Annotated in this window: 52 protein-coding genes (2 of these 52 running past the window's edge); 19 read left to right on the top strand and 33 right to left on the bottom strand. The window is 67.1% G+C overall.

The features are described from left to right. Positions 1 to 1304 carry the 5' portion of an acetolactate synthase large subunit gene (locus tag ACWGIC_RS10875; RefSeq protein WP_452075695.1) on the bottom strand. Its footprint begins 583 nt before the window's first position, so only the first 1304 of its 1887 coding nucleotides appear in the window; its start codon is at positions 1302 to 1304; its stop codon lies off the left edge, out of view. Between the two features lie 324 nt (positions 1305 to 1628). On the opposite strand from ACWGIC_RS10875, the gene ACWGIC_RS10870 reads away from it, so the two are divergent. Further along, entirely contained in the window at positions 1629 to 2195 is a 567-nt protein-coding gene (locus tag ACWGIC_RS10870) for a PH domain-containing protein (RefSeq protein WP_452075694.1), read from the top strand. Positions 2196 to 2267: 72 nt separating this feature from the next. After that, on the top strand, positions 2268 to 4112 hold the full coding sequence (gene ilvD / locus ACWGIC_RS10865; protein WP_452075693.1) for a dihydroxy-acid dehydratase: 1845 nt from the start codon (positions 2268 to 2270) through the stop codon (positions 4110 to 4112). Between the two features lie 686 nt (positions 4113 to 4798). On the opposite strand, the gene ACWGIC_RS10860 is transcribed toward ilvD, so the two are convergent. Together ACWGIC_RS10860 and ACWGIC_RS10855 are read right to left on the bottom strand one after the other, a co-directional pair. Continuing rightward, positions 4799 to 5374 carry a DoxX family protein gene (locus ACWGIC_RS10860; protein ID WP_452075692.1) on the bottom strand — a complete coding sequence of 192 codons (576 nt, stop codon included), beginning with the start codon at positions 5372 to 5374 and terminating at the stop codon, positions 4799 to 4801. 106 nt (positions 5375 to 5480) lie between these two features. Beyond that, entirely contained in the window at positions 5481 to 6389 is a 909-nt protein-coding gene (locus tag ACWGIC_RS10855) for a 2-hydroxyacid dehydrogenase (RefSeq protein WP_452075691.1), read from the bottom strand. A gap of 58 nt (positions 6390 to 6447) precedes the next feature. On the opposite strand from ACWGIC_RS10855, the gene ACWGIC_RS10850 reads away from it, so the two are divergent. Beyond that, the gene (locus tag ACWGIC_RS10850; protein ID WP_452075724.1) at positions 6448 to 7656 is read left to right on the top strand and encodes a PQQ-dependent sugar dehydrogenase; all 1209 of its coding nucleotides are present in this window, start codon (positions 6448 to 6450) and stop codon (positions 7654 to 7656) included. Positions 7657 to 8303: 647 nt separating this feature from the next. On the opposite strand, the gene ACWGIC_RS10845 is transcribed toward ACWGIC_RS10850, so the two are convergent. From ACWGIC_RS10845 to gatC, 4 genes are read right to left on the bottom strand one after another with little or no spacing between them, the layout of a single operon-like run. Then, a complete protein-coding gene (locus ACWGIC_RS10845) occupies positions 8304 to 8819 on the bottom strand; it encodes a hypothetical protein (RefSeq protein WP_452075690.1) in 516 nt (171 codons plus the stop codon). Next, a complete protein-coding gene (gene gatB, locus ACWGIC_RS10840) occupies positions 8820 to 10325 on the bottom strand; it encodes an Asp-tRNA(Asn)/Glu-tRNA(Gln) amidotransferase subunit GatB (protein WP_452075689.1) in 1506 nt (501 codons plus the stop codon). Further along, the gene (gatA, locus tag ACWGIC_RS10835; RefSeq protein ID WP_452075688.1) at positions 10322 to 11839 is read right to left on the bottom strand and encodes an Asp-tRNA(Asn)/Glu-tRNA(Gln) amidotransferase subunit GatA; all 1518 of its coding nucleotides are present in this window, start codon (positions 11837 to 11839) and stop codon (positions 10322 to 10324) included. The genes gatB and gatA overlap by 4 nt, the downstream gene beginning before the upstream one ends. After that, complete coding sequence (gene gatC, locus ACWGIC_RS10830) at positions 11836 to 12135, bottom strand: Asp-tRNA(Asn)/Glu-tRNA(Gln) amidotransferase subunit GatC (protein ID WP_378310203.1); 300 nt, start codon at positions 12133 to 12135, stop codon at positions 11836 to 11838. Before gatC ends, gatA begins: the two co-directional genes overlap by 4 nt. A gap of 221 nt (positions 12136 to 12356) precedes the next feature. Here gatC and ACWGIC_RS10825 point away from each other — a divergent pair, with 221 nt between their 5' ends. Then, positions 12357 to 13010 (top strand): ACT domain-containing protein, encoded by a 654-nt coding sequence (locus tag ACWGIC_RS10825; RefSeq protein WP_037367388.1) that lies wholly within the window; start codon positions 12357 to 12359, stop codon positions 13008 to 13010. A 250-nt stretch (positions 13011 to 13260) separates the two neighbouring features. On the opposite strand, the gene ACWGIC_RS10820 is transcribed toward ACWGIC_RS10825, so the two are convergent. The 6 genes from ACWGIC_RS10820 to ACWGIC_RS10795 all read right to left on the bottom strand — a co-directional run bounded on the left by ACWGIC_RS10820 (position 13261) and on the right by ACWGIC_RS10795 (position 18594). Beyond that, positions 13261 to 13653, bottom strand: coding sequence for a PASTA domain-containing protein (locus ACWGIC_RS10820; RefSeq protein ID WP_452075687.1), 393 nt, complete (start codon positions 13651 to 13653; stop codon positions 13261 to 13263). A gap of 316 nt (positions 13654 to 13969) precedes the next feature. After that, positions 13970 to 14464, bottom strand: coding sequence for a GNAT family N-acetyltransferase (locus ACWGIC_RS10815; protein WP_452075686.1), 495 nt, complete (start codon positions 14462 to 14464; stop codon positions 13970 to 13972). Beyond that, positions 14457 to 16616, bottom strand: a complete 2160-nt coding sequence (gene ligA, locus ACWGIC_RS10810; RefSeq protein ID WP_452075685.1) for an NAD-dependent DNA ligase LigA — start codon at positions 16614 to 16616, stop codon at positions 14457 to 14459. Before ligA ends, ACWGIC_RS10815 begins: the two co-directional genes overlap by 8 nt. An 11-nt stretch (positions 16617 to 16627) precedes the next feature. Further along, the gene (locus ACWGIC_RS10805; protein ID WP_452075684.1) at positions 16628 to 17338 is read right to left on the bottom strand and encodes a hypothetical protein; all 711 of its coding nucleotides are present in this window, start codon (positions 17336 to 17338) and stop codon (positions 16628 to 16630) included. Between the two features lie 73 nt (positions 17339 to 17411). Continuing rightward, positions 17412 to 18446: a methionine synthase gene (locus tag ACWGIC_RS10800; RefSeq protein ID WP_452075683.1), complete on the bottom strand. Its 1035-nt coding sequence runs from the start codon at positions 18444 to 18446 to the stop codon at positions 17412 to 17414. Next, positions 18439 to 18594: a hypothetical protein gene (locus ACWGIC_RS10795; protein WP_452075682.1), complete on the bottom strand. Its 156-nt coding sequence runs from the start codon at positions 18592 to 18594 to the stop codon at positions 18439 to 18441. Before ACWGIC_RS10795 ends, ACWGIC_RS10800 begins: the two co-directional genes overlap by 8 nt. A gap of 193 nt (positions 18595 to 18787) precedes the next feature. On the opposite strand from ACWGIC_RS10795, the gene ACWGIC_RS10790 reads away from it, so the two are divergent. From ACWGIC_RS10790 to ACWGIC_RS10775, 4 genes are all read left to right on the top strand, one after another. Continuing rightward, the gene (locus ACWGIC_RS10790; RefSeq protein ID WP_452075681.1) at positions 18788 to 19291 is read left to right on the top strand and encodes a hypothetical protein; all 504 of its coding nucleotides are present in this window, start codon (positions 18788 to 18790) and stop codon (positions 19289 to 19291) included. 104 nt (positions 19292 to 19395) lie between these two features. Then, on the top strand, positions 19396 to 20439 hold the full coding sequence (locus ACWGIC_RS10785) for an MBL fold metallo-hydrolase (RefSeq protein ID WP_452075680.1): 1044 nt from the start codon (positions 19396 to 19398) through the stop codon (positions 20437 to 20439). A gap of 52 nt (positions 20440 to 20491) precedes the next feature. Next, positions 20492 to 20935, top strand: coding sequence for an N-acetyltransferase family protein (locus ACWGIC_RS10780; protein WP_452075723.1), 444 nt, complete (start codon positions 20492 to 20494; stop codon positions 20933 to 20935). A 152-nt stretch (positions 20936 to 21087) separates the two neighbouring features. Beyond that, on the top strand, positions 21088 to 22362 hold the full coding sequence (locus ACWGIC_RS10775; RefSeq protein WP_452075679.1) for a DUF222 domain-containing protein: 1275 nt from the start codon (positions 21088 to 21090) through the stop codon (positions 22360 to 22362). Between the two features lie 5 nt (positions 22363 to 22367). Here ACWGIC_RS10775 and mnmA read toward each other — a convergent pair whose 3' ends face one another. The 3 genes from mnmA to ACWGIC_RS10760 form a co-directional block, all read right to left on the bottom strand. Beyond that, positions 22368 to 23462, bottom strand: a complete 1095-nt coding sequence (gene mnmA / locus ACWGIC_RS10770; RefSeq protein ID WP_452075678.1) for a tRNA 2-thiouridine(34) synthase MnmA — start codon at positions 23460 to 23462, stop codon at positions 22368 to 22370. Between the two features lie 4 nt (positions 23463 to 23466). Beyond that, the gene (locus ACWGIC_RS10765; protein WP_452075677.1) at positions 23467 to 24663 is read right to left on the bottom strand and encodes a cysteine desulfurase family protein; all 1197 of its coding nucleotides are present in this window, start codon (positions 24661 to 24663) and stop codon (positions 23467 to 23469) included. 64 nt (positions 24664 to 24727) lie between these two features. Beyond that, positions 24728 to 26092 carry an MFS transporter gene (locus tag ACWGIC_RS10760; RefSeq protein WP_452075676.1) on the bottom strand — a complete coding sequence of 455 codons (1365 nt, stop codon included), beginning with the start codon at positions 26090 to 26092 and terminating at the stop codon, positions 24728 to 24730. A 435-nt stretch (positions 26093 to 26527) separates the two neighbouring features. Between ACWGIC_RS10760 and ACWGIC_RS10755 the strand changes: the two genes are divergently transcribed. Next, positions 26528 to 27433: an NADP-dependent oxidoreductase gene (locus tag ACWGIC_RS10755; protein WP_452075675.1), complete on the top strand. Its 906-nt coding sequence runs from the start codon at positions 26528 to 26530 to the stop codon at positions 27431 to 27433. 430 nt (positions 27434 to 27863) lie between these two features. On the opposite strand, the gene ACWGIC_RS10750 is transcribed toward ACWGIC_RS10755, so the two are convergent. The 4 genes from ACWGIC_RS10750 to ACWGIC_RS10735 form a co-directional block, all read right to left on the bottom strand. Continuing rightward, positions 27864 to 28748, bottom strand: coding sequence for a lysophospholipid acyltransferase family protein (locus tag ACWGIC_RS10750; RefSeq protein ID WP_452075674.1), 885 nt, complete (start codon positions 28746 to 28748; stop codon positions 27864 to 27866). After that, entirely contained in the window at positions 28745 to 29527 is a 783-nt protein-coding gene (locus ACWGIC_RS10745; RefSeq protein ID WP_452075673.1) for a GNAT family N-acetyltransferase, read from the bottom strand. Before ACWGIC_RS10745 ends, ACWGIC_RS10750 begins: the two co-directional genes overlap by 4 nt. Before the next feature lie 175 nt (positions 29528 to 29702). After that, the gene (locus ACWGIC_RS10740) at positions 29703 to 30662 is read right to left on the bottom strand and encodes an electron transfer flavoprotein subunit alpha/FixB family protein (RefSeq protein ID WP_452075672.1); all 960 of its coding nucleotides are present in this window, start codon (positions 30660 to 30662) and stop codon (positions 29703 to 29705) included. Positions 30663 to 30690: 28 nt separating this feature from the next. Further along, complete coding sequence (locus ACWGIC_RS10735; protein WP_452075671.1) at positions 30691 to 31476, bottom strand: electron transfer flavoprotein subunit beta/FixA family protein; 786 nt, start codon at positions 31474 to 31476, stop codon at positions 30691 to 30693. A gap of 243 nt (positions 31477 to 31719) precedes the next feature. On the opposite strand from ACWGIC_RS10735, the gene ACWGIC_RS10730 reads away from it, so the two are divergent. Next, positions 31720 to 32559 carry a DegV family protein gene (locus ACWGIC_RS10730; RefSeq protein ID WP_452075670.1) on the top strand — a complete coding sequence of 280 codons (840 nt, stop codon included), beginning with the start codon at positions 31720 to 31722 and terminating at the stop codon, positions 32557 to 32559. On the opposite strand, the gene ACWGIC_RS10725 is transcribed toward ACWGIC_RS10730, so the two are convergent. Further along, entirely contained in the window at positions 32537 to 32968 is a 432-nt protein-coding gene (locus tag ACWGIC_RS10725; RefSeq protein WP_452075669.1) for a hypothetical protein, read from the bottom strand. The genes ACWGIC_RS10730 and ACWGIC_RS10725 overlap by 23 nt on opposite strands. Before the next feature lie 53 nt (positions 32969 to 33021). On the opposite strand from ACWGIC_RS10725, the gene ACWGIC_RS10720 reads away from it, so the two are divergent. Genes ACWGIC_RS10720 through ACWGIC_RS10710 form a run of 3 tightly spaced genes read left to right on the top strand, consistent with a single transcriptional unit; the run spans position 33022 to position 35830 of the window. Beyond that, positions 33022 to 33795 carry a methyltransferase domain-containing protein gene (locus tag ACWGIC_RS10720; protein WP_452075668.1) on the top strand — a complete coding sequence of 258 codons (774 nt, stop codon included), beginning with the start codon at positions 33022 to 33024 and terminating at the stop codon, positions 33793 to 33795. Beyond that, on the top strand, positions 33792 to 35321 hold the full coding sequence (locus ACWGIC_RS10715; RefSeq protein WP_452075667.1) for a 1,4-alpha-glucan branching protein domain-containing protein: 1530 nt from the start codon (positions 33792 to 33794) through the stop codon (positions 35319 to 35321). Before ACWGIC_RS10720 ends, ACWGIC_RS10715 begins: the two co-directional genes overlap by 4 nt. Before the next feature lie 17 nt (positions 35322 to 35338). Next, positions 35339 to 35830, top strand: a complete 492-nt coding sequence (locus ACWGIC_RS10710; RefSeq protein WP_452075666.1) for a glutathione peroxidase — start codon at positions 35339 to 35341, stop codon at positions 35828 to 35830. Positions 35831 to 36157: 327 nt separating this feature from the next. Here ACWGIC_RS10710 and ACWGIC_RS10705 read toward each other — a convergent pair whose 3' ends face one another. Beyond that, entirely contained in the window at positions 36158 to 37972 is a 1815-nt protein-coding gene (locus ACWGIC_RS10705) for a glycoside hydrolase family 2 protein (RefSeq protein WP_452075665.1), read from the bottom strand. A gap of 518 nt (positions 37973 to 38490) precedes the next feature. Between ACWGIC_RS10705 and ACWGIC_RS10700 the strand changes: the two genes are divergently transcribed. Then, positions 38491 to 39744 (top strand): glycosyltransferase family 4 protein, encoded by a 1254-nt coding sequence (locus tag ACWGIC_RS10700; RefSeq protein ID WP_452075664.1) that lies wholly within the window; start codon positions 38491 to 38493, stop codon positions 39742 to 39744. Positions 39745 to 39812: 68 nt separating this feature from the next. Here ACWGIC_RS10700 and ACWGIC_RS10695 read toward each other — a convergent pair whose 3' ends face one another. The 6 genes from ACWGIC_RS10695 to aceA all read right to left on the bottom strand — a co-directional run bounded on the left by ACWGIC_RS10695 (position 39813) and on the right by aceA (position 45995). Continuing rightward, entirely contained in the window at positions 39813 to 40211 is a 399-nt protein-coding gene (locus ACWGIC_RS10695) for a MarR family winged helix-turn-helix transcriptional regulator (RefSeq protein WP_452075663.1), read from the bottom strand. A gap of 285 nt (positions 40212 to 40496) precedes the next feature. Further along, on the bottom strand, positions 40497 to 41282 hold the full coding sequence (locus ACWGIC_RS10690) for an alpha/beta fold hydrolase (RefSeq protein WP_452075662.1): 786 nt from the start codon (positions 41280 to 41282) through the stop codon (positions 40497 to 40499). A 145-nt stretch (positions 41283 to 41427) separates the two neighbouring features. Further along, entirely contained in the window at positions 41428 to 41832 is a 405-nt protein-coding gene (locus ACWGIC_RS10685; protein ID WP_452075661.1) for a DMT family transporter, read from the bottom strand. A gap of 34 nt (positions 41833 to 41866) precedes the next feature. Beyond that, positions 41867 to 42184, bottom strand: coding sequence for a DMT family transporter (locus ACWGIC_RS10680; RefSeq protein ID WP_452075660.1), 318 nt, complete (start codon positions 42182 to 42184; stop codon positions 41867 to 41869). An 846-nt stretch (positions 42185 to 43030) separates the two neighbouring features. After that, a complete protein-coding gene (gene aceB / locus ACWGIC_RS10675) occupies positions 43031 to 44635 on the bottom strand; it encodes a malate synthase A (protein WP_452075659.1) in 1605 nt (534 codons plus the stop codon). A gap of 70 nt (positions 44636 to 44705) precedes the next feature. Further along, positions 44706 to 45995: an isocitrate lyase gene (gene aceA, locus ACWGIC_RS10670; RefSeq protein ID WP_037811829.1), complete on the bottom strand. Its 1290-nt coding sequence runs from the start codon at positions 45993 to 45995 to the stop codon at positions 44706 to 44708. A 229-nt stretch (positions 45996 to 46224) separates the two neighbouring features. Between aceA and ACWGIC_RS10665 the strand changes: the two genes are divergently transcribed. Together ACWGIC_RS10665 and ilvA are read left to right on the top strand one after the other, a co-directional pair. After that, the gene (locus tag ACWGIC_RS10665) at positions 46225 to 47649 is read left to right on the top strand and encodes a short-chain fatty acyl-CoA regulator family protein (RefSeq protein WP_452075658.1); all 1425 of its coding nucleotides are present in this window, start codon (positions 46225 to 46227) and stop codon (positions 47647 to 47649) included. Positions 47650 to 47710: 61 nt separating this feature from the next. Next, entirely contained in the window at positions 47711 to 48967 is a 1257-nt protein-coding gene (gene ilvA, locus ACWGIC_RS10660; protein WP_452075657.1) for a threonine ammonia-lyase IlvA, read from the top strand. A 208-nt stretch (positions 48968 to 49175) separates the two neighbouring features. Here ilvA and ACWGIC_RS10655 read toward each other — a convergent pair whose 3' ends face one another. Together ACWGIC_RS10655 and ACWGIC_RS10650 are read right to left on the bottom strand one after the other, a co-directional pair. After that, a complete protein-coding gene (locus ACWGIC_RS10655) occupies positions 49176 to 49520 on the bottom strand; it encodes a nuclear transport factor 2 family protein (RefSeq protein WP_452075656.1) in 345 nt (114 codons plus the stop codon). A 66-nt stretch (positions 49521 to 49586) separates the two neighbouring features. Next, positions 49587 to 50342, bottom strand: a complete 756-nt coding sequence (locus ACWGIC_RS10650) for an acyltransferase (RefSeq protein WP_452075655.1) — start codon at positions 50340 to 50342, stop codon at positions 49587 to 49589. A 52-nt stretch (positions 50343 to 50394) separates the two neighbouring features. Here ACWGIC_RS10650 and ACWGIC_RS10645 point away from each other — a divergent pair, with 52 nt between their 5' ends. Both ACWGIC_RS10645 and ACWGIC_RS10640 read left to right on the top strand, forming a co-directional pair. Next, on the top strand, positions 50395 to 51342 hold the full coding sequence (locus ACWGIC_RS10645) for a nucleoside hydrolase (RefSeq protein ID WP_452075654.1): 948 nt from the start codon (positions 50395 to 50397) through the stop codon (positions 51340 to 51342). A 764-nt stretch (positions 51343 to 52106) separates the two neighbouring features. Beyond that, positions 52107 to 53201, top strand: a complete 1095-nt coding sequence (locus ACWGIC_RS10640) for a C40 family peptidase (protein ID WP_452075722.1) — start codon at positions 52107 to 52109, stop codon at positions 53199 to 53201. Between the two features lie 95 nt (positions 53202 to 53296). Here the strand turns inward: ACWGIC_RS10640 and ACWGIC_RS10635 are convergent, their stop codons facing one another. Together ACWGIC_RS10635 and ACWGIC_RS10630 are read right to left on the bottom strand one after the other, a co-directional pair. After that, positions 53297 to 55483 (bottom strand): tetratricopeptide repeat protein, encoded by a 2187-nt coding sequence (locus ACWGIC_RS10635; protein WP_452075653.1) that lies wholly within the window; start codon positions 55481 to 55483, stop codon positions 53297 to 53299. Positions 55484 to 55578: 95 nt separating this feature from the next. Continuing rightward, complete coding sequence (locus ACWGIC_RS10630) at positions 55579 to 56553, bottom strand: SDR family NAD(P)-dependent oxidoreductase (protein ID WP_452075652.1); 975 nt, start codon at positions 56551 to 56553, stop codon at positions 55579 to 55581. Positions 56554 to 56596: 43 nt separating this feature from the next. On the opposite strand from ACWGIC_RS10630, the gene ACWGIC_RS10625 reads away from it, so the two are divergent. Next, positions 56597 to 57121 carry a TetR/AcrR family transcriptional regulator gene (locus tag ACWGIC_RS10625; RefSeq protein WP_452075651.1) on the top strand — a complete coding sequence of 175 codons (525 nt, stop codon included), beginning with the start codon at positions 56597 to 56599 and terminating at the stop codon, positions 57119 to 57121. Between the two features lie 3 nt (positions 57122 to 57124). Here the strand turns inward: ACWGIC_RS10625 and ACWGIC_RS10620 are convergent, their stop codons facing one another. After that, positions 57125 to 57133, bottom strand: the end of a protein-coding gene (locus ACWGIC_RS10620; protein ID WP_452075650.1) for a TetR/AcrR family transcriptional regulator. 600 nt of this gene lie beyond the right edge of the window; 9 of the gene's 609 nt are visible here — the last part of the coding sequence; the start codon falls outside the window, past its right edge — the gene reads right to left on this strand; the stop codon is at positions 57125 to 57127.

Here is a 57133-nt window from a genome sequence, read left to right as displayed (position 1 = left end):
AACTGCGCGGCCCACATCTGGTGCTGCCCGACGCCCGCGGCGTACACCGCGTCCGGCCCGACCAGCTCGCCGATCCGCTCGATGACGTACTGCGGCGACAGCGAACCGTCGTCGGGCCATTCGTAGCCAGCCGGGTAGTCCTCGCGCCACGAGTCGACCTGCGTCCACCAGTCCGTCAGGTCGGGACGGGCGCGGTCGAACTCGGTCTTCACCGCGTCGATCAGCTCGCCGATGATCTCCTTGCAGTCGCCGACGATCGGCACGTCCGCCTTGCGGTTCTTGGAGATCTCGGCCGGGTCGATGTCAGCGTGGACGATCTTCGCGTCCGGCGCGAACGACGACAGCTGGCCGGTGACCCGGTCGTCGAACCGGGCGCCGAGCGCGATCAGCAGGTCAGCGCGCTGCATCGAGGCGACCGCGGCGACGGACCCGTGCATGCCGGGCATGCCGACGTGCTGGCGGTGCGAGTCGGGGAACGCGCCGCGCGCCATCAGAGTGGTCGCGACCGGGATGCCGGTCAGCTCGGCGAGTTCGCGCAGCTGCTCGGACGCCTCGGCCTTGATCACGCCGCCGCCGACGTACAGCACCGGACGCTGCGCCTGGGCGATCAGCTTCGCGGCCTCGCGCACCTGCTTGCCGTGCGGCCGCAGCGTCGGACGGTAGCCGGGCAGCCGCAGTTCGGGCGGCCAGGAGAACGAGGTCATCTCCTGCAGCACGTCCTTGGGGATGTCCACCAGCACCGGGCCCGGACGTCCGGTCGCGGCCAGGTGGAACGCCTCGGCGATCGCCCGCGGGATCTCCGCCGGGTCGGTGACGAGGAAGTTGTGCTTGGTGATCGGCATGGTGATGCCGCAGATGTCGGCTTCCTGGAACGCGTCGGTGCCGATCAGCCCGCGCGACTGCTGCCCGGTGATGGCGACGACCGGGACCGAGTCCATGTTGGCGTCGGCCAGCGGGGTGACGAGGTTCGTCGCGCCCGGACCCGAGGTCGCCATGCAGACGCCGACCTTGCCGGTCGCCTGCGCGTAGCCGGTGGCGGCGTGCCCGGCGCCCTGCTCGTGGCGGACGAGGACGTGCCGGACCTTCGTGGAGTCGAGCAACGGGTCGTAGGCGGGAAGGATGGTGCCACCCGGAATGCCGAACACGACCTCCGCGCCGACCGCTTCGAGCGAGCGGACGAGCGACTGCGCGCCGGTGACGCGCACCGGCGTACCCGCCGGCGGGGCGGGTTTCGGACGTGCTCCTGGGACACCGGGCGCGGTCGGCCCGGGCTTCGCGTCGCTGCGCGACGTGGCACTGGTCATCGGTTCTGCCTCGTGGGTTCTCGGTGTCACTCGTTCGGGTTGTCTGGGCCGTACTTCCGGTCGGGGAACCGGTTTCACGCAACAAAAAACCCCCGCCGACCGTAAGGTCGCACGAGGGTCGCGCGTCGACGCAGAGGACTCTTCCTAAGCGTCGGCGCGCTGAGGAAGTACGAGACCGGTCTGCGTAATCACGGCCCCGACGTTAGTCGCGCGTCCGGGCGAGTGTCAACTCTACGGGACAGCGGTTCCGCATCGTGGGCGGCCAGTACTGCTCCCCCGCGACCCGGACGCAGGTCACTCCCGGGCCCGGTGCACCATTCCTGCGTGGCCAAGAAACAGCAGGACCAGCGCGCGGACGAGGGCCGGAAGGCCGTGTTCCGGATCCCGACCACGGCGTATCTCGCGGTCGGTCTGCTGACCGTCTGTGTGACTCCAGTCGCATTGGGCGAGATCGGCGGATTCCAGTGGCTGTACGTCTTCCCGCTCGCGCTGCTGGTGTTCGTCGCGCGCACGCGCACCGTCGCGACCCGCGAAGGACTGCACATCCGGACGGTCTTCGGCAAGCGCGACCTGCCGTGGACGTCGCTCAAGGGACTGGCGATCACGAACAAAGCCCGGGTGCGCGCGGTCCTCGCCGACGACACCCAGGTCGCCCTTCCCACAGTGCGGACGCGACACCTTCCGGTACTGGCGCTGGTGAGCGAGGGCAAGATCAAAGACCCGTCTGGCGTGCTGAGCGACGAGGAACTCGCCGGGCGGAAACCGGCCGCGGACGCCACGCCGGACGCTGCGCCAGAACCCGCCCCGGAACCCGCTCCCGAGCCCGCCGAACCGGAGCCTTCCGCCGACGCGGAACGGACCGGCGGCGGCAACGGCAAACCAGCCGAGTAGAATTGGTAGGACCAGTTTGCGGAGCTGATGTTCCCCTCCGCCTGGTCCAGCCTTCTGACCTGGGAGAATGCCGTGCCGCACCTCCGTTCCCGGACCACCACCCACGGTCGCAACGCGGCGGGCGCACGCTCGCTCTGGCGTGCGACCGGAATGACCGACAGCGATTTCGGCAAGCCGATCGTCGCGATCGCCAACTCCTACACCCAGTTCGTGCCCGGCCACGTGCACCTCAAGGACCTCGGCGAGATCGTCGCCGAGGCGGTCGCCGAAGCCGGCGGCATCGCGCGAGAGTTCCACACGATCGCGGTCGACGACGGCATCGCGATGGGCCACTCGGGCATGCTCTACTCGCTGCCCTCGCGCGAGATCATCGCCGACTCGGTGGAGTACATGGTCAACGCGCACCAGGCCGACGCGCTGGTGTGCATCTCCAACTGCGACAAGATCACGCCGGGCATGCTCAACGCCGCGATGCGGCTCAACATCCCGACCGTGTTCGTCTCCGGCGGTCCGATGGAGGCCGGCAAGGCGGTGGTCGTCGAAGGCGTCGCGCACGCCCCGACCGACCTGATCACCACCATCGCGGCGTCCGCGAACTCGGCGATCGACGAGGCCGGCCTGTCCGAGGTCGAGCGGTCCGCCTGCCCGACCTGCGGTTCCTGCTCCGGCATGTTCACCGCGAACTCGATGAACTGCCTCACCGAAGCGCTGGGCTTGTCGTTGCCGGGCAACGGTTCCACGCTCGCGACGCACGCGGCCCGGCGGGACCTGTTCTCCAACGCCGGACGCACGGTGGTCGAGCTGTGCAAGCGCTGGTATGGCGAAGACGACGAGTCGGCGCTGCCTCGGTCGATCGCCACGAAGGCGGCGTTCGAGAACGCGATGGCGCTCGACATGGCCATGGGCGGGTCGACGAACACCGTGCTGCACATCCTCGCCGCCGCGCAGGAGGGCGAGGTCGACTTCACGATCAGCGACATCGACGCCATCGGGCGGCGCGTGCCGTGCCTGTCGAAGGTCGCCCCGAACTCCGACTACCACATGGAAGACGTCCACCGGGCCGGCGGCATCCCCGCCATCCTGGGCGAACTGTACCGCGGCGGTCTGCTGAACACCGACGTGCACGCGGTCCACGCGCCGGACCTCGCCACGTGGCTGAACGAGTGGGACATCCGCGCCGAATCTCCGTCGGAGACGGCGCTGGAACTGTTCCACGCCGCGCCGGGCGGGGTCAGGACGACGAAGGCGTTCTCGACGGAAAACCGCTGGTCGTCGCTGGACACGGACGCTGCTGGCGGCTGCATTCGAGACATCGAACACGCCTACACGAAGGACGGCGGCCTCGCGATCCTGCGCGGCAACCTCGCCGAGAACGGCGCCGTGATCAAGTCCGCGGGCATCGACGAGGACCTCTGGCACTTCCAGGGCCCGGCGCGGGTGCTGGAGAGCCAGGAGGAGGCCGTGTCGGCGATCCTCAAGAAGGAGATCCAGCCGGGCGAGGTGCTGGTCATCCGTTACGAGGGCCCGGCAGGCGGCCCCGGCATGCAGGAAATGCTGCACCCGACGGCGTTCCTCAAGGGTTCCGGCCTGGGCAAGAAATGCGCCCTGATCACCGACGGCCGCTTCTCCGGCGGTTCCTCGGGCATCTCGGTCGGCCACATCTCGCCGGAAGCCGCCGCGGGCGGCCTGATCGGCCTGGTGGAGAACGGCGACCAGATCGTCCTGGACGTCCACGAGCGCCGGCTCGAGCTGCTGGTGGAACCGGAGGTTCTGGCCGAGCGGCGGGCGAAGATGGACGCTTCGGAACGTCCGTGGCAGCCGAAGGACCGGCAGCGCCCGATCACCGCGGCACTGCGGGCCTACGCCCGGATGGCCACCTCGGCCGACACCGGCGCGGTTCGGGACCCGAACCGCTGATCCTGCTGCTTCGGTTTTGCTTTCGCCGGAAGGGGCTCGCGCGTGATGCGCGGGCCCCTTCCGTGTTTCGGCTGGTTGGATCGGCCGCTGAAATCTCGGATTCGCTTCTGCCGGATCTCGGCCCGCCACGATTCGCCGCTAAACGGCGACAGTCACCTCAGGCATCCCAAGACACGATTCGCCGCCAAGCGGCCAACAGTCATCCCGGCTGACTCCCGGCCACGGCCGACGCAAATCGCCGCCAAACGGCGAACGGTCGCCCCACCCGTGCCAAGACCGCAGATCCAACCTCAGCCGCACACGCCTCAGAACAGGGCCACCATCGCCACGCCCGGACAACCTCCCGTACGCACCGGGCCGCCCACCGGTCGAGCCGGCCGACCTCGCGCACGCGGTCCCTCACATCAACCGAGCACTCCGCCATCGAGCCCCTGCCAACCTCCGCCAGCCCACTGCCGGGACTGTCCCCAGACCTCCGCGGCTTAACCCCAGCCGCCGCGCTCTCGTCGCCCACGAACCGATCGTCTCGACGACAACCCACCTGCTGCCCAGGTGAATTTCGACCCTGACCAGGCATTCGCCACTAAACGGCAACACTGCCAAGACCACGCCCGAGACAGAACGCCCACCGACCCAGGCGTTGCCTCCAGCCGACTCCGCGTGCAGCGGCGTAGACCCCGGACGCGTCAGCGAGTCAGAACAATGACCACCACAGACGCAGCCGCAGCCAGCAGCAACGAGATGAGCCCAAGGGGCAACGGCCGCTTCCTCCACGGCGTGTTCCGCTCCAGCGAGAGGGTGCCCGCGCCGGTGAAGATCAGCGTCAGCGCACACAGGCCGAGCAGCATCTCGTACTCCCAGCCCTGACCGGTGCCCTGGAAGAAGCCGCCGTGGAACTTCGCGTAGACGATGTTCGCGGCCACGCCCAGCAGCCCAGCCGCGGCGAGCGGCGTGAACAGGCCGACGATCACCAGCGCACTGCCCGCGACCTCGGTGATGCCAGTGATCCAGGACAACAGCGTCGTCTGTTTGTGGTACCCGAACATCTCGAGCACGTGCGCGAACCCGCCGACGCCCGGTCCGCCGAAAGCGCCGAACAAATGCTGCAGGCCGTGCGCACCCATGATCACGCCGAGTCCCAGGCGCAAGACGAGCAGGCCGAAGCCGAGACCGCCCTGCCGCGGTTCGTCGTAGTCGTTGCCGGCAGAGTCCTCGACACCGGACAGCACGCTGGTCTGGTAGTCGTCCCCTTGAGTGGTCACGCGGCGAAGATTAGGGGATTCAGCCGTGGCCCGCGAGCGAGCACGCCGAGGTCAGGGGCTCTTTCAGGGTTCACCCTGAGGTGCCGGGCCGACAGCCGGGAAATGATCAGTATTCGCCGCGCACGAGATTGCCAGGTAGCTCGCCGCCAGCGTACCGGGCGATTTCCGCCGCGGCCACCAAATAAGCGCGCCGCCGGACGCCCCGCACCGCTCCGGCCACGTGCGGCGTCAGCACGAAACCGGGGGCCGTCCACAACGGATGGTCCGCCGGCAACGGCTCGGGATCGGTCACGTCGAGCGCCGCGCGAAGGCGTCCGGCCGCGATTTCCGCAGCAAGCGCGTCGGTAACCACGACTGGCCCTTGAGCCGCATTCACCAGCACCGCGTCATCACGCATCGTCGCGAGGAAGTCAGCGTCGACCATGCCGCGAGTCCGCGACGTGAGGGGGACCATCATGACCACCACATCGTGGTACGGCAGCAATCCCGGCAACTCATCGACACCGTGCACGCCCTCGCGCGCCGACATCCCGACCATCGTGCAGCGGACGTCGAATGGCTCCAACCTCCGCCGCAGCTGCCTTCCGACGTCCCCAGCCCCGACGATCAGCACTCGCTGCCCCTGCAACGTGTCGGACGGCAGCTGCTCCCAGCGTCCGGCTCGTTGCGCCGCCGCGTAGACGTCCAGATTCCGGTACATCGACAGCAGAACGCCGACGACCCACTCCGCCATGCTGCCGCCGTGCGCCCCGCGGCAGGTGGACAACAGCACGCCTTCCGGGACGCGGCCAACCCAGTCTTCCGCTCCGGCGGTCAGGAGCTGCACCAGTTTGAGGTTCGGCAGATCGCCCCAGATGTCGTCGCCCGCTGAATCCATGGCCGGAACGAGCACCTCGGCTTTCGCAGCCTCCGGCGGCAACGGGTCGCCCCATTCGTAGCGCACCGCGTGCACAAGGGGGATTTCGGACAGCACGGCGACGCCCTCGTCGTCCGGGACCAGCACGGTGACTGTCATGATCACCACGGTAGCCACTTACCAGTGGCTCACGCCGCGCCACCTAGGCTGGGGCATCATGCGTACCCGGTATCGGTGGTCGGCACCGCTGGCCCTCCTTGCCTGCGGCGGCCTCGTGCTTTCCGGCTGCGCCCGGTTCGACGACACCGCCGCCGGCCAGACGTTCACCCCCGCGCCGGTGCCGAGTCCGGAATCTCCGCCGCAGGTCCAGGAGCATGGCGACGGCTCCGGCGGTGGCCCCCGCAAAGGCCCCGCCCAAGCGCCGCCCTCGCCGGTTCCGCCGCCGCAGGGCTGCAAGGACTTCGACAAGGCCGTCATCGCCACCTGCCTGGACACAGTCGCCGCCGTCGCCGGACTTCCCGGCGAAGGATCCGCGCCCGCCGCTCTCGCCGGCGAACGGAAAACCGGCCGGGTCCTGCTGGCAAGCTCCGGACATGACGCGACGTCGTTCGCGCAACTGGACGTCCAAGCCGATGGCGACGGCGGGCTCACCAGCCTGGCGCTGTCGCCGAGCTACGTCGAAGACCAGTTGGTCTTCGCATACGTCACCACGGCGTCGGACAACCGAGTCGTGCGCTTCGCCAAGGGCCAGGCACCGAAGCCGGTACTGACCGGAATCCCGAAGGGTTCGACCGGCAACCGCGGAGCGCTGGCCAGCGACGGGAGCGGCGCGCTGCTCGTTGCGACAGGCGACGCAGGCAACCCCGCCGCAGCTGCGGACCCGAACTCCCTGGCCGGAAAGGTCCTGCGCATCGACGTGTCCGGAAAACCGGCACCGGGAAATCCCTCGTCCGGATCGGCCGTCTACACCTCGGGCCTGCACTCCCCCGGCGGCATCTGCCGCTCGCCCGACGGGAAGCGCACGTGGGTGACCGATCACCCGTCCAGCGGCCCGGACGCTGTCTACCGCCTCCAGCCCGGACAGCCGCTCAGCACTCCCGCCTGGACCTGGCAGGACAAGCCCTCCCTCGGCGGCTGCGTGGATTTCGTCGACGCTAACGGCATCCTCGGCATCGCGTCGTCCACCGGCTTGCAGAACGTGCCGGTCAACAAGGACGGTGCAGTCACCGGCAAACCGACGGTCACCCTCGACGGCAAAAGCAAAGCCGCCACGACGTACGGCCGGCTCTCCGCCGTGAGCATGATCAACCCCCAACTGGCCGTCGCGGGAACCGTCAACAAGGACGGCGGCAAACCGGTCTCCAGCGACGACCGCGTGGTCCTGATCGTGGTGAGCGACACTGGCGGCGGCCCGGGCAAGGACTGACGCCGGATGTTCCTGGCCGAGCCTTTCAGAGGTCGGCTGGGCTGGTTGACCTGCGGTTAGCCGTTTAGCGGCAACAACCGATCCGGCCACCGCGCGCGGCGACGCTCGACCTCACGCGCGCTGCCCGTCTGCCCGGCAACGCCCCTCTCAGCCAGCGTCGAGTCTGACCGGAGTCGCCACCCAACGGCGACGACCACCACCCTCTAACCCGGGTGCCTGCCCAGATCGGCACCGCCGCGAAATCGCCACCAACGTCAGCCTAGGCGTCGGTCCATCGCCGTCGCCGCTCAGCGACAACCCGAGAGGCTCCATCCGCTTCTGAGGTTCATCTCCCAATGGCAAACCTCAGTAGCGACGACTCGCCGCAACACCTAGTCGCCGCTCAACGGCCAAGCACATCGAGAGCTGTCTCCCAACCAGGAACATCCCGGCCGCTCAATGGCGAATCCACCACAACCGCATCTCAGCTGAGGGCACCGAGTCGCCACGCAACGGCAAATCCCCTGAGAGCCACCTCTCGGCCAACGGCACCGTCGCCACCCAGCGGCGAATCCGCCGAAGCCAGCATCACCGAGGGATCTCCCCGTGGCCGTTCAGCGGCGAATCCGCCAGAAGCCACCTCGGCCAGGAAACACCCGCGTCGCCGTTCAGCGACGACGCGAAGCCCTGCTCTCCGCCCGAGCCGCCCGGATGTCCACGATCGCCACCACAACCGACCCGACCGCGAACGCCATCCCCAGGTACCGCCCGACCCCACCCGAGATCGACACTCCCGCGGCGTCCAGAAACGCACGCTGATCACTGTCGAACACCCAGTCCAGCGTCGTCCAGCCAATCACCATCAGCAGCACCGTCGCCAGACCGCCCACCAGCCACAGCTGCGGCAGCCCGCTCACCCGCGCCTTCGTGATCTGGCCGAACAACACCACCGCAAGCCCGACCACGGCCAGCAGCAACGGCGGACCCCACGAGAAGAGATCCGAATTCCACGCCGTACGCACGACGTCGCTGTGCGGCAACGTCCCGAACGCGTCACGGACGTCAGACGTCGCGGTGTCCGCCGAGAGCACGGTCCAGGGCAGGAGCGTCGATCCAACCGCGAGCAGCCCGGCCGCCAGGCCGAGCCACTCGCGCCAGGTGACGCGTCGGAGCGAGAAAGCCACTCAGGAACCGACGCGCTCGATAATCAGCTCACGCACCCGCTTGGCGTCGGCCTGGCCCTTGGTCGCCTTCATGACCGCGCCGACGATCGCGCCTGCGGCGGCGACCTTGCCGCCGCGGATCTTGTCGGCGATGTCCGGCTGCGCGGCCAGTGCCTCGTCGACAGCGGTGAGCAGCGCCGAATCGTCAGAGACGACCTTCAGACCGCGCTTCTCGACAACCTCGCGCGGCGAACCCTCGCCCGCGAGAACGCCCTGGACGACCTCCTTGGCGAGCTTGTTCGTCAGCTCCCCGGAGGACACGAGCCCGATCACCTCGGCGACCTGCGCCGGTGTGATCGCCAGTTCGGTCAGCTCGACCTCACGGGCATTCGCTTCCTGCGCCAGCGTGTTGACCCACCAGCCGCGCGCCTCGTCCGGCGTCGCACCGGCCTCGACCGTTGCCGCGACGAGGTCCACGGCACCGACATTCAGCAGGTCGCGCAGCGCTTCGTCGGAGAGCTTCCACTCTTCCTGGATGCGCTTGCGCCGCTCCCACGGCATCTCCGGCAGCGTCGCGCGCAGCTCCTCGACCCACTCGCGCGACGGCGCGATCGGTACGAGGTCGGGCTCCGGGAAGTACCGGTAGTCCTCCGCGGTTTCCTTGGCACGCCCGGACGACGTGGTGCCGTCTGCTTCCTGGAAGTGCCGCGTCTCCTGCCGGATCGACCCGCCCTCGGCGAGAATCGCCGCCTGGCGCGTCATCTCGTACCGCACCGCGCGCTCGACGCTGCGCAGCGAGTTGACGTTCTTCGTCTCCGTGCGCGTACCGAATTCCGTGGCGTCCTTGGCCATCAGCGACACGTTCGCGTCACAGCGCAGAGAGCCCTGGTCCATCCGGACGTCGGACACATCGAGCGCCCGCAGCAGATCGCGCAGCGCGGTGACGTACGCGCGCGCCACCTCAGGCGCCCGCTCGCCGGTGCCGGTGATCGGCTTGGTGACGATCTCGATCAGCGGCACGCCAGCGCGGTTGTAGTCGAGGAGCGAGTGCTCGGCGCCATGGATCCGGCCGGTCGCGCCGCCGATGTGCAGCGACTTGCCGGTGTCCTCCTCCATGTGCGCGCGCTCGATCTCGACGCGTACGACCTCGCCGTCGTCCAGCGTCACGTCGAGGTAGCCGTCGAACGCGATCGGCTCGTCGTACTGCGATGTCTGGAAGTTCTTCGGCATGTCCGGATAGAAGTAGTTCTTCCGGGCGAACCGGCACCATTCCGCGATCTCGCAGTTGAGCGCGAGACCGATCCGGATCGCGCCCTCGACCGCCTTGCCGTTGACCGCCGGCAGCGAACCGGGCAGGCCGAGGCAGGTCGGGCAGGTCTTGGTGTTCGGCTCGCCGCCGAACTCGTTGACGCAGCCGCAGAACATCTTCGTGTTCGTGCTGAGCTCCACGTGGACCTCAAGCCCGAGAACGGGGTCAAACCGCTCGATGACCTCGGCGTAGTCCATCAACTCGGCCACGGCAGTCACTTCGTTCCTCCCAGCTCCGGAGCCTGGTGCACGAGCGAGCCGCCAGCAGCGGCGTCGCGCGCGGCCTCATACGCGGCACCAACGCGGTACAGCCGGTCGTCGGCGAGCGCGGGGGCCATGATCTGCAGGCCGACCGGCATTCCGTCCTCATCGGACAGTCCGCTCGGGACGCTCATGGCGGCATTGCCCGCGAGGTTCGACGGGATGGTGCACAGGTCGGCGAGATACATGGCCATCGGGTCGTCCACGCGCTCGCCGAGCTTGAACGCCGTGGTCGGCGTCGTCGGCGACACGAGCACGTCGACCTTCTCGAAAGCCTGCGTGAAGTCGCGCGTGATGAGCGTGCGCACCTTCTGCGCGGAGCCGTAGTACGCGTCGTAGTAACCCGACGAAAGCGCGTACGTGCCGAGCATGATGCGACGCTTCACTTCAGCGCCGAAGCCCTTCTCACGCGTCAGCGACATGACTTCTTCGGCACTGTGCTGGCCGTCGTCCGAGACGCGCAGGCCGTACCGCATAGCGTCGAAGCGCGCGAGGTTCGACGACGCTTCGCTCGGCGCAATCAGGTAGTACGCAGGCAGCGCGTACGTGAAGTGCGGGCACGACACCTCGACCACGTCGGCACCGAGAGCGCGAAGCTGCTCTACAGCAGCCTCGAAAGACCGCAGCACGCCTGGCTGGTAACCGTCGCCGCCGAACTCCTTCACGACGCCGACACGTACGCCGGTCAGGTCGCCCTTCGCGCCTTCGCGCGCCGCGGCGACAACCGGCGGCACCGGTGCGTTGATGGAGGTCGAGTCCATCGGGTCGTAGCCAGCGATCGCTTCGTGCAGCAGTGCGGCGTCAAGCACCGTACGTGCGCACGGCCCGGCCTGGTCTAGCGACGACGAGAACGCCACGAGCCCGTAGCGCGACACTCCGCCGTACGTCGGCTTCACGCCCACAGTGCCGGTGACAGCGCCCGGCTGGCGGATCGAGCCGCCAGTGTCCGTACCGATCGCGAGAGCCGCCTCGAACGCCGAAATCGCCGCCGAGGAGCCACCGCCTGATCCGCCCGGGATGCGCGCGTGGTCCCACGGGTTGTGCGTCGGGCCGTACGCCGAGTTCTCCGTGGAAGAGCCCATAGCGAACTCGTCCATGTTTGTCTTGCCGAGGATCACGACGCCGGCTTCGCGCAGCTTGCGCGTGACAGTCGCGTCGTACGGCGGCAGCCATCCCTCAAGCGTGCGGGACCCGCAGGTCGTCGGCACACCCTTCGTGGTCAGCACGTCCTTCAGCGCCAGCGGGACGCCCGCCAGCGGCGACGCCGGCTGCTCCCCCGCGGCCAGCTGCTCGTCGACAGCCTTGGCCGCGCCGAGCGCGCCCTCCGTGTCGACGTGCAGGAACGCATGCACGTGGTCGTCCACCGCGGCGATGCGGTCCAGGTGCGCCTGCGCGACCTCGACCGCGGACACCTCGCGCGCGTGGATCTTCGCTGCCAGCTCGGCGGCGGTCAGCTTGACGAGTTCGCTCACTGTTCTTCTCCCAGGATCCGCGGCACCCGGAACCGGCCTTCCTCGGCGGCCGGCGCGGCGGCCAGCGCGTCCTGCTGCTCGAGGCTGGGCCGGACGGTGTCCTCGCGGAAGACGTTCGTCAGCGGCACGGCGTGCGAGGTCGGCGGGACGTCCTCCGCGGCGACTTCGCTGACCTTCGCCACCGAGTCCAGGATCTGGTCGAGCTGGCCGGCGAAAACGTCCAGCTCGTCGTCGGTCACGGCCAGCCTGGCCAGCCTGGCGAGGTGTGCGACCTCGTCTCGGGAAATGTTGGGCACGCGGGTGACTCCCGGGGTGTGCTGTGCGGGTGCTCTCGGAAGCTGCAAGTCTATGGTGACGGCGTCGGACGGTTCGACCGGGTTATCGGGCCGCGGGCGCCGGGCAGGGCGTCCCGCTTGCCGGACAGCGGGCCCTTGCGGGTACCCGGTCTGTCACAATCGGCGCCCGGCAAGCGCGTCCCACGACAGGGCTGGGACGCCTGAGGCGAGAGGGGCGCGTGGTGTCGTTCCTGATCCGGGTCCAGCTACCGGACTCCCCCGGCACCCTCGGCGCGGTCGCGACCGCGCTCGGCACGGTCGGGGCGGACATCCTGAGCGTGGACGTGGTGGAGCGCGGCGGCGGGCTCGCGATCGACGACCTGGTGGTCGAACTCCCGTCGGGCCGGCTCCCGGACGCACTGATCACCGCGGCCGAGAGCGTGGAAGGCGTCGAGGTCGACGCGGTGCGGCCGTACGCGGGCATCCTCGACACCCATCGCGAACTGGAGCTGGTCGAGGAGATCGCCGCTCAGCCGAAAGCCGGGCTGGACTTGCTTGCCGAAGGTGTGCCGAAAATCATCCGCGCCGGATGGGCGGTGATCGTCGAGCATTCGGAATCAGGGCCTCGCCGCCTGGCTTCGTCGAGCGCGGCGCCGGAGAACCCGTTCACGGACCTGCCGTGGCTGCCGCTGGAACGCGCGACAGTCCTGGACGGCGAGGATTCATGGGTCCCGGAGACTTGGAAGGAACTCGGCACCGAGCTGGCCGCCACTCCGCTGGGCAAGCCGGGGAAGGCGATGCTGGTCGCCCGGCCGGGCGGGCCCAACTTCCGTGCCGCGGAGGTCGCTCGGCTGGCACATTTCGCCGGGATCGTCGCGGTGGTTCTGGACGGGTGATCCGAGACTTGGGTCAACTGTCCTGAAGGGTTCGAGGCGGCCGGGTTGAGCGGTTGGCCGATCTAGCGTTTCAGTTGCCGATAATCGGCTAATCAGCCCGTCGAAGGCCGTAGTCGTCAACAGCCCGGGGCTGACTCACCGTTCTTTGCGCGCGAACCTCGTCGTCATCCCTGTCCACAAGTGCAGACGATCCCGCTCAAGAAGGCGACAAGCCGACGACTGCCGATCCCGGCGGAGTACCGGACGGCGGCTATCTGCACTTGTCGGCGTAGAGGGTGACGACTGTGCCAGCAGAAACCACAGTGCCGGGCTTGGGATCCTGCCCGGTCTGACACCAGTTCCGGTCGATGATCATCATCCGCTTCTTCCCGGACGAATCGACCTCTCGCAAGTTGTACAGCCCAGCCGCCTGCATGGCGTCCTGCGCGTCCTGATGATTCATGCCGGACACGTCAGGGACTTTGATCGTCGCCGGATGCGCAGCACTGACCGGCTTGCTCCCAGTCGTCGTCGCGGACTCGGTTGCTGTCGCGGTCACCACTGTTGTCGAAGTTCCACCGGGCTGTGGTGCGCCGTTGCAGGCAACAGCAAGAAAAGCGGCGGCACCAACGATGGGAACGGCGGCTTTAGCGAACTTCGCCATGATCACGCTTCCTCGATACGAGTCAGTACTTCACGCGTGACAGCTTGAGTCGAAGCCAGACACCTACACGTTACAGCCCATAGCCAGTCGAAGCTCGCCAAACAGACCCGCCGCGCACGACCGTCCACCAGCGTCGGCCGAGACCACCCGGCCGACGCTCACCACCAGGAACGCCAAAGCACCCGCCAGCGCCCGAAGAGAGCCGGGGCGAAGGTTCGCCGCCCCGTCGCCACTCAACGGCGAATACCGGCGGCGAACCCCGCCCAACACTTTCGCCAAAAAACGGCAAAAGCCCAGGACCTGCGAAAACGAGACGTCAAAGACCGTATTCGTAGGCGATCAAGTTGACCCCCGGATGCGGATGCCAGTCCCGCCCCGGCAACCGCCGGAAGCCGATCCGCTCGTAGAGCCGGTGCGCCTTCCGCATCACGTCGAGGCTGCTCAGCACCACCCGGTCGACACCGAGCTCCCGGCCGCGGGTCAGCACCGCCTGGGTGAGCGCCTCCCCGACCCCTCGCCCGCGCGCCGCCTCCGCGACCGCCAGCATGCGGAACTCCAACTCCCCCGGCTGGGAGATCTCGGAAAGCGCGCTCCCCGGCTGGACGATCGCGACCGACCCCAGGATCTGCCCCTCCGGATCGACCGCGACCAGCAGTTCGGCGTGCTCCGCCCGCCCCGAGACGTCACGAAGTTTCGCCTCGTACGCAGCGTCAGTCTCGAAAAATCCCTCGATCCGGTAAGCCTCGACAGTCACCTCGCCGAGCGCATCGAACTCCTCCCGCCGCGCGGGGCGGATCTCCACCTCACTCATCGCCGTCCTCGGCTTCCTCGTCCGCACCGGTGTCGAGCGCCAGTTCCGCAGCCGCCTCCGGGCCGCGCTCCAGCAACGCACGGAACCCGTTCTCGTCCAGCACTGGCACCTTCAACTGCACAGCCTTGTCGTACTTCGACCCCGGCGAGTCACCCACTACGACGAACGACGTCTTCTTCGACACAGATCCCGCGGCCTTGCCGCCGCGCGCCATGATGACTTCTTTCGCTTCGTCACGGGAAAACCCGTCGAGCGAACCGGTCACCACGATCGACAGGCCCTCGAGATTCCGCGGGATCGATTCGTCGCGTTCTTCCTCCATCCGGACCCCGGACCGTCGCCATTTTTCGACGATTTCCCGATGCCAGTCGACCTCGAACCACTCCTGCACGGCGTGCGCGATGGTCGGGCCGACGCCGTCGACGTCCGCGAGCTGCTCCTCGCTCGCGTCCTCAATCAGTTGCAGCGAACCGAATTCCCGCGCAAGCGCCTGCGCCGCGGTCGGCCCGACATGCCGGATCGACAGCGCGACGATCACTTTCCACAGCGGACGGTCCTTCGCCGAATCGAGGTTCGCCAGAAGTTTCCGCGCGTTCGCTGACAGGTCGCCTGCCTTGGTGCGGAACAACTCCACCTCAGCGAGCGACTCCTCGTTGAGGTCGAACACATCACCCTCGTCGGCGACCACCCTGGCGTCGAGCAACGCGACCGCCGCCTCGTACCCGAGCACCTCGATGTCGAACGCGCCGCGGCCGGCGAGGTGGTACAGCCGTTCCCGCAGCTGCGCGGGGCAGAACCGGGTGTTCGGGCAGCGGATGTCCTTGTCGCCTTCCTTTTGGTAGGCGAGTTCCGTGCCGCATTCCGGGCACTCGGTGGGCATCACGAATTCGCGTTCGTCGCCAGTCCGTGCGTCGACGACGGGGCCAAGGACCTCGGGGATGACGTCGCCGGCCTTGCGGATCACGATCCGGTCGCCGATCAGCACGCCCTTGCGCTTGACCTCTTCCTGGTTGTGCAGTGTCGCCCGCGCGACCGTCGAGCCCGCGACCTTGACCGGCTCGGTGACTGCGAACGGCGTGACCCGTCCCGTGCGTCCCACGCCGACCTGGATGTCCAGCAGCGTCGTGATCGCTTCTTCCGGCGGATACTTGTACGCGATCGCCCACCGCGGCGCACGCGACGTAGTGCCGAGGCGACGCTGCAAGGCGACCTGGTCGACCTTGATCACCACGCCGTCGATCTCGTGTTCGGCGTCGTGCCGATGTTCACCCCAATAGGCGATGTGATCGGTGAGTTCCTTGCCGGTCCGCAGCACTCGCGTGTGCGGCGACACCGGCAATCCCCAGGCCGCTAGCGCATCGTAGGCATGCGACTGGGTGACTGGTTCGAAGCCGTCGCGCTTGCCGAGGCCGTGACAGATCAGCCGCAGCCGGCGCTCCCTGGTGATCTTCGGGTCCTTCTGCCGCAGCGACCCAGCAGCCGTGTTGCGCGGGTTCGCGTACGGCAGTTTGCCCGATTCGACCATCTTCGCGTTGAGCTCAAGGAAGTCCTCGACGCGAAAGTAGACCTCGCCGCGCACCTCAACGAGCTTCGGCACCGGGAATTCGTCGGTGCCGGTAAGTTCGTCCGGTACCTGATCGAGGGTGCGGATATTGAGCGTGACGTCCTCGCCGGTACGTCCGTCGCCGCGGGTAAGACCTCTGGTGAGCTTGCCGTTCTCGTAGAGCAGGTTGATGGCCAGGCCGTCGATCTTCAGCTCGGCCAGGTACTCTGTGGCCCCGATCTCCTTCTCGACGCGCTCGACCCAAGTGAGGAACTCGTCGGTGTCGAACACGTTGTCCAGGCTCAACATGCGCTCGAGGTGGTCGTGCGCGGTGAACTCGGTGGAGAACGTGCCGCCGACGTTCTGGGTCGGCGAATCCGGCGTGACCAGCGCCGGGTATTCGTCTTCGATCTCCTGCAGGTCGCCGAGGAGCGCGTCGAACTGGCCGTCGGAGACGATCGGCGAGTCCAGCACGTAGTACCGGAACTGATGGCCGCGGATCTCCTCCGCGAGCGCGCCGTGCCGCTCGCGCACGTCGGCCGGTACGTCGGTCACGTCCTGGGCGGCCTCCACGGCCACCTGGTCTTGGGGAAGGTCGGTGCTGCTCACAGGTGGTGAGCCTAGCCGGAGGCACCGACACTTTCGTCCGGTTGCTCCGTCAGCCCGCGGACCAGCTCCCGGAACTCCAGAAGATCGATCGTGCCTTCCGGCGCGGCCTCGGCAGTCTCGACCCGGCGCAGCCTCTCGGCGGCCAAACGCTCGCCCAGCGTCGCGTCGAGCGGCAGGAACGTCATTGTGGTGCGCGAAGCCTCGTCCAGGTCCGCGAACACGGGATGGTGGACCGCGACGTCAACCACGCCGTCGTCCACCTGCGCGACAACCCGGACGTCAGCCAGCGAGATGCGGTGCTCGCCCAGGTTCACCGTCACCTCGGTCGGGTCCGGGACCGGAGGCACCGAATCGTGGTACTCCCAGATCGCGTCGTCCGGCGGCCCGGCCGCTTTCCACGCGTCGGTGTACGGGCGCAGCTCCGGGTCTTCCTGGCCGCTGACGACCAACGCGTAGATGGCGGTCCGACCGCGTTCGAGCGAGAAGTGCAGACGCGGGTGGAACGTCTCGACCAGCACGCAGAGGTCGTGCTCGACGCGATGCGGTTCGCCTTCGCCCAGCGCAGCGCTGACCTCGGGCAGAAGGTCGTACCAGCCTTCCCAGAACGCAGCTGCCGCAGCAGCGGCGTCGGACGGCACCGGCTGCTCAGGCCAGGGCGTACGGGGATCTGGCGGCGCGGCTTCGGTGTCGGCTTCCGAGCGACGACGACGGAACAAACGCATGATTCGGAATTTCCCCCGGTTGCTTCTCTTCACCAGCCACGGTACGCGTCACGGCAGCGGGACGTCCGCGAAATCACCAGTTCTCAGGCGGCTCCACGAACCCTTTGCCCAGGTCGCGACTAAGAGCGAGCGCCCGGCGCATCCACTCGTTCGTGGCACCGGCCAGACCGCACGCAGGCGTCGGAACAGTGCGCTCCGCCAGGATCGACCGGTTGAACCCCAGCCGGTCCACGAGCCTGAGCGCGGGCGACGCGATCTCCTTCAGTGCCGGAGCCGTCACCGGGTCCGTGGCCGGCACGAGGCCCAAGAAGAACGTAATTCCGCTGTCCCAAGCCTCGCCGATCTCGTCCAGAAGCTCGGCCGACGCCCCGGCGAGCATGCTGACGTCGAACGCGACGGCTCCAGCACCCGCGGCGCGGAAGAGCGCGATCGGCGGCCGCGGAGCGCAGCAGTGGACGATGACCGGCTGCCCGGTTATCGAGCCGATCCGTTCGATCGTCGTCGCAAGCAGCTCCCGAACCTCCGGCGCAGGCACCGCGGCGACGTTGCCGTATCCCGACGGAGTTGACAGTTTTCCGGCCAGAACAGCAGGCAACGACGGCTCGTCGAGCTGCACGACCACTGGCGCGTCAGTCCTCGCGGTCAGCTCCGCGACGTGCTGGGCAAGCCCGTCGAGAAGCGACGCGGTGAAGTCCCGCAACGCCCCGCGGTCAGTGAGCACCCGATGTCCCCGGGCAAGCTCGATCCCCGCGCCGAGCGTCCAAGGCCCGGCGACCTGGGTCTTGAGGACCGCTGGCGCACCAGCGTTCTCGCGCGCGGCTTGAACGGCGTCGAGGTCCCACTGGAGCAGATCGCGCCCACGACGATGTTCGTGGCCAGGCCGTCCGGCGACGCGGTAACCGCTCGGCACAACGTCAATCGCGAGATCCACGAGCAACGCCGCGGTCCGGCCGACGATGTCGGCTCCGACGCCGCGAGCCGGCAATTCGGGCACATACGGGAAGCCGGGAAGCTCTCCGAACACCACGGCGGCGGCCTCGACGGGATCGGTCCCCGGCATGGACCCGATTCCTGTCGCCGCGCCCGCAGGCCAAGGTCGTTCACTCACAGGCCGGATTGTCGCGGAACGGGCGGCTGCCGTCCGCACCGCCCCTTCGGACAAGCTTCACCCGACCGCGCGGCAATAGCCGGACATTCGCCGCATATCCCTTTGCCTGCACCGAATTCGCGGCCACGGCGTTAGTCTGGATCGTCATGACCAGCTCCGCCCCGACACCGCCCGGCAAAACACCCGGTGACGCATCCGCCCGGGAGCCGCAGCGGGGCACCGTGCCCGGAGCACCGTACCGTCGAGGTTCACACCGCTCGTTTGAGCGGACCCTCTTCACTGAGCCGGTCCTCTACGTCAGCCGAGAGGCAAAGCCGACCGCCGCCGGCCAGGAGTACGGCGTGTTCGACCGCCACGGCCTCCGCATCGGCGGAGTTGCCGTCACGACACCCAGCTTTCTGCGCAAAGTCGTTCAACTTCTGCGGAAATCCGGCCAGCACGTCAGCCGCAGGTTCGAGGTACGAGACGCGAATCAGAGCACTGTCCTCAAAGTCGAGAAGCCATCGAAGGGTCCGCTGGCCCGCTTCGTGGTCACCCGCGCGGACGGGACGCCGATCGGAGAAATCATCCCGACTGACGCAGGCCGCGTCCGGTTCGCCCTTCGCGCCGAAGGCAAGACGATCGCCACCGTCGTCGCCAATGGGCGGCAACAATGGGAAGTCGCGATCGAGGACTCGACCCGCACCGAGGTCGCCCATGTCGGGCACCCGCCACCAGGACTTTTGCCGATCAGCGGCAACGCCTGTCTTGTAGAGATCCCGCTGCAGGTCCCCGAGCCGCTAGCCAGCATGCTCGTCGCGACCACGTTGACCATCGACATCGCGCTCACCGCACAACCCGGTTGATCACGTGACCGGCGTCTCAGCCCCGCCAGGTGGACAGCGACCGAAATACGGCCCAATGTAAGGAAAGTCCGGGACGTCGAGGTCCCGCCTGGACGGAGGTCGCCGTGGAGCCGTTGCCCGAAGGCAGTTACTCGAACTGGGCTGACCCCGGGGTCTACGAAGTGGCCGCGGGCGTCTACCGGATTCCCTTGCCATTGCCGAGCGACGCCCTGCGCGCGGTCAACGTCTACGCCGTCACCGACGGCACGAACCTGGTGCTCGTCGACTCGGGCTGGGCCCTCACCGAATCTCGCCGATTGCTGACCGACGCGCTCAAGGCATTCGACGCCGAGCTCGGCGACGTCCGAGAATTCCTCATTACTCACGTCCACCGCGACCATTACACGCAGGCAGTCGCCCTTCGGCGCGAGTTCGGCAACCGGATCGCGCTCGGCAAGCTCGAGCAGCCTTCGCTCGACGCGAGCGCCAACCCGAACCAGTTCCCTATGCAAGCCCAACTCGACCTTCTCCGCCTCAGCGGCGGGCAAGAAGTCATCACGGCGCTCAGCAAGCTGTTCGGTTCGGAGCCCCGCCACACCGAGGCGGATCTCTGGGAAGAGCCAGACGAATGGCTGACGCCCGGCCGCCGAGCAGTGCTACCCGACCGCGAGTTCGACGTGGTCCACACCCCAGGACACACCAACGGCCACGTGGTTTTCGTCGACGGCGCAGCCAACCTGTTGTTCTCCGGTGACCATGTGCTCCCGCACATCACTCCGTCGATCGGCTTCCAGCCGGTTCCGGCCGAGTTGCCGCTGAACGACTATCTCGACTCCCTCCGTCTGGTTCGCGGAATGCCGGACCGGCGCATGCTGCCGGCTCACGGCCCCGTCACCGACAGCGCGCATGCCCGCATCGACGAACTTCTCGAACACCACCGGCGACGTCTCGAAACGATGGCGGCACAGATCGAAGCCGGAGCCAGCACCGCGTTTGAAGCCGCCAGCCGTCTCGGCTGGACTCGCCGCAGTCGCAAACTGTCCGAAATGGACGGCTTCAATCAGATGCTCGCAGTCTTGGAGACCGGCGCGCACCTGGATCTGCTGGTCTCACAAAACAAGCTCGCAGCCGAAGACGTCGACGGCATTCGTCGCTACAAGACCACGTAGCAGCCAACTGTTCATCATTCGCCCAATGGAATACTGATCAGCCGTGCCTCCTATCACTGTGCGACGAGCTCGCGCCGACGATGTCGAAGCAATCGTCCAGATGCTTGCGGACGACCAACTGGGAGCAACCCGCGACTCGCCGTCTGAACTAGAGCCCTACCTGCGAGCGTTCGAAGCCATTGCCACAGACCCAAACCAGCTGCTGGTCGTCGCAACATCAAACGATCAGCCGGTAGCCACACTTCAGCTCACGATCATTCCCGGCCTCGCGCGGCGTGGTGCACTTCGCGGACAAATCGAAGCTGTGCGGGTACACCGTGACCACCGCGGCTCAGGTTTGGGCGCACAACTCGTGCAGTGGGCCATCGACGAATCGCAGCGACGCGGCTGCAACCTAGTCCAGCTCACCTCGGATACAACGAGGACGGCAGCGCACCGCTTCTACGAACGATTAGGCTTCGTCGCGAGCCACACGGGTTTCAAGCTGCATCTCTGATCACTCCCTCCTCGCAGCTTCACCCGTCCACGCACTTGGTCACCCACCTTTCACCGTGCCAGAGTCGTCACGCAATAGCCAAGTGATTGCACGATGGGCCCCTTCGCGCAATTTAGCTGACAGTGCTCGGATCGATGCGTATCGTGACGATCATGAGCAAATCGATCACACAGGCGGACCACGCCGACCAGACCCACAACGCCACCGAAACAGCAGACCTCGCCTTCCTGCTTCGCGCCATGCACGCGAACCTCAACCTTTTCGACCGTCTGAAGTCAGATCAGCTGATGGCAGCGGTGAAGGACGCAAACCGTCAGATCGCCCGGCTGCAGGCGTTGCAGCTGCATTGCATGGCGGGCATGCGAAGACGAAGATCAGACCCGCACGAGCTGGCGTGCGAATTCGCGCTTGCCTTGCATATCACCGACACTCGAGCCGGTGCGATGATCGCCGCCGCCGAAGCCCTGGCCCAACGCCTGCCTCGAATCTTCCGGTTGATGGATCAGGGCAAGTTCGATCTCTATCGCGCCATGAAGGTCACCGACGGCACCAGCCAGCTGTCCGACCGCCACGCGCGGATGGTCGACTACCTGCTCGAACACCGGGTGGAAGACAAGAATCCGACTCAAGTCCGCAAGGCAACCGCCTACGCCGCAACGAAAATCGATCCGGACGGCGCGATGAACCGGCTGGCTCAGCGGAAGTCTGAGCGCCGCGTCGTCCTTCAGCACCAGAGCGAAGGCATCTCCCGGATCTCCGTCGACAACACCTCGACCGACAAAGCTACAGCCGCCTATCTCCGCGTCGACAAGATCGCTCGATCGCTCAAAACGGGCGATGAGAAGCGAACTCTCGACCAACTCCGCGCTGACGTCGCGATCGATCTGCTGCTCAGCGGCAAAGGCGGCGTTCCAGAGCAAACCGAGGTGTACCTCTACGTCGACCTGCAGACCTACCTGGGTCTCAACGACAACCCCGCTGAGCTCGCCGGCCACGGTCATATTCCCGCCGAACTCGCGCGTCACATCGCCGCTGGTCCCGACACGATCGTCCGCCGGGTCATCACTGACCCGTTGACCGGCCAAGTGATCGAGGTCGGCAAGTTCCGGTACCGGCCGAGCATCGACGTGGATGAGTTCGTGCGGATCCGCGACCGTGAGTGCCGACAGCCAGGCTGTCCGCGGCCCGCGCACAACTGCCTCACGGAACCGACCTGTCCTGATTCCGCGGATGCAGACTCGACGTTGAGCTACTGCCTACGCCACCGCCGTCTCAAGGACCGGGCGGACTGGAGCTATGAGGTCCTGCAAGACGGGAAACTGATCGTCACGACACCAACCGGAGAGAAAGCTGAAAGCGCACCTCCAGCACTACACGATCCCCAACTCACACCAGAACAACCTGAAGAGGAACGCCTAGGCGCATAAGGAGATCAGCGCGTGCCAGAGATCTTGGCGCTCCCGAGCACCAGGTCGCCGGCTTGGTCGTCTTGCCGATAAAGGACAACGACCTGGCCCGGTGCCACACCACGCAACGGTTCGCGCAACTGGATGGAGACTCGTCCGTCTTCATCCACTTCAGCGACCGCGCCGGCAATGCCGCCGTGCGCGCGAACCTGGACTGTGCATTCGGTCGGGCCGTCCAATGCTCGTCCACTCGGCCAGATCGCGCGGTCCGCGTCGATAGCCTCGACACCGAGGTCTGCCGACGACCCGACCTTCACCGTGCCCGAAACAGGTTCGAGCGAAAGGACATACCGAGGTCGTCCATCAGCGGCCGGGGCGTCGATACCGAGGCCCTTCCGCTGGCCCACGGTGAACCCGTGTACGCCGGTGTGACGCCCGAGCACCGCACCTGTCTCTGCGTCAACCAGTTCGCCGGGACGCTCACCGAGCCGCTTCTCCAAGAACTTCTTGGTGTCGCCGTCCGGGATGAAGCAAATGTCGTGGCTGTCTGGCTTCCGCGCGACGGAAAGCCCGCGCTGCTCCGCTTCGGCACGCACGTCAGACTTCCAGGAGTCGCCCAGCGGAAACATCGCGTGACGGAGCTGCTCAGGCTGCAGTGAAGCCAGCACGTACGACTGGTCCTTGCCTTCGTCCGCGCTCCGGCGAAGCTCCAGCTCGCCATCGACCGTCGCTAGGCGCGCATAGTGGCCGGTCGCAACAGCGTCGAAGCCAAGAGCGAGGGCCTTCTCAAGCAGCGCCTCGAACTTGATCTTCTCGTTGCAAGTCACGCAAGGGTTCGGAGTACGGCCTGCGGCATACTCGCCGACGAACGTCTCGACGACCTCTTCGGTGAAGCGCTCCGCGAAATCCCAGATGTAGAACGGGATACCGAGGATGTCCGCAGCCCGGCGGGCGTCGTGGGAGTCTTCGATGGTGCAGCAGCCGCGGGAACCCGTCCGCAGCGTGCCAGGTTGGGCTGAAAGCGCCAGGTGCACTCCGACGACATCATGGCCGGCGTCCACTGCACGCGCAGCGGCGACGGCCGAGTCGACTCCTCCGCTCATTGCGGCCAGTACGCGCATTGCTTTACACCTCTTGCTTCTGCGTCTGTTTGCGCATGCCGGCGAGGCCGGCCTGTCGAGCGCGGGTGACGACGCCACTAATCTCGCGGGCCAGGGTATGCACGTCGTCCAGTGTCGACGTGTGGCCGAGCGAGAATCGGAGCGAACCGCGGGCCGCGGCGGCGTCTGCCCCCATTGCCAGGAGGACGTGACTTGGCTGCGCGACCCCCGCGGTGCACGCCGAACCGGTGGAGCACTCGATGCCCTTGGCGTCCAAGAGCATCAGCAAGCTGTCGCCCGCGCAACCAGGAAAAGTGAAATGAGCGTGGCTCGGCAACCGCTCGCCGTCGCGGCCATTAAGGATCGCGTCCGGGACCTCGCGCAGGACCGCGGCGACGAGTTCGTCACGCAGCTTCTCGACCCGAGCGGCATACTCGGCGCGACTGCTGATCGCCGCCTGCACCGCAGCGGCGAAGCCAGCAATCGCTGGGACGTCGAGAGTGCCTGACCGAACGCTGCGCTCCTGGCCACCGCCGTGGAGGACGGGGACACACGACGTGTCGCGGTCGAGGAGAAGGGCACCGACGCCGTACGGGCCGCCGAGTTTGTGGCCAGTCAGTGTGAGAGCCGCTGCTCCGGACGCGGTGAAGTCGACGGGAACTGCACCAACCGCCTGGACGGCATCCGTGTGCAGGGGAACCGCGTATTCGTTGCAGACCTCGGCGAGAGCGGCGACCGGGTTGACAGTGCCGACCTCGTTGTTCGCCCACATCACCGTCGCCAGGGCAACAGTCTCCGGTGCCGAATCGATCGCGGCGCGGAGCGTTTCCGGCGACACTCGCCCCTGGTCGTCTACTTCGAGCCAGGTGATCTCGGCATCAGAGTGCTGTTCCAGCCACTCGACCGTGTCGAGGACCGCGTGATGCTCGACCGTGCTGCACAGGATGCGACGCCGAGCCGAGTCCTCGCCGTTTCGAGCCCAGAAGATGCCCTTGACCGCGAGGTTGTCACTCTCCGTACCGCCGCCGGTGAAGATGACTTCCGATGGTCGCGCGCCCAAAGCGGCGGCGATCACTTCGCGTGCTTCCTCGACGGCCCGCCGAGCTCGACGGCCCGAAGAGTGCAGCGCAGAGGCGTTGCCCACGGTGGACAAAGCCTCAGTCATCGCCGCAATGGCTTCGGGCAGCATCGGAGTGGTTGCCGCATGGTCGAGATAGGTCATCGCTCTATCAGGGTAGACCGATGCGGCCTGTGACGAAGCTCGCCCCAGGCCGCAGAGTGGCACGTCACACCCGTTTCGGCCACCGGCTCGTGAGTCGGACGCCGAGCAGAGCCAGCAGGACGAGGGCGATACTGAGCAGCCCCATCGCGGGGGACGGCTGGGCGGCGGACGCGACGGCAGCCAGTAGCACCCCGCCGACGCCAATGAGCAACGCTGATCCGACCCAGTCGGCGAGCTGCATTGCGGACGTGTTGAACCCCCGCTCCCCCTCAGGCGAGTAGCGCAGCAAGAGGACTGAGATGGCAGGCATCGCGATTCCCATCCCCGCGCCGCCAACTGCGCAGACGGCGAAGGCCACCCATGCGGGGAACCACGGTTGGGCGACAAAACCGAAGCCGACCAGGCCCACAGCGACAAGCGCGAAGCCGGTACGCAGCGATGCCTCCCGCGACCAGTCGAGGAATCGGCCTTGGAGCGCCGACGCGGCGGACCAGCCCAGCGCGGTGATGGTCAGAGGCAGGCCCGCGAGCGCAGGGCTATAGCCGTGGACAGCGGTCATGGTCAGCGGGAGGTACGCCTCCATGCCCGCGTATGCGCCAGCGATCAGGGCTCGAGAGGCGACCACTGTGGGTAATCCGGGACGAGAAGTCATAGTTCCGGCTGGCAGGAGTTTGCGCAGTGCGACGGCTAGCGCAACAAGGCTCAAGGCCCCGTACGCGATCGCGGCAGGCGATGGGTGTTGTGCGGCCCAGCTCAGTGCAGCGACCCCGAGCGCAGCGACAACAGCGGCGATGACGCCTGCGCGACGTCCAGCTGGCAGCGGCACGTGGGCGGGCAGTCGGCGAGTGATCTTGCGGAGGAGGACGATTCCGATCCCGACCAGCGGAAGCAGTCCGAGGAAGACCCATCGCCAGCCGACGGTCACGGTCATCAATCCGGCGACGAACGGGCCGATGACCGCCGGGAGCACCCAGGCAGCCGCATTAGCCGCGTAGATGACGGGCCGTTCGCGATCGGTGAACGTCACGGCGATCAAGAGCGAGACGGACACCAGCAGAAAGCCCGAGCCGAAGCCCTGCAACGCGCGGCCGACTAGCAACATCGGCATCGTCGTCGCGATACCTGCGACAGCTAATCCTGCGGCGAACAGCGCCGGCCCCACGAGGAGGGCTGGCGCCGGGCCTCTGCGGTCGCCCAATCGTCCGGACAAGACTGTGGCGACGACGCTGGCCACCAGGAACGTGGTGAACGGCCAGGAATAGAGCGCCAAACCGTGAAGTTCGGCGACGAGTGTCGGCATCGCGGTGGCTACGCCCATGTTTTCAAAGGCCACCAACGTGACCACAAGCAACAGGCCGACGGTGACAAGCCGGTGTTCGCGACTCCAGAGAACGCTCTTTCGGGGCTGCGCTTCGACGGTCTGGCTCATGATCGCGAGCTTGCAACCTCCAGCGCCCTGGAGGTCAAGTCGACCGTCGGCCTTTCGGGGTGAACAGTGGGGCGCACCGCATCGGGATGAAATTTGACGCCGCGGGATGACGTTCCGCAGTTCGAGGCGGGCTTGTGGGCTTCTCATGGATGCCGCATACGGGCAGCCGAGAGGAGCTTGGCGCAGGAGGTCGCTGACGCCCGGTAGTCGCCGACGCCGCGGTGATCGCCTAGACCGGATGGGTCAAGGGCTCCTTGCGGGCTACCGATCAGCACTGTCTGTGTCACGACGGCCGGGTACGGCCAGGGTGAGCGAGCGAGGCAGGGACGCGGGTCTCGCCGTTGACTGGCGAATCGAACGTGCGGTTCGGAATGCGCCGGATGCTGGTTGGCTTTAAGCAGGACGTACGGCGACCGAAGGAGAGTGCGAACCAAGATGCGAGCCATCACTTTCGCCGAGTACGGCGGGCCCGAAGTGCTCCAGCTGAAAGAAGTTCCGGCACCGGAGCCCGGTCCCGGACAGGTGCGGGTCGCGGTCAGGCGCGCAGGGATCAACCCGATCGACTGGAAGATTCGTTCGGGGGCGATGGCCGGCGGGGCGGCGCTCGAAAGTCCGCAGATCCCGGGGCTGGAGATCGCGGGCGTGGTTGACGCGGTGGGCGACGGCGCTGAATTCAGCGTCGGAGACGAGGTGTTCGGCTGGTCGGCGACCGGCGGGTATGCCGAGTTCGCGCTCGGCGGAGCGATCGTTCGCAAGCCAGCCGACCTCTCCTGGGATGACGCGGCCGCGTTGCCGGTAGCTGGCGAAACTGCGTTACGCGTTTTGCGTCTGCTCGACGTCAAAGCTGGCGAACTTTTGGTGGTCCATGGAGCGAGTGGCGCTGTCGGTCGTCTCGCGACACAGATCGCGGTCGCGTTGGGCGCGACCGTCATAGGAACGGCTGGACAGCACAATCTCGATGAGGTGAAAGCGCTGGGCGCGATTCCGGTCCGTTACGGCGACGGGTGGCTGGATCGGGTCCGTAATGCGGCGGACCGGCCGGTCGACGCGGTGTTCGATGCGTCTGGCCATGGCGTCTTGCCGGAATCGGTCGAGTTGCGCGGGTCGAAGGAGCGCATCGTGACCATTGCCGACGGTGCGGCCTTCGAGCTTGGGTTGCCGTTCTCGTCTGGTGGCCGGGACGAGCAGACGCAAGAGGTACTGAACGAGATCCTCGGTTATGTACACAATGGACTGAGGATTGCGCAGGGGAAGACCTACCCGTTGGAGGAAGCCGCAGCTGCGCAGGAGGAGAGTCGGAGCGGGCACCCTGGAGGGAAGCTGACAATTGCCGTTTCATGACCACAGGCTTCGGCTAGGCTCGATGACGGTGCAGCACAGGTGATTGGGCGTTGCCGCTGGGCAACAACCGCGGCAGGCAGGCCGTTGCCGCTCAGTGGCGAAAAGGCGGAGCACGGCGAGCAGGTGCGCTGAGGCATGCGACTTTCGACGTTCAGTGGCGACAAAGGCGAGGCGCCGCAAACCAGGTGCGCCGCCGTAAGCGATTCAGTGCCATTCAGGTGGCGGCGGATGGCAGGCCAGCGGTTACGGGGGACGAACGGTGCAGCTGTAGCCATCCGGTGGCAAAGCAAGCCGGGTGGTTGTCGCCGTTGAGTGGCGAATGGGCTGGCTACGGTCGAGCGTCATGCCAGTCGGCGGGGCCGGAGCGCTGCGGAGAGGTTTCGCCAAAAAACGGCAACGCCTCTCCGCGACGCCTTGGCCAGGGCGTTCGTCAGTGCACAACCGGTTGGGAGGACACCCGACGGCCGACCAGGACCCGGCGACGCTGCGGCGGGATGCGGACTGTGCCGAGGGCCGAGTGGACAGATGCCTCGGCAAGCGCTGCTAGCGAACGGCGGTCTTCGGCACGGCCGGGGGCGATCTCCGGGCACACGTGCACTTCCAGGACCAGACCGCGCAGCGCGGCGACCCGGCGCAACGACGCGATGAGCGACTCCGGCCCGATGAACGCCGGCTGGCTGGTTTCGCGGCCATCCGCGAGGCGGTAGCGCAAAGCGATCGGCCGAACCGGGACGCCACCGTCGATCGCGGCTTGGAAGGTGGCCGTGGTGAAGCGGCCGGAGGCTAGGCCGCACCAAGTCGTGCCCTCGGGGGTGACGTTGACGAGCGCGCCGGCGCGGAGGCTCTCAGCCAGTTCGGACATGGTGTCCGGCAAGGTGCGCAAACGGTTGCGGTCCAGGAAAATGCTTCCGCCGCGACGCACGAGCGTGCCCAAGACCGGCCACGAGCCGATCTCGATCTTCGCGAGCGCGCGCATCGGGCGCAGGGCGTTGATGGCGATGATGTCCAGCCACGAGATGTGGTTGTTCACCACGAGAGCGCCGCGGCCAGCCGAAGCGGCGAGGAAGTCCGCACCGCCCACAACAGACATCCGTACGCCGAACGCCCTCAGTACCGCCCGGAAAATCCGGCGCACCAGTCGTTCCCGGCTCCGGCCGCGAAGCACCAGCAACGCCGGCGCGATCAGCAACGCCGCGAAGACCACTGAAACCGCCGCAGTGAACCGCAAGATTCGCCGCGGCAAGCCAACCGTGGGCGCGCCCTCGGTGAGGCAACCGTCACCGCAGGGCGACGTCGGCATCCATGCGTGACTCATCCTTGCGCTCCGAGGAAGAACTTCAAGTACCGCTCGTCGACCTGCTGCAGATCAAGAAGGACGAAAAAGTCCGCGACCCCGAAGTCGGCGTCGAGGGCCGGCGGGCCGCACACCTTGGCGCCAAGCCGCACGTAACCCTTGATCAACGGCGGCAGCATGGCCCGGTCGGGACGCGCGATTGCGCCCGGATCCCATGGGTTCAACGGCGAGACTTGCAGCGAGTCAGCGGCATGGTGCTTGGTGCGCAAGACATCCCAGACCCCTGCGGCGTAGCTGCCGCCATCGTTCAGCGACACCGAAGCGCAGCCGGCGAGATAACGGTGTCCGGAAAGGAGCATGTAGCGCGCGATCCCCGCCCACACCAGGCTCACGACCGCACCGCTGCGGTGGTCGGGGTGGACACAGGACCGTCCAGTCTCGACCAAGGACGGCCGCAGCGCGGCAAGCGTCGTCAGGTCGAATTCGCTGTCGGAGTAAAGCTTCCCGGCCTGTGCGGCGCGATCCGGCGGGAGCATGCGGTAGCAGCCGACGATCTCGCCGGTGTTGTCGTCGCGGACCACGAGGTGGTCGCAGAATTCGTCGAAGTAGTCGACATCCCGGCCGGGCTCCGGGGAATGCAGTTCCGCCCCCATCTCCTCGGCGAAAACCCGGTATCGCAGTTTCTGCGCGGCGAGCACTTCATCGTTCCCGTTGGCGACCAGAAGCGAATACCGCGGAGCGCCTGCGGGAAGGTCGGCACCCGCCTGATCAGTACTGACGAGGAGCTGTGACGACGTCATGGTCAAGGTGTACCTGCCGGTAAGCGGCCTCGGAGAGTGCCAATCGATGACCGGTCAGTGCACGTTGAGTTAATTGCCGGTTCTCAGGTTCCTCTCAGGCGGGCGAGAGCTTCCGGAGAACGCGGAAGGCCGCCGCGTGGCGAGCACGCGACGGCCTTCCGGGCGAAAGAAAACGTCAGCCCTTGCGCTTGTCGACAGCCTCGGTCAGCTGCGGCGCGACGTTGAACAGGTCGCCCACCACGCCGAAGTCGGCGATCTCGAAGATCGGAGCCTCCGCGTCCTTGTTGACCGCGATGATCGTCTTCGACGTCTGCATGCCGGCGCGGTGCTGGATCGCGCCGGAGATGCCGAGCGCGATGTACAGCTGCGGCGACACCGTCTTGCCGGTTTGGCCGACCTGGAACTGCGCCGGGTAGTAGCCGGAGTCGACAGCGGCACGGGACGCGCCGACAGCCGCGCCGAGCGAGTCGGCCAGCTTCTCGACGACGTCGAACTTCTCCGCCGAACCGACGCCGCGGCCACCGGACACGACGATCGACGCCTCAGTCAGCTCCGGACGGTCGCCGCCGACAACCGGCTCGATGCCGGTGATCTTGGCCGACTTCGCCGGGTCCTGCGCCGGGATCTCGACGGTCTCCTCGGCGGCCGCGCCCTCGGCGGCTTCCGCCTCGACCGCACCCGGACGCACCGACACGACCGGCGCACCCTTGGCAGCCTTGGCCTTCACGGAGAACGCGCCACCGAAGATGGACTGGTCCACGGTGCCGTCGGCGTTGACCCCGACCGCGTCGTAGAGCAGACCGGAGCCCAGCCGCAGCGCGACCCGCGCGGCCACCTCTTTGCCCTCGGCGCTGGCGGCGACGAGCACCGCGGCCGGGGAGACCTGCTCAGCGAGCTTCGCGAGCACGTCCACCTTCGGGGTCACCAGGTAACCGGCAGCGTCGTCGCCCTCGGCGACGTACACCTTCGCCGCGCCGTGGCCGGCGAGCGCTTCCTTGGCCTTCGCCGCGGTGCCGGTCGGGCCCACCACGACAGCGGAGGGCTCGCCAAGGGCGCGCGCAGCGGTCAGCAGCTCGAGCGTGACCTTCTTGACATCACCGTCGACGTGGTCGACGAGGACGAGTACTTCAGCCATTTTCCGGAATCCTCCTCGAAACCGTGTCTCAGATGAGCTTCTGCGCGACCAGGTACTCAGCGACCTTCGAGCCGCCGTCGCCCTCGTCCTCGACCTTCTCGCCCGCGGTGCGCGGCGGCTTCGGCGAGGCCTCGACGACCGACGACCACGCGTTGGCGAGACCGACCTCGCCCGCGTCGATGCCCAGGTCGGCGATGGTCAGCGTCTCGACCGGCTTCTTCTTCGCGGCCATGATGCCCTTGAACGACGGGTAACGCGGCTCGTTGATCTTCTCGCTCACGCTCACCAGCGCCGGCAGGTTCGCCTCGAGGTGGGTGATGCCGTCTTCGGTCTCGCGGTCGGCCTTCACGGCGGAGCCCTCGACGGTCAGCTGACGCACGTAGGTCAGCTGCGGCACGCCGAGCAGCTCGGCGAGGATCGCGGGCACGGCGGCACCGCGGCCGTCCGACGCCTCGTTGCCGGCCAGGATCAGGTCGTAACCCTCGACCTTTCCGACAGCGGCGGCGATGACCTTCGCGGTGGCGATCGCGTCGGAGCCGTGCAGCGCCTCGTCGGACACGTGGATGGCCTTGTCGGCGCCCATGGAGAGCGCCTTGCGGATCGCGTCGGTGGCGCGGTCCGGGCCGACCGAGATCACGGTGACCTCGCCCTCGCCGGCTTCCTTGATCTTGAGGGCCTCTTCGACGGCCTTCTCGTTGATCTCGTCGAGCACGGCGTCGGCGGATTCGCGGTCAAGGGTGTTGTCGGAACCGGAGAGCTTCCGCTCCGAGTAGGTGTCCGGTACCTGCTTGACCAGGACAACGATGTTCGTCATGGGTCTTCTTCGACCTCCCGGTTGGGGCCGGCTCTCGGCCGCGGGACAGTGCTCTACTGAGCGGTAGATTAGGGGCAATTCCGCGGCCGGACCCCTCGAGGTGACGGCATTCACCTGGATGAGCAATCTAATGGGACGATCGTCCTAGTAGTTGACCGGTTAGCCCGTCCAGCGCGCCGCTCGCCCGATCGGAGCAACGGTCACTTACTCGCAGTAGGCCGTTAGGGGTTACGCTCCGGCACCATGTCCGCGCACATCGCCGTAGTCACCGACTCGACCTCGTGCCTGCCCGAGCAGCTCGCCGCTCAGTGGCGAATCAGTGTCGTCCAGGTCCAGCTGCACGTCGGCGACCAGACGGACGACGAGCACCGCTTCGACCGGAGCGAGCTCATCCAGACCATGAAGTCCGGCGCGGCCGTCACGACTTCGCCGCCCGATCCGGGCGCGTTCTTCTGGACCTACCAGGACGCGGCCACCGCCGGTGCGTCCGCCATCGTCAGCCTCCACATCTCCGGACGGCTTTCGCAGACCGTCGAAGCCGCGCGCGAGGCTGCCCAGCAGGTCCGCATTCCTGTGCACATCCTCGACAGCGGGACGGCCAGCATGAGTCTCGGCTACGCGGCGGTGTCCGCCGCCCGCGTCGCCGGAGCCGGCGGACAGCTCGAGCGGGTCCTGGACGCCGCGGAACGGCGAGTGCGCAGCTCGACCGAACTGATCTACGTGGACACGCTGGAGTACCTACGACGATCGGGACGGATCGGCACCGCTCAGTCGATGCTCGGAAGTGCGTTCTCGATCAAGCCTCTGCTCACCGTCCGCAATGGGGAAGTGAGCCCGCTCGCCCGGGTCCCCGGCACTAAACGAGCGATGAACCGGCTGGTCGACCTGGCCGCGAAGGCCGCAGGCGACCAACCGGTGGACCTCGCGGTGACCCGGTTCGGCTCCGACGAGACCGAAGTCGTCCAGCGGCTGCGGGAGCGCGTGCCGGGAGCGGGCGAGATCGTGGTGGGCGACGCGAGCACCGTGATAGGCGCTCACGTCGGCCCAGGTGCGCTCAGCATCACGGTGTCGCCGTCGAACTGACCTCGATTCGCCGCCCCGGGACCAGAAGCACCACGAGCGGCAGCAGGACCGTAACCGCGAGCCCGCCGATGATGAGCACCTGGTCGAGCTGCGGATAGTGCCCGACGTGACCCGCGTGGTAGATGAAGTGCGGGACCGCGAACAGCAGCGCCGCGATCGCCACCAAGCGGGCGACAGTTGTGGTGCCCATCACGGCAGCGCCGACGAGCATCGTGCCGAGCGCCAGGCTGAGGCCGCCGAAATCGATGATGAAGTGCTCGTTGTAGGGGCCGTCCATGGAAACCCAGCCGTGCCGGAAACCGGGAAAGTCCTGGTAGAACCCCATCGGGTCGAGCAGCGGCCAGAGCCCCTGCACCAGGGTGTAGAGGCCGAGCAGGATCAGGAGGATGCGCGTGATCGTCCGTTGCATACCGCTGGAACGAGACGGCTGCGCGAAACGTGACAGGCGCTAGGGTCGCGCAGGTGACCAACGCAGCCACCCGGGCCGAGGCACTGCACCTCACCGGCGAACGAACCGTCCCCGGCATACCCGAGGAGAATTACTGGTTCCGCCGTCATGAAGCTGCCTACCTCGCTCTCCTCCCCCATTGCGCCGACGCGACAGTGCTCGAAGCCGGCTGCGGCGAGGGCTACGGCGCCGGGCTTATCGCCCAGCACGCCCGGCGAGTGCTCGCGCTGGATTACGACGTGCCGACCACCGAGCACGTCGCACGCCGATATCCGGACGTCGCCGTCGCTCGGGCGAACCTGGCATACCTCCCGCTGCGGGACGGGGCGATCGACGTGGTGGCGAACTTCCAGGTGATCGAGCACCTGTGGGACCAGGACGGTTTCCTCGCCGAATGCTTCCGAGTCCTGCGCCCGGGAGGGAAACTGCTCGTCACGACCCCGAATCGGCTCACTTTCACGCCGGACAGCGACACCCCGCTCAACCCGTTCCACACGCGCGAACTGGCACCGTCCGAATTGGACGGCCTGCTGCGCGCTGCCGGATTCACTGTCGCCGCGCTGCACGGGCTGCACCACGCGGAAACCCTGCGCGCCGTGGAAGGTCGTTACGGCGGCTCCATCATCGACGCCCAGCTGGACGTCGTCATGGGCTCCCTTCCCGGACAGGCCAGCTGGCCTGCGGACCTCCTCGCGGACGTCGCGGCGATCAAGGCCGACGACTTCGCCGTGCACGGCGACGACCTCGACGCGAGCCTCGACCTGGTGGCCGTGGCGGTGCGCCCGTGAGCCCCCGGAATCCCGCGTACGAAGGCACGTTCTGCCTCGTCCTGCACAGCCACCTGCCGTGGCTGCCGCACCATGGCAGCTGGCCGGTCGGCGAGGAATGGCTGTACCAGGCGTGGACTCATTCCTACCTGCCCGTCGTCGACCTGCTGCGCCGTTTCGCCGCTGAGGGGCGACGCGACGTTTTGACGCTCGGCATGACGCCGGTCCTCGCCGCTCAGCTCGACGATCCGTACGCCATCCGCGCCTGCCACGACTGGGTCGGCCATTGGCAGCTGCGCACGCAGCACGCATCGACGCTCTGGCACGGCGATCCGTTGCTGCGCGACCTCGCGGCCGCCGAGCACCAGGCCGCGATGCACGCCACCGAGGAGCTGGAAACGCGCTGGCGGCATGGTTTCTCGCCACTCCTGCGGTCGCTTGTGGACAGTGACACGATCGAACTGCTCGGCGGACCGCTGGCGCATCCGTTCCAGCCATTGCTGGACCAGCGGGTGCGACGGTTTGCCCTCCAGGCCGGGTTGGAGGACACCGCGCTGCGCATCGGTCGCGCACAAGAAGGTATTTGGGCACCTGAATGTGGTTACGCACCGGGAATGGAACAAGATTATCACGACGCCGGCGTGCGACGCTTCCTTGTCGACGGCCCTTCACTCCATGGTGACACCTCAGCCGCGCACCCCGTCGGCGACTCCGACGTCGTCTGCTTCGGCCGCGATCTCGAAGTCACGTACCGAGTTTGGTCGCCAAAAGCTGGGTATCCGGGCCATGCGGCGTACCGGGATTTCCACACCTGGGCACACGAAGTCGGACTGAAGGCATCACGGGTCACCGGAAAAACCGTTGAACCACAAGACAAAGCCCCCTACGACCCCGCACTCGCCGCGGACGTTCTAGGTTCGCACGTCAAGGATTTCGTCGAAACAGTCGTGGCGCGGTTGAGGTCCCTCCGTGAACAACACGGCCGCGAATCGCTCGTCGTCGCGGCCTACGACACTGAGCTTTTCGGCCACTGGTGGCACGAAGGTCCCGCATGGCTCGAAGGAATCTTGCGTGCACTGCCCGAAGCAGGCGTCCGGGTGACCACGTTGCGCGGCGCGCTCGAAGCCGGCCACCTGGGCGAGCCGGTTCAACTGCCAGCTTCCTCGTGGGGCTCCGGCAAGGATTGGCGAGTCTGGGATGGCGAACAGGTCGCGGACATGGTGCAGGACAACACTGCACTGCAGTCCCGGCTGCTCGACTTGGTGGACAAGCACGATGGGACCACTCGCGACGCCGTTGCCGACCAGGCCGTCGCCGAGGCGATGATGGCGCTGTCCAGCGACTGGGCGTTCATGGTCACCAAAGACTCCGCCGCCGATTACGCCCGCCGGCGTGCCCGGGTGCACACCGAACGATTCGATGCCTTGGCAGGGTTGCTCCGCAGCGGAGATCGTGCCCGCGCCCTTGCCCTGGCGGAGGAATACCGTCGGGCCGACGGCCCGTTCGGACATCTGGACGCGCGTGCCCTGCGCCGTCCTCCCGCATGACGATCGAAGGGAATTCCATGGGAATCCGCGACCTGCCCCTCAAGACTCTGTCTGGCGACGACGCCACTCTCGACGGGCCGCTGGCCGGCAAGACGCTGCTCGTGGTGAACGTGGCGTCGAAGTGCGGGTTGACGCCGCAGTACACCGGACTGGAACGGCTTCAGGAACGCTACGGCGACAAGGGCTTCTCAGTCGTCGGGTTCCCGTGCAACCAGTTCGCCGGCCAGGAACCAGGCACGGCGGAGGAAATCCAGACGTTCTGCTCCACCACGTACGGAGTGTCGTTCCCGCTGTTCGAGAAGATCGACGTCAACGGCGAAGGGCGGCACCCGCTCTACGCGAGCATCACGGAAACGCCCGACGCGGAGGGCGAAGCCGGCGACGTGCAGTGGAACTTTGAGAAGTTCCTGATCAGCCCGGACGGCAAGGTGCTCGGCCGCTTCCGGCCGCGCACGGAGCCAGAAGACGAGACGATCGTCGCGGCGATCGAAGCGGCTCTGCCTGCTTGAGTTCCGGTTCTGCTCTCCGGCCTGCGGTTTTAGCGGCTGGAGAGCATTTGCCGTTTTTCGGCAACAACTCGCCGACGCGGGGCCAGCTGGGCTCTGTCGCCGTTCACCGGCAATTCGGCATCACCGGTCGCCGCGGCGCTGTAGTCGCTGACCGGTGACGTGAAGCAGCATGTCCGGACACACAGCATCTCGCCAGCGTCGAACACGCCGTTGTCCAGGTTGTCGCCGCTGAGCGGCGAATCGCAAGTCAGCCTGGTTCGTCCCCCAGGCCGCAGTCCCTGGACGGGACTGTCTATCTTGCGTTGCCGCTCAGTGGCGAATCGCTGGTCAACGGCTGTCCGGAGCCTCGCCAGCCAGCTCGGCTGCGGTCTTCACCTCGGGGTACGAACCACGCGCAATCACCGTTCGGTTGTGGTTCGAGGCTTCGGCGAAGTCGAGCTTCTGCACTCGGCGGTCGTAGGTAAGGAGGCCGTTCACTTCGTTCTCTACATCAGTGGTCTGAGTGTAGATCGCACCGGACAACCCCAGAGCGGAAACCACCTCTTCGAGGCGTTCACTCACCTCCGCGTACCGGCGCGTGAGGTGCGCGGAATCGGTTGTCATCTCGTACGCGTTGGGCGGACCTGGCCAGATGTGGCCCTCGAGGACCAAGCCCAGGCCACCGTATTCGCCGTCCACCAATGCGCGATGGTCCCCCTCGTGCGGCTCCCCTGGCCCGACGTACGTGTGATCGTCGTAGACGTCGCCGGCACCAGTGTCCGGGCGGGAGAAACAGCAGTTCACGCCGCTGTTGGCGATCACCAGCCGAGTCGGGTCGAGTTCTTTGGCGAGTGCTGCTATCCGGGCCGTGTCGAATTCTCCCCAGCCTTCGTTGAACGGCACCCAGGCAACGATCGACGTGACATTGCGCAACTGGGCGATCATTTCCCGCAATTCAGCCTCGAATCGCCGCTGTCCTTCGGGCAACGGATCCGGTGCGTGGCCGGGCGGCCCGGCGAATGAGACAACCAGCGACGGCATGTCCTGCCAGACGACCAGCCCTAGCCGGTCCGCCCAGTAGTACCAGCGCGCGGGCTCTACCTTGACGTGCTTGCGGACCAGGTTGAACCCGAGTTCCTTCGTCTTCTCGAGATCGAACCGGAGCGCTTCGTCCGTCGGCGCGGTGTAACCGCCGTCCGGCCAGTAGCCCTGGTCGAGTGGTCCGTGCAGGAAGGTGATCCGGCCGTTCAACGCGATCCGTGGCCGTCCGTCGACATCCGGGACGATTTCTACCGTTCGCAGGCCGCAATAACTGGCGACCTCGTCCACGACGTCACCGTGCGCATCCAGCAGACGGACGGTGATGTCGTAGAGAAACGGATCGTCGGGAGACCACGGGTGCGGTTCCGGAAGGTTGGCCCGCAGGCGTGCACCCGCGGTGCCCAGAATGCGCGCTGCCTCGTCGCCGTTTGGCGGCGAAACAACCAACTCCACTTGAGTACCGCCCGTGACCTGCGGGAACACCGAAACGCCGGATAAGTCCGAGGTGACTTCCAGGGATGAAATGCGCTCGTTCGGCACCGGTTCGACCCACACGGTCTGCCAGATTCCCGACGTCGACGTGTAGCAGATACCGCCAGGTTCGTTGCGCTGCTTGCCGATCGGGTAAGGCTCGACGTCCGTGCGGTCCTCTGCGCGAACGGTAATTTCCTGCGGTCCTGATGCACGGAGCGCGTCCGTGATGTCCGCTGGGAACGAGGTATACCCGCCCTCATGGGTGACCACCGACTGGTTGTTGACCCGCACCTCGGCCTTCTGGTCGACTGCACCGAAATGCAGCAACACCCGTTGCCCACGCCAGCTTTCAGGGATCTCGAACAACCGTCGGTACCACAGCACTTCGTCGCGTCGGCCAATCCCGGAGAGCGCCGACTCCGGCGCGAAGGGAACCAGGATGCGCTCGCTGTACCCGATTGGTCGCGGCTCTGCGGGCGAAGCAGGCCATCCTGCGTACTCCCAGATGCCGTTGAGGCTCAGCCATTCCGGCCGGCGCAGCTGGGGGCGCGGATACTCGGGCAGCACCGCAGCCGGGTCGACTCGGTCGGTCCACGGTGTGGTCAGCGGCGGATGCGCGCGCTGCCATTCGGGCTCTGTCGGAGTCATCACCGATCATGGTGGCAGAGAACCGCGAGCCGCGGCATGGATTGAGGACCGCTGGGACGGTCGGTGAACGGATCCTGCTCGATGGTTGGGTCAGGGTTCCGGTGGTCGTCGGCTGGTCCTCGGCGGAGCCTCCTTGGGAGGCGTGGAGCTGCCGTCGGCGACCGTTTCGCCACTCAGCGGCTAATAGCTGGTCAGCCGCAGATGAGCGCGCTGAAGCCCGGGGAACGGAGGTAGCTGCGGCGGGTGAAGGCCGCCGGTTTCAGTGCGTGGTCGCAGCGCGAACTTACGGATCGGTTTGGCCGACGATACTGTCCGGGACAAACGGGCTGAGCTGCGTCGATGCGGTCGTCACGGGCTGGCGAACCGACCGGGCGGAGCTGTTGCCGTTTTTTGGCGAAACTCTCTGACCAGCGGCTTCTTCCCTGCTCAGGCACTTTTCCGCCAGGTACCGACGGGACTTTCCGGCGGTCGCTCGGGCGGCCGCCCCGGGGTTAGCGACTGGCGAGTAACCTCGGGCCATGCGCGTGCTGATGTTGTCCTGGGAGTACCCGCCGGTGGTCATCGGCGGGCTGGCCCGGCACGTTCACGCGCTGGCGCGGCACCTCGCGCAGCAGGGCCACGAAGTAGTCGTGCTGTGCAGGCACGCGGCGGGTACCGACGCCTCGACGCATCCGCGTAGCGATCGGGTCATCGAAGGGGTCCGGGTTGTCCGGGTGGCCGAGGATCCGATGCACCTGACTTTCGAGCGGGACCTCGTCGCGTGGACGCTCGCCATGGGGCACGCCATGATCCGGGCTGCGCAGGATTTGCTCCGCACGTGGCAGCCCGACGTCGTCCATGCCCACGACTGGCTGGTCACGCATCCGGCGATCGCTGTCGCCGAGGCGGCCCGGGTGCCGCTCGTCGGGACGATCCATGCGACCGAAGCGGGCCGGCATTCGGGTTGGCTGTCGCATCCGCTCAATCAGCAGGTGCATTCGGTCGAATGGTGGCTTGCCAACCGCTCCGACGCGGTCATCACCTGTTCGCAGGCCATGCGCAAGGAAGTCGCGCATCTCTTCGAGATCGATCCGGCCGACGTCGCGGTGATCCACAATGGCATCGAGGGACGCAGCTGGCGGGTGTCCTCCGGCGAAGTCGCGAGGATGCGGGAGCAGCACAGCCCGGACGGTGCCCCGTTCCTGCTGTTCTTCGGCCGGTTGGAGTGGGAAAAGGGCGTTCAAGACCTGCTGGCCGCGTTGCCCCGGATCCGCCGTCAGTTCCCGGGAACACGAGTGGTCGTCGCCGGAAAAGGGCGACATCACGACGAGCTCGTCGCGCAGGCTCGCAAACTGCGGATTCGGCGGGCGGTGGACTTCGTCGGTCATCTCTCCGACCGCGACCTGCGTGCTCTTCTCGCCGCGGCCGACGCGGTCGTGTTGCCGAGCCGGTACGAGCCGTTCGGGATCGTCGCGCTGGAGGCCGCTGCGGCGAAAGCGCCGCTGGTGGCGTCGACCGCGGGTGGGCTTGGCGAGGTGGTCATCGACGGGGAGACCGGCTTGGCTTTCGCGCCGGGTGACGTCGCCGGTCTCGCCTCGTCCGTGGTGACCGTCTTGAGTGACGTCCCGGCTGCGACCCGGCGCGCGCGTGCGGCTCAGGCCCGGCTCGGCGCGGATTTCGATTGGGGGCGGATCGCGGAGGCGACCGTCGAGGTCTATCGGCGGGCTCGAGTCGGCGAGCCAGTGGAGTTGGGGCGGCCGAAGATCGCGACTGGCAACGCGTTCGAGGTGTAGGACGCGCTGGTTCGACGGCGGATTCGGAAATTCGCCGTTCAGTGGCGACTGCCTGGTCAGGGCACCTGTCAGCGGGGATCGACGGCCGCGATGAGGTCGCGGTAGTCAGGGTCTGCTGCCACTCGGTCGAACGCGCCGGCCAGGGCGGCTTCGTAGACCGGGACGGCTTTGCGCAACGTGGCCCGTCCGGCGTCAGTGATTCCGGTGTAGACGCCGCGGCGGTCGTATTCGCAGAGACGGCGTTCGGTGAGGCCGGTCCGCTCTAGCCGGCCGACGAGGCGGGTCGCGGAGCTTTGGTTGAGCGACGTCGCGTCCGCGAGTTCCTGCATGCGGAGTTCGCCGTCGGGACGATCGGCCAGTGACATCAGGGCGACGAATTCCGAGAAACCCAGGTGCAGCTGCCGTTGCAGGGCTTGTTCGACCTCGTGGTCGATACGGCTGCGGAGCGCCATCATGCGGGGCCACATCGCGCCGAGGGTGGTGAGTTTCGCCCCTGTTGACTTGCGTCCAGGGGAAGGTGTGGTGGCCACGGGAACGACCTCTCAGGCAAACCGCGTCCGGCATCTTGGAGCGACGCCGAGACCTCTTGTATAGCACATGTGCGTGCATGCATTTGACGTTCGTGAACTCGCTCGTTGTCTGGAGAGCGTGGCATCGGAGCAGGGGCGGGACTAGGCGTTCTGAATGCACCAGAAGCTAGACGGATCGTTGCGCTGTTTCGCGGCCTGGCTTTGATCGCTTGACGGAACCGGTCAGGGCAACGACTGCAGGAACTGTTGCAGCAGCGGGTTGACCTGCTCCGGATGAGTCAGAGTTGGCGTGTGGGCCGCGCCGCGGATCACTTGCACGTCGCCTGCGTTCGGGAGGCGTTCGCTCAGCAGGTCCATGCGGTCACGAGGAAGGGAAACGTCCTGTTCGCCCCACATCAGCAACGTCGGGCAGGTGATTTCGTTCAGGCGATTCGAGATGCCGTCTCGCTCCAGCAGGCAGTGCGCGGCCGGGCCTAACGGTAGCGCGGGTGCGGCACGCCATCGTGCGCGCAACTCGTCACGTAGGTCGGACTCTCCGAGCAACTGTGTCGACAGGGGTATGATGAGGTCATCAATGGGGCCATATTCGCGCAATGCGGCGAACATGTCGCCGTAGGCTGCTTTGTCGGCTGGATCGCACGGTGTTGCTTCGGTGCCCCATAGGACGAGGCCTGCGACCCGTTCGGGTGCCAGCAATGCAATCCGCAGTGCTGTGAAGCCGCCTTGGGACAGTCCGCCTGCGACGGCGCGTTCGATGCCCAGGTGGTCCAGCAGTCCGAGCGCGTCTTTGGCCTGGTCCCAATAGGTGTAGGACGCACCGGGGTCGTCGTCCGGGGTTTGCCCGTGACCGCGGGCGTCCCAGGTGATCAGGCGCCACTCCGGCGCGAGCATCGCTGCTTGCGGCGAGAAGGTTGAGTGGTCCAGGAAGTAGCCATGGCTCAAGAGCACGACCGGTCCGTCTCCCCCGGTGTCGGCGAAGAAAAGCCTGCGGTCGTTGACTGTCGCCATGGGCATTCGGCTGGCCTCCAGTTTAGTCGCAAACAATGGTGCCGCGCCGGTGCAGCGTAGTGACAAAACGCGATCATCGGTGCCTTCGGCCAGGCCTAGGCAGGGTCGATGCCAGTTGATCTGCGGGACGCCGAGATGGATACGGTCAGTCGTCGGTTTTCGCCGAATCGGTTGAGCCGCCGGCGAGTTTGAGACAGATGACTCCGGCGATGATCACAGCCAGGAACAGGATTCGCAGCGGTCCCAGGCTTTCGCCGAAGATGATCGCGCCGAAGATCGCGGCACCGCTCGCGCCGATTCCGGTCCAGACCGCGTAGCCGACGCCGACGTCGATCGTGCGCAAGGCCAGGCTGAGCGTGAAAATCGTGGCGGCAGCTGTGAGCACTGTGGCGATGGACCACGGCAGGTTGGTGAAGCCGCGGCTGCCGTCCGTGCTGACGGCGAACGCGATTTCGCAGACTCCGGCGAAGAGGAGAATGCCCCACGCTCGGCGGGTGGTCTGCACCTTCTCCGGCGCGATGACTGGTGCTGCCTCGGGCTGAACGGACACAGCGGAAATCCTTTCGGGAGCGGGAAAATGAGAGTCAGGCACCGGTCAGCTGGAGCCCGATGATGCCGCAGACCACCAGGCCGAAGCCGATGAGCTTGCGCCAGTTGAGCTTCTCTTTGAAGATCAGCGCGCCCAGCAGCACGATGCCGACCGAGCCGAGACCGGTCCAGATCGCATAGCCGACGCCGACGTCCATGCTCAGCAGGGCGCGGCTGAGGAAGAAGATGCCGCCAGCCGCCATGACCAGCGTGAACACCGACGGCCACAGCTTGGTGAACCCGTCGGTGGCGTTGGCTCCGAGCGCGAAGGCGATCTCGAAGAACACGGCGATGCCGAGGTAAAGCCAGTGCATGGTTTCTCCGGGTGCGAGTGAGGTCGGAAGCTGCTCGGCACCCTCGCCGGCGACGCTCCCCCAGGTAGTTACATGTGCAATATATGTATGTCGAATCAAATAAGCAAGGGGTGCGCGGCGGGTGGGAGTAGGGATTCAGGGTGGCTGCCAAGGACGCGAGCTGCAGTGGGCAGCAGGGCGATCAGTACTTGAAAAATGGCGTTGACCAGGTATTCGCCACTGAGCGGCAACGGGCAGTTCGAGCGGCCGAGGTCGGGGGTCGAGAGTTCCGCGAAGCCCGGTCGTATCGCCAGCCGGACGGAGTGAGGAGCCGGATTCTTGGCTGGATTGGCCGCCTAGCGAGCGCGACGGTTGGGCGCGGGAAGCGTCTGGATCCCGCTTGGGCGGAGCGGACAAGGTCAACTTGGCATGAGCCGGTTCGGAGGAAGCAGGCGGCTGGGGTTGGATGTCGTGTCCGGGCCGGGTGGCGCGGTCGAACCGACGGCAGCGATCAGGAGGCTCAGACGTGGGCCGTGATCAACCGTACCGAAGGGATCTGCCGCCGAGCGACCGTGAAAACCCAAGCAACAGCCCGGAGGCACCAGCGTCCGGGTATGCGCAGGCGTCAAGTCACGGGCACGGAGGCGAGTAGGAACCCGAGCAAAGAGCGCAGAAGCACCGGAACACCTCCGCGAAACCGAAAACCCGCGCCCCCTCGCCCAGCAAGAGGCGAAGGTGCGCGGGTCCGGAAAGACCCGGGTCCGGTGGCGGGGAGCCTCCGCCACCGGACCCGTCCCCAGCACCATCCCAAAATGTGGTGCGGGGTAACCGGTCGCCGGTGGTCAGGTCACTGGCGACCGGAGCCTGTCACCGCTCGGTCAGGTAGCGGGCGTAGGCGACAGTCGTGAGGAAGCTCGGCAGCTTCTCGCCGAGGGCGGTTTCGGTGAAGATCGCGCGGGCGTCGTCGAGGCGGGCCGACGGGCCGAGGTCCGTGCGGACCTTCGCCAGTTCGTCGTCCAGGAACTCGACGGCCAGCTCGTGGGTCAGCGCCGTGCCGTCCTCGAGCTTCGTGCCGTTGCGGATCCACTGCCACACCTGGCACCGCGCGATCTCGGCCGTCGCGGCGTCCTCCATGAGGTTGTGGATCGCCGCGGCACCGGTGCCGCGCAGCCAGGAGTCGATGTAGCGGAGGGCGACGTTGATGTTTGCCCGCACACCCGCTTCGGTCACCTCGCCGCCGGCGCTCGCGACGTCGAGCAGGTCCGAAGCTTCGACCGACACGTCTTCGCGCAGCTTGCCGAGCTGGTTCGGCCAGCCGCCGAGCACGCGGTCGAACACCTCGCGGCACACGGGCACCAGGCCGGGGTGCGCGACCCACGAGCCGTCGAAGCCGTCGCCTGCCTCGCGTTCCTTGTCCTGGCGGACCTTCTGCAGCGCGTTTTCGTTGGTGGCCGGGTCCTTGCTCGGGATGAACGCCGCCATTCCGCCGATCGCGTGCGCCCCGCGACGATGGCAAGTGCTGACGAGCAGTTCGGTGTAGGCGCGCATGAAGGGGACCGTCATCGTCACCTGAGCACGGTCCGGCAGTACGAAGTCGGCACCGTGCGCGGAGAAGTTCTTGATGACGCTGAAGATGTAGTCCCAGCGACCGGCGTTCAGGCCGGCCGCGTGCTCGCGGAGTTCGTAGAGGATCTCGTCCATCTCGAAGGCCGCGGTGATCGTCTCGATCAGCACGGTCGCGCGGATCGTGCCGCGCGGGATGCCGAGTTCCTTCTGCGCCAGCAGGAAGACGTCGTTCCACAGTCGCGCTTCCTGGTGGCTTTCCAGCTTCGGCAGGTAGAAGTACGGGCCGCTGCCACGCGCCAGGAGCTGCCGGGCGTTGTGGAAGAAGTACAGGCCGAAGTCCACGAGGCTCGCCGAAACCGGGCGGCCGTCGATGCGGATGTGCTTCTCGACCAGGTGCCAGCCGCGGGGACGGGCGACGATCGTCGCCGGGTCGTCGCCGATCGTGTAGCGCTTGCCGGCCTCGGTGGTGAAGTCGATGTTGCGGCGGATGGCGTCGAACAGGTTGAGCTGGCCGTCGATGACGTTGTGCCAGGTCGGCGAGGTGGCGTCCTCGAAGTCCGCCAGCCACACCTTCGCGCCGGAGTTGAGCGCGTTGACCGTCATCTTCCGGTCGGTCGGGCCGGTGATCTCGACGCGCCGGTCCTCGAGACCGGGCGCGACGGGGGCGATGTGCCAGCTCTCGTCCGCCCGGACGGAGCGCGTCTCGGGCAGGAAGTCCAGCTGCTCCTCCCCCGACTGCAGCCGCTCGCGACGACGGCGGCGCTCGTCGAGGAGTTCGCGGCGGCGTCCGGCGAAGGTGTTGTCGAGTTTGGCTACGAAGTCCAGTGCTGCCGGGGTGAGGATCTCGGCGAAGCGGCCATCGGCGGGCCCGGTGACCTCGATGCGGGTGTTCAACGTGTCAGCCATCTCGTACCTCCGCGAAGGGGGAAAGGAAGGGGGCGGGCCGGCGACCGGAATCGCCGGCCCGCGGGGTGCGTCAGTGGAACTGGTCTTCTTCGGTCGAACCCTTGAGCGCGGTGGTCGAGCTCTCCGGGTTCAGCGCGGTGGACACCAGGTCGAACCAGCCGGTGCCGACCTCGCGCTGGTGCTTCGTCGCGGTGTAGCCGCGCTCCTCCGAAGCGAACTCGCGCTCCTGCAGGTCGACGTAGGCGCTCATGCCGTTGCGGGCGTAGCCGTGCGCCAGGTCGAACATCGAGTAGTTCAGCGCGTGGAAACCGGCCAGCGTGATGAACTGGAACTTGTAGCCCATGGCGCCGAGCTCGCGCTGGAACCGCGCGATGGTGTCGTCGTCGAGGTGCTTCTTCCAGTTGAACGACGGCGAGCAGTTGTAGGCCAGCATCTGGTCCGGGTACTGCGCCTTGATCGCCTCGGCGTACTTGCGGGCGACCTCGAGGTCCGGCGTGGAGGTCTCCATCCACAGCAGGTCGGCGTACTGCGCGTAGGCCAGGCCGCGGTCGATGCACGGCTCGATGCCGTTGTTGACCTCGTAGAAGCCCTCGGAGGTGCGGCCGCCGGTGAGGTACTTGCGGTCGCGCTCGTCGACGTCGCTGGTCAGCAGGGTCGCGGCCTGCGCGTCGGTGCGGGCGACGACCAGGGACGGCACGTTCAGCACGTCGGCGGCGAGACGGGCGGCGTTCAGGGTGCGCTCGTGCTGCTTGGTCGGGATGAGGACCTTGCCGCCGAGGTGGCCGCACTTCTTCTCGGACGCGAGCTGGTCTTCCCAGTGCACGCCCGCGGCACCGGCCGCGATCATGCCCTTCATCAGCTCGAACGCGTTCAGCGGACCGCCGAAGCCTGCCTCGGCGTCGGCGACGATCGGGGCGAACCAGTCGATGTCGCCGTTGCCCTCGGCCCAGTTGATCTGGTCGGCGCGGCCCAGCGCGTTGTTGATGCGGCGGACGACGGCCGGGACCGAGTTGGCCGGGTAGAGGCTCTGGTCCGGGTAGGTCTGGCCGGCGAGGTTGGCGTCGGCGGCGACCTGCCAGCCGGACAGGTAGATAGCCTTGAGGCCGGCGCGCACCTGCTGCACGGCCTGGTTGCCGGTGAGGGCGCCCAGCGCGTGGACGTAGTCCTCGCTGTGCAGCAGCTCCCACAGCTTCTCGGCGCCGCGGCGGGCGAGGGTGTGCTCTTCGACGACCGAACCGCGAAGCTTCACCACGTCGGCGGCGGAGTAGGTCCGCTGGACGCCCGCCCAGCGGGGGTCGGTCTTCCACTGCTCGGCCAGCTCGGCCGCCGCCTGCTCGAGCTGATTGGCCTGCTCGGTCATCGGACTCTCCCGTGTTGCGAAGTTTGCGATTGCTCGCCTTGCCTGGTCACGACCCTGACACGAGCGGGAAAACTCGGTCTACGGCTCCAATTTGCCAATTTCTGCGAAGATTGCCTAGCATGTTGCAAAGGTTGCGAATCTGCCGTTCGCAACCGCAGCGAAAATTCGCGGGCTTGATCGTTCACGTAATCGTTCAGGCCCGGAAACCTTCCGGCCGGACGGAGCTCTCATGGACAAAACTTTCGCCGGAGCGCGGCTGCGGCATTTGCGCGAAAGCCGGTCGATGAGCCAGGCGGACCTCGCCCGTGTGCTCGAGATCTCACCCAGTTACCTCAATCAGATCGAGCACAACTCGCGCCCGCTGACCGTGCCGGTGCTGCTGCGGATCACGCAGGCGTTCGGCGTCGACACGGAGTTCTTCGCCAACAACGACACCTCGCGGCTCGTCGCTGACGTGAAAGAAGCCCTGCTCGACGAGGCCGTGGGCATCGAGGCGACCACGAGCGAGCTGAACGAGCTGGCCAGCAATCTGCCGTCCATCGCCCAGGCGCTGGTGAAACTGCATCGCAGCTACCGCAACGCAGTGGAGAGCACGGCCGCGCTGACCACGGAAAACGGGCTCGGCCTGCATGGGAGCGCCGCCGCGCCGCTGCCGCACGAGGAGGTCCGCGACTTCTTCTACGAGCGGGAGAACTACGTCGCCGAACTGGACGAACGGGCCGAGCGGATGGCCGCCCAGATCCCGCTGCGGCGCGGGTCGGTGCTCGGGTCCCTCAAGGAACGGCTTTGGCAGCGATACGGCGTCGACGTGACGAACGAGGGCATCAACGAATCCGCGGGCGAGCAGCATCGGTACGAGCCGGCGACGCGGGTGTTGCGGCTGGCACCGAGCCTGCGCGTCGGACAGCAGGCATTCCGGATGGCGTCCCAGATCGCGCTGCTGGAATACGACGACTTGATCACCGAACTCGCCGATTCGTGGGCGTTTTCCGGCCAGGCGGCGCGGACGCTCGCGCGGGTCGGCCTGGCGAACTACTTCGCCGGCGCGCTGATCCTGCCGTACAGCCCGTTCCTGGCCGCGGCCGAGGAGTTCCGGTACGACATCGAGCGGCTCTGCGATCACTTCGGCGTGGGTTTCGAGACCACTTGCCACCGGCTTTCGACTCTTCAGCGGCCAAAACAGCGTGGCGTGCCGTTCTCGTTCGTGCGGGTGGACCGCGCAGGGAACATGTCGAAACGCCAGTCGGCGGCGGGTTTCCACTTCTCGCGGGTCGGCGGCGCCTGCCCGTTGTGGAACATCTACGAGGCCTTCACCTCGCCGGGCAAGATCCTGACGCAAATCGCGGCGTTGCCGGACGGCAAGCGGTACTTCTGGGTCGCGCGGACGGTGTCGCGCAACATCGGCGGCTACGGCAGCCCGGGCAAGACGTTCACCGTCGGCCTCGGCTGCGAGCTGCGGCACGCCGGCCGGCTGATCTACTCCACCGGCCTTGACCTGGACGAACCCGCCGCCGCGACGCCGATCGGCATGGGTTGCAAGGTGTGCGACCGGCCCGCTTGTTCGCAACGCGCGTTCCCGGCGATCGGCAAACCGCTCACGGTCGACGAAAACACCAGCACCTTCGTCCCGTATCCGGCGGTGCCGAAGACGTGAACGCGGTCTGTGACGTGAGTGCCCCGGACGTGTTCACCGGGTGCGAAGTACATTCACCCGAGTGCACGACATCGACACGGTGAACGCAGAACTGGTCGAGCAGGCCGCCGAACGGCTAGCGGGCGTGGTCACACGCACTCCGCTGGAGCCCAACGCGCGTCTCTCGTCCCGCGTAGACGCGCGCGTCTGGCTCAAGCGCGAAGACCAGCAGACGGTCCGCTCGTACAAGATCCGCGGCGCGTACAACTTCATCGTGCAGCTCGACGCTGCGACGCGGGAGCGCGGTGTCGTATGCGCGAGCGCTGGCAACCACGCGCAAGGCGTCGCGTACGCGTGTCGCCGTTTAGGGGCGAACGGTCGCGTGTACGTGCCGGGCACGACGCCTCGGCAGAAGCGTGAACGCATTGCAGCGCTCGGCGGCGCGCACATCGAGGTCATCGTTGTCGGCGAGACGTACGAAGACGCTTTCGCAGCGGCTAAGGACGACGCCCACCGCACTGGAGCGACGCTCGTTCCGGCATTCGACGACGTCCGCACTGTCGCCGGTCAAGGCACTGTCGCGCTTGAAGTGGTTTCGCAGCTCGGCTTCGTGCCAGATGTCCTGGTCGTGCCGGTCGGCGGTGGCGGGTTGCTGGCGGGGATCGCGACGTGGGTCCGCGAGCGTCATCCGGACATCCGGGTCGTCGGCGTCGAACCGGCGGGCGCGATGTGCATGGCGGCGGCGCTTGAAGCTGGTGAGCCGGTGCGGATCGACGCGGTAGACCCGTTCGTGGACGGTGCCGCGGTGCGCGAGGCCGGCCGGGTGACCTTCCCGTTGATCCGGGACAGCGGCGCGGACCTTACGTCCGTCGCCGAAGGTGCGGTGTGCACGGAAATGCTGTCGATGTACCAGTCGGACGGCATCATCGCCGAACCCGCGGGGGCGCTCGCGGCCGCTTCGCTGGGGACGAGCGTGCAGGTCGAACCGGGGCAGACGGTGGTGTGCGTCGTGTCCGGCGGCAACAACGACGTCAGCCGGTACAGCGAAATTCTCGAACGTTCGCTGATGCATGAGGGGTTGAAGCACTACTTCCTCGTCAGCTTCCCGCAAGAACCTGGCGCGCTCCGGCGGTTCCTTGACGAAATCCTCGGGCCGGAGGACGACATCACGCGATTCGAGTACGTGAAGCGCAACAACCGGGAGATCGGCCCGGCGTTGATCGGCGTCGAGATCCCGCGGCGTGCGGATTTGCCGGGGTTGCTGGCGCGGCTGGAGAAGAGCCCGCTTCAGGTGGAGCGGGTGGAGCCGGGGAGTCCGCTGTTCCACTTCCTGCTCTGAGGTACCACTCGCTCGGCTGTTGCAACGGTCGGACGAGTGGGTCTCGGGTTCGCCGCGGCTGGAGCGTTTGCCCGGCGCGGCGGGCAGATGTCCTTGTCGAAAGCTGGCCAACCCACGTCAGCCGGAAACGCCGAACCTCCGCGCTACCTGCTGCGCAGGCTAGCGTTTTCGCAGGTCAGCGCGATTCGCCAAAAAACGGCAACACTGGTCAGCCGAGTTCGGCACTGCCCTCGCGGTAGATCTTCGCCGACTTGATGCGGTCTCCTGCCAGCCGATAGAAGCCAGCGATGGAGAAGACGCGGTCCTCGCCGTTGTGGGTGAGCCGCTCCGTCAATTGGGCGGCGACTTGATCACCGTCCGCGAGAACGTTCTCGACCGTCAACGTCGGGAGAAGTTGTTCCATAGCACCGCTGAACAGCTCGGTTAGTTCGTCGCGGCCGCGCGCGACGCTGCTGCCGGTGATCCAGACCGCGTCGTCGGTGAAGCCGTCGAGGAGAGCTTGGAGGTCACGGTCGTTGAAGGCGGCGACGTGCCGACGCAGAGCTTCGCTCATAAGGCGAGGCTATCGGCGTTGTCGTGTCATTTTCGCGACTGAACTCGACGCGCGACCCCCGCGACGTCAGCTGTCGCCGAGTGTTTTCTGCAGTGCTTTGTTCGCCTTGCGCGCCATGTCTGCGACGGCCTCTCGTCGGGCCGCATCCGCGGCGTAGTCGTCCTCGCGGTTCCGGACCACTCGGGCCGGTGAGCCGACCGCGATCGAGTAGTCCGGGATGTCACCGCGCACCACCGCGTGCGCGCCGAGCACGCTGCCGCGACCGACGCGCGTGCCCTTGAGGACGCTGACCTTCGTGCCGAGCCACGTGTCCGGACCGATCCGGACCGGCGACTTGACGATGCCCTGGTCCTTGATCGGGACGTGGATGTCCGCGGTCACGTGGTCGAAGTCGCAGATGTACACCCAGTCGGCGACCAGCGTGGCGGAGCCGAGCTCGATGTCGAGGTAGCAGTTGATCACGTTCTGCCGCCCGAACACCGACTTGTCGCCGATGCGAAGGGACCCTTCGTGACAGCGGATGGCATTGCCGTCGCCGATGTGCACCCAGCGGCCGATCTCCATCCGGCCGTACCCGGGACGGCAGTGGATCTCGACGTTCTTGCCGAGGAACAGCATGCCGCGCAGGATGATGTGCGGGTTCGCGATGCGGAATTTGAGCAGCCGGTAATAGCGCACGAGGTACCAAGGCGTGTACGCGCGATTGCGCAGCACCCAGCGCAGCGAGTCGGCCGTCAGGAACTTCGCCTGGTGCGGGTCCCGCCGGGCCCGCCGCCAGGCGCGCACGCGCGACAACGCGGGCGCACCCCACATCGACGTCATGCCCTTGACCGTAACCTGTGGACGACGGCCAGCCACAGGCAAGGGGAGCAGGATGGGGACCAAGCTGATCATCGACACCGACCCCGGCGTCGATGATGCTTTCGCGATCGCGTTGGCCGCGAGGTCGGCGGACGTCGAACTGCTGGGCGTGACGACAGTCTTCGGCAACGTGCCGCTGACCACGACCACCGCGAACGCGCGCCGGCTGCTGCAGCTGTGCGACCGCCCGGACGTGCCGGTCGCCGCAGGCGCCGCGCGGCCTCTCCTTCACCGTGAACCGCACCGGTCGAGCACCGTCCACGGGTTAGACGGGCTTTCCGGACACGCCGACTCGCTGCCCGACGCCACCCGCCCGCTCGAGGACTCCGACGCGGTCAGCCTGATGGTCTCGCTGCTCGAAGCCTCGGACGAACCGGTGACCATCGCGCCGATCGGTCCGCTCACGAACATCGCCGCCCTGCTCGCCGCCCACCCCGGGGTGCGCTCGAAGATCGCGCGAATCGTCCTGATGGGCGGTGCGATCACGCGCGGCAACTCGACCGCGGTCTCCGAATTCAACATCTGGGCCGACCCGGACGCGGCGCGGCGCGTGCTCGCGGAGGATGACGTCCCGTGCGTGATGGTCCCCCTCGATCTCACTCACCGGTGCGCGGTCGACAGTGCATGGTTGGCGAAACTCGCGGCGTCCGGACCGATCGGGCAGGCGCTGGAATCGTTCACGCCGGACTACCTCGCGCACTACCGCCAAGTGCTCGGGTACGACGGGATCGTCATGCATGACGCGGTGGCCGTCGCCGAGGCGATCCGCCCGGGCATCCTGCGCACGGAGACGTATCCGGTCGACATCGATTCGGGTCCTGGCCCGACCCGCGGCATGACGATCGTCGACCGGCGGGCGGTTCCGATCGAATCGACCGGGCGGCCGGTCGAGGTGGCGGTCGACACTGAGCTGGACGTGCTGCGCGAGTTCGTGTTGTCGAGACTCGCCGGGGGCCGGTGATGGCGGGGGCCGGGAGATCGCCGCTGGATGGCGAATCGCAGGTCACGTCTGGTGCGGTGGAGGGTGTCGGCGGGGGTGGGCCTGGGGGTTCGGGTTCGTCGCCGGTGAGTGGCGAATCGGGTGGCTCGGGTGGTTCGTCCTTGGGTGGGGCGTCGCCGGTGAGTGGCGAATCCGGCGGCTCGGGTGATTCGTCGGCCGGTGAAACGTCGCCGGTGGGGGGCGAAAATCCTGGGCTGACCAGTGTGTCGCCGCTGAGTGGCGAAAACTCTGGGGTGGGTGGTGAGTCGGCGCTGAGTGGGGACGCGCCCGAGTTGGGCAGCGCATCGCCGGTGGGTGGCGAGGTTCCTGGACCCTCTGCCGTTTCGCCGCTGAACGGCGAGACGTCCGGCTCGACCGTCGCTTCGCCGTTGAATGGCGAAATGGCTGAGCTGGGTGCGGCCTCGCCGCTGAGTGGCGACGCACCTGAGTCGGGCAGCGTTTCGCCGCGGAGCGACGATGCGCCCGAGCCGACCAGCGTCTCGCCAATTAACGGCGACACCTCCGAGCCGACCAGGGTTTCGCCACTCAATGGCGACGAGCCAGAGTCGACCAGCGCGTCGCCACTCAACGGCGACGCGCTCGAGCCGACCAGCACGTCGCCACTCAACGGCGAATCGTCGTCGGCCAGTGTGTCGCCACTGAATGGCGACGGGTCCCAGTCGTCGGGTGGAGAAGGGGGCGCGCGTCCGGCGAGGGAGGGTTTTCTCCAGCGGAATCGACGGGCCGTGGTGGCGTTGGCAGCCGTGGTGGTGGTCGTTGCGGCGTTGGTCGTCGCGGTGCGGGTCTTGCCGGGTGGGGGTGCCAGTGATGCGAATTCCGGGAACGTTGCGGCGACATCGTCGCTAGCCCCGGTGCCCTCGAAGACGGTTTCTTCTGCGCCGACGTCGGTGGTTCCGGCTCAGCCTGGGGTGCCGAAGGCTGGGGAGTTCGGGGCGTGGGCGTCGCGGACCAGTCAGTGGCTCGACATTCCGTTGCGGGCGATGAACGGGTACGCGCAGGCGACTGTCACGCTCAGCAAGGAACAGCCTGACTGTCACCTGTCTTGGATCACTCTCGCTGCGATCGGGAAGATCGCCAGCGATCACGGGCGGGCGCAGGGTAACCGAGTCGGGGAAAACGGGACTCTCGCGAAACCCCTTGGCACGGTGGAGGTTCTCGACTTCTACCACCGGACCGTCTCGACGCCGGGGGCGGCGGGGCCGTTGCAGCTCTCCCCCGCGGTGTGGAGCAAGTGGCAGCGCAGTGCGTCCGGCGGGAAGCCGGACATTCAAAACATCGACGACGCGGCGCTCACGGCCGGGCGAGCGCTCTGTGCGAATGGCCGCGATTTGGCGACGGACTGGTGGAACGGGGTCGCCACGCTGGAGCCGGCACCGGTCGTCCTGCATCGGACGCTTGCGACGACCAACGTCTACGGCACGGTGGGCCAGAGCGATAAGCCGCCCAACCCGGCTGTGCTCACTGCGGTTGACTTCGCGATCGACCAGATCGGGTTGCCGTACGTCTGGGGCGGCAACGGCACTCGCGACGCCGACCCCGGTTTCGACTGTTCCGGTCTGACGACCGCGGCTTACGCGAGCGCTGACGTCAAGCTGATGCGGACGGCGGACACGCAGTTCCGCAGCGTTGCCCATGTGAGCGAACCCCAGTTGGGCGATTTGATCTTCTACGGTGCGCCCACTGCGAAGATCCATCACGTGGGGCTTTACATCGGGAACCAGCAGATGATTGACGCGCCGCAGACTGGGCAGGCGGTGCAGGTCCATCCGTATCGGAAGCCGGGCGACGACTACGCGGGGGCGGGGCGGCCGACTGCCTGACCTGCGGGGTGACGCCGCCGCGGAAAGGCCAAAGTTCTCGGATGGAGTTCGCGCTGGCGGTGGTTTCGCCGTCCAGGGGCGAAAACGGGAGCGTGTCAGGTTGGCCAGTCGGTGATGCCTAGTTGTTCCAGCAAAGCTGTGCCAGCGACGAACGCTTGAGCCGCGAGGGAACCATCACCGTCGGCTAGGCGGCGATACTCGCGGAGGGCCGCGCGGTGGTCGCCAAGGTGGCGGTAGCTGTCGGCGAGCAGGTAGCTGGCCTGGTCGCGGGCGTCGCTTTGGGGGTCGAGCAGTTCGGCGGCCCGCTGGCTTGCGTCGACGGCGTCCTCGTATCGGCCGGCGGCGTGGTTGGCTTGGGCCAGCTGGTGCCATTGTTCGGCGGTGTCCTCGCCGCGCAAGGCGGCTTGACCGATGGCCTCGGTGAAGTCGTCGACGGAGTGCGCGGGGTCGTGCAGCGAGCAAGCGCGTAGGTAGCGCAATCGCCCGATCAGGCGGGCCATGCCGACGGGCGGGGCGGCTAGAATGTTCTCAACGACCTCCAAGTAGCCATCGTGGTGCGTGAGTTGTTCCAATGCTTCCAAGGCTTTTTCCGGCACGCGGGCGGCGATGAGGGCATCCAGTGCAGCGGTCGCGGTGGCGAGCGCGGGGCGTAGCGTCGTGTCGAGAATCAAAAGTGTGCCTAGGGCCAGATGGTCTGACGCGGCCCCGGCGTGTCGTTGGCCGCGCGTCAGTGCGTCTAGTGCGTCGGCGTGTGCGCCTTGGCTGGCGAAGAGGTAGGCAAGCCAGTATTCGCCCCAGGCGCAAGAGGTGTCGTCACCGGAGCGGCGCAGTTGTTCGACGGCGGCCACGGCGCTCGCGACAGCTTCGTCGGGGCGGCCGGTGTAGGCCGTCCACAGGCTGAGCCAGCATTCGGCGAGGAGGGCGCGCGGCTGATCGCCATGCTGGTAGTAGATGTCGATGGCATAGCGCAGCGCTGGTTCGGTTTCCTCGCTTTGGAAGAATTTCGCGCGCAACTCGACCAGTCGCGCGTCGAGGTACGGCGGGAGGTCGTCGGACACGACGGTCAGGCAGGCTCGCGCTTCGTCTGCCTCGCAGCGCAGGTCGTGCCATTCCGCGCGGGTGAGCAGGTCTTCGTCGGAGAGTCCGGACGGCGGCAGCAAATTCAGCGGCGGGCGGCTGGTCGGTTCGAGGGGCAGGAAGCCGGTGATCGGCTCGGCGGCGAGGCGGGTGCGGATCCGTTCGCTTTGGAAAGCGTTGCCGTTGCGGCGATCGAACTGTTCTGCCAGATCCAGCGCGAGCCGGCGCATTCGGCGGGCGAGTGCTCGCAACGGGAGCGTGTTCGGGTCGTCCGGCCCTAGATCGAGCACGGTGTCTCCGCGGCCGGCGCGGACCAGCGCGCTGGCCAGCACCGCGGCGGAGGCAGCGAATTCCATGGTGGCGAACGGCCGTTTCCGAGCCTCGAAACCTTCCATCACGGCCAGCCAGTCGATGCCTGCGAGCGCGTTGCCGGTCAGGCCGCAAAATTCGATGACGCGGCCCAGGTGTTCCAGCGAATAGAACTCGCCGGACATGCCGCGGCGGATGCGGCGGAAGGTCAGCGCCGCCAGTTCCCACTCGCCTGCGCTGGCCAGCGGCAGCAGCATCAGGCAGCGGGCGAGCACGATCGGTTCGTCCGACGACACGGGATCGTCCAGCATCGCGGCCGCGATCTTCCGTGCCTGCACGGTTTCCCCTTGGCACAGGTAGTGGTCGATCGTGGCTACGTCGAGCCATCGGTCGTCGACGTCGGTCGGGGCGGTGGCGACCCAGCGCAGATGGGCTTCGCTGGCAGCCGTCCAGTCGCCGAGGTGCGCGGCGACCCCGCGCTGCGCCGAGTAGACCTCGTGCCACGGCAGGCCGGCGGCGGTGTACCGGCGTTCCACTCCCTTCAGCGCGGCACGGATTTCCGCGAGTCTGAGGTCGGGGAAATCGACCATGCATTCGACCACCCAGGCGTACCAGCCCAGCAGTTCGGCCTCGTCGTCCCGGTCGAACTGCCACCTGCGCTGGTCATACGCGTCGAGACATTCGTAGAACAGGCTGCGCATCCGGTCCCATCGCCCGTCCAGCCGGTGAGCGTCGGCGAGCATTCGCCGGGACCGGAACGCGGCCCGCGGTTCTCGCAGCCGGTCGGCCGTGCGTACCGCGTCGGCTAGCAGCGCGGTCCGCTCCGTGCCGTGTTCCATCGCGTCCGCTACTCGCAACGACAACCACAGATCCGCGACCCCGTCTGTCGTGTCCACGGCGGCAACCTAGCGGAAACTGGCCGGGCAATTCAGGGAGGTCGCCTTGTGGCAACAAATAACCTGCTTTGCGCTGACCGTGTTGGATAGCCCGGTCAGCGTTGCCGGACCAGGTCGAGGGACAGCTCCCACAGTCGCCGTGCGGCCAGCCCGTCGCGTGCCCAGCGTTTGACGGCGTGGCTGTTGCCCGCGAGTTCGACGTCGTCGGGCACTGTCGCGGCTTCGTTGCCATCGTCCAGGTAATGACCACCGGTATGGGCGAATTCTGGAGCGGTCGCGGCGACGAGAGCGGTGGCCGCGCCTTGTCCGACGGTCTTGTACGCGAAGACCCCGGCGGCTTCGAGCCGATCTAGGTGATCCTTCATGTCCTGGGTGAAATCCCGTTGCAGGCCAGTGGAAACTCCGCCGGGGTTGACCGCGTTGGCGACGATTCCGTCCGCTGCCCATCGGCGGGTCGCTTCCACGGTGAACAGCGAGTTGGCCGTTTTCGACTGCCCGTAAGCCAGTTGGGGGTCGTAGGCGCGCCGGGTAAAGTGGAGGTCATCAAAGAAAACGGGTGAGTACATGTGCGCGCCGGAGGTCACCGTGACGATCCGGGCCGCTCCTCGATGATTCGCCCCGGCGGCTAGGGCGTCGCGCAGGCCCAGTGCCAATGCGAAGTGGCCGAGGTGGTTGGTCGCGAACTGCAGTTCCCAGCCCTGCGGGGTGCGGCCCAGCGTCGGACGCATGACGCCGGCGTTGTTGATCAGCAGATGCAGCGAGCCGTCCCAGCTCTCGGCGAAGCGGGCGACGGTGGCGAGATCGGCGAGTTCGAGGTGCGCGACGCGGACGGCGCGGTTCCCGGTGGACGCGGTGATGTCGTCGGCGACGCTCTTGCCGTGGGCGGTGTTGCGCACGGCCAGGGTGACGTCGGCGCCGACAGAGGCGAGCGCGCGGGCTGTTTCGCGGCCGAGGCCGGACGTGGCACCGGTGACGACGGCGCGCATGCCAGCGAGGTTCAGGCCTGCGACAACGTCATCGGCGGTGCTGGCGGCGTCGAAGGCGGTGCGGATCAGGTTTTGTTGAGGCACCCTTCGAACTATACGAACTGAACCAAAGTTGTATAGTGCGTCTATGGGCAGCGATCGGCGTACGCAGGTACTGGAGTCGGCTTTGGAGGTGTTCGCGCGCTACGGCTACCGCAAGGCGTCCATGGACGACGTCGCGAAGGCCGCCGACATTTCCCGTCCCGGCCTGTACTTCTACTTTTCGTCCAAGCCGGAGCTGTTCCGCGCCACCGTTCAGCATTCGCTTGAGGGCAGTGTCGAGGCAGCTCGGCTCGCTCTCGCCGATGCGAGGCAACCGCTGCGCGAGCGGCTGATCGAGGCGTTCGACCACTGGGCAGGACGCTATGTCGGACCGCTGGCCGCGGAGATCGGTGTCCTGATCGACTCGAACCCTGACCTGCTCGGCACCATGCCGGCCGAATACCCGAAACAGTTCCGCGCCCTGGTCGTCGAGGCGATCGGCGGCCGCTCCCCTGCCGACGTCGCCGGCACGCTGATCAGCACTGCGATCGGCATCAAGCACGACGCGAAAACCCGTGACGAGTTCCGCGCTCGCATGGCCATCGCGGTGGACCTTTACTGCAACCGCTGAGACTCAGGCAGG

The organism is Amycolatopsis sp. NPDC054798 (assembly GCF_053611505.1).
This window is presented reverse-complemented; position numbering and strand designations above follow the sequence as displayed.

Coding starts and splice junctions, on each gene's coding strand:
- ACWGIC_RS10855 (WP_452075691.1), bottom strand. CDS start 6,389: ATGACAGTCACCGTGCTGGTCCCGGACGACGAGGGCGTCGCCGTGCTG.
- ACWGIC_RS10850 (WP_452075724.1), top strand. CDS start 6,448: ATGCGTACCCGGTATCGGTGGTCGGCACCGCTGGCCCTCCTTGCCTGC.
- ACWGIC_RS10820 (WP_452075687.1), bottom strand. CDS start 13,653: ATGGCGAAGTTCGCTAAAGCCGCCGTTCCCATCGTTGGTGCCGCCGCT.
- ACWGIC_RS10815 (WP_452075686.1), bottom strand. CDS start 14,464: ATGAGTGAGGTGGAGATCCGCCCCGCGCGGCGGGAGGAGTTCGATGCG.
- ACWGIC_RS10805 (WP_452075684.1), bottom strand. CDS start 17,338: ATGCGTTTGTTCCGTCGTCGTCGCTCGGAAGCCGACACCGAAGCCGCG.
- ACWGIC_RS10795 (WP_452075682.1), bottom strand. CDS start 18,594: ATGACGATCCAGACTAACGCCGTGGCCGCGAATTCGGTGCAGGCAAAG.
- ACWGIC_RS10775 (WP_452075679.1), top strand. CDS start 21,088: ATGAGCAAATCGATCACACAGGCGGACCACGCCGACCAGACCCACAAC.
- mnmA (WP_452075678.1), bottom strand. CDS start 23,462: ATGCGCGTACTGGCCGCAATGAGCGGAGGAGTCGACTCGGCCGTCGCC.
- ACWGIC_RS10765 (WP_452075677.1), bottom strand. CDS start 24,663: ATGACCTATCTCGACCATGCGGCAACCACTCCGATGCTGCCCGAAGCC.
- ACWGIC_RS10760 (WP_452075676.1), bottom strand. CDS start 26,092: ATGAGCCAGACCGTCGAAGCGCAGCCCCGAAAGAGCGTTCTCTGGAGT.
- ACWGIC_RS10755 (WP_452075675.1), top strand. CDS start 26,528: ATGCGAGCCATCACTTTCGCCGAGTACGGCGGGCCCGAAGTGCTCCAG.
- ACWGIC_RS10750 (WP_452075674.1), bottom strand. CDS start 28,748: ATGAGTCACGCATGGATGCCGACGTCGCCCTGCGGTGACGGTTGCCTC.
- ACWGIC_RS10745 (WP_452075673.1), bottom strand. CDS start 29,527: ATGACGTCGTCACAGCTCCTCGTCAGTACTGATCAGGCGGGTGCCGAC.
- ACWGIC_RS10740 (WP_452075672.1), bottom strand. CDS start 30,662: ATGGCTGAAGTACTCGTCCTCGTCGACCACGTCGACGGTGATGTCAAG.
- ACWGIC_RS10735 (WP_452075671.1), bottom strand. CDS start 31,476: ATGACGAACATCGTTGTCCTGGTCAAGCAGGTACCGGACACCTACTCG.
- ACWGIC_RS10730 (WP_452075670.1), top strand. CDS start 31,720: ATGTCCGCGCACATCGCCGTAGTCACCGACTCGACCTCGTGCCTGCCC.
- ACWGIC_RS10725 (WP_452075669.1), bottom strand. CDS start 32,968: ATGCAACGGACGATCACGCGCATCCTCCTGATCCTGCTCGGCCTCTAC.
- ACWGIC_RS10710 (WP_452075666.1), top strand. CDS start 35,339: ATGGGAATCCGCGACCTGCCCCTCAAGACTCTGTCTGGCGACGACGCC.
- ACWGIC_RS10705 (WP_452075665.1), bottom strand. CDS start 37,972: ATGACTCCGACAGAGCCCGAATGGCAGCGCGCGCATCCGCCGCTGACC.
- ACWGIC_RS10700 (WP_452075664.1), top strand. CDS start 38,491: ATGCGCGTGCTGATGTTGTCCTGGGAGTACCCGCCGGTGGTCATCGGC.
- ACWGIC_RS10695 (WP_452075663.1), bottom strand. CDS start 40,211: ATGTGGCCCCGCATGATGGCGCTCCGCAGCCGTATCGACCACGAGGTC.
- ACWGIC_RS10690 (WP_452075662.1), bottom strand. CDS start 41,282: ATGGCGACAGTCAACGACCGCAGGCTTTTCTTCGCCGACACCGGGGGA.
- ACWGIC_RS10680 (WP_452075660.1), bottom strand. CDS start 42,184: ATGCACTGGCTTTACCTCGGCATCGCCGTGTTCTTCGAGATCGCCTTC.
- aceB (WP_452075659.1), bottom strand. CDS start 44,635: ATGGCTGACACGTTGAACACCCGCATCGAGGTCACCGGGCCCGCCGAT.
- aceA (WP_037811829.1), bottom strand. CDS start 45,995: ATGACCGAGCAGGCCAATCAGCTCGAGCAGGCGGCGGCCGAGCTGGCC.
- ACWGIC_RS10665 (WP_452075658.1), top strand. CDS start 46,225: ATGGACAAAACTTTCGCCGGAGCGCGGCTGCGGCATTTGCGCGAAAGC.
- ACWGIC_RS10655 (WP_452075656.1), bottom strand. CDS start 49,520: ATGAGCGAAGCTCTGCGTCGGCACGTCGCCGCCTTCAACGACCGTGAC.
- ACWGIC_RS10650 (WP_452075655.1), bottom strand. CDS start 50,342: ATGACGTCGATGTGGGGTGCGCCCGCGTTGTCGCGCGTGCGCGCCTGG.
- ACWGIC_RS10645 (WP_452075654.1), top strand. CDS start 50,395: ATGGGGACCAAGCTGATCATCGACACCGACCCCGGCGTCGATGATGCT.
- ACWGIC_RS10625 (WP_452075651.1), top strand. CDS start 56,597: ATGGGCAGCGATCGGCGTACGCAGGTACTGGAGTCGGCTTTGGAGGTG.